Here is a 50711-nt window from a genome sequence, read left to right as displayed (position 1 = left end):
AAGATCATTAAGAGATTATGAAGAACAACTTGTGTGGATTTTTACTGATTGATCGATCGAAAATATTTCATTGATTGAAGGTAAAAATTACTCGAAGTTTATTTGAGAAATATTTGTCAGAAAATTGATGAGCCAAGATTTGTAGCCATAAGCTACTAATGATTTTTAACTGAAGAGTTTGATCATGGCTCAGATTGAACGCTGGCGGCAGGCTTAACACATGCAAGTCGAGCGGGGAGATGTAGCTTGCTACATTTCCTAGCGGCGGACGGGTGAGTAATGCTTAGGAATCTGCCTATTAGTGGGGGACAACATTCCGAAAGGAATGCTAATACCGCATACGCCCTACGGGGGAAAGCAGGGGATCTTCGGACCTTGCGCTAATAGATGAGCCTAAGTCAGATTAGCTAGTTGGTGGGGTAAAGGCCTACCAAGGCGACGATCTGTAGCGGGTCTGAGAGGATGATCCGCCACACTGGGACTGAGACACGGCCCAGACTCCTACGGGAGGCAGCAGTGGGGAATATTGGACAATGGGCGAAAGCCTGATCCAGCCATGCCGCGTGTGTGAAGAAGGCCTTTTGGTTGTAAAGCACTTTAAGCGAGGAGGAGGCTACCGAGATTAATACTCTTGGATAGTGGACGTTACTCGCAGAATAAGCACCGGCTAACTCTGTGCCAGCAGCCGCGGTAATACAGAGGGTGCGAGCGTTAATCGGATTTACTGGGCGTAAAGCGTGCGTAGGCGGCTTTTTAAGTCGGATGTGAAATCCCTGAGCTTAACTTAGGAATTGCATTCGATACTGGGAAGCTAGAGTATGGGAGAGGATGGTAGAATTCCAGGTGTAGCGGTGAAATGCGTAGAGATCTGGAGGAATACCGATGGCGAAGGCAGCCATCTGGCCTAATACTGACGCTGAGGTACGAAAGCATGGGGAGCAAACAGGATTAGATACCCTGGTAGTCCATGCCGTAAACGATGTCTACTAGCCGTTGGGGCCTTTGAGGCTTTAGTGGCGCAGCTAACGCGATAAGTAGACCGCCTGGGGAGTACGGTCGCAAGACTAAAACTCAAATGAATTGACGGGGGCCCGCACAAGCGGTGGAGCATGTGGTTTAATTCGATGCAACGCGAAGAACCTTACCTGGTCTTGACATAGTAAGAACTTTCCAGAGATGGATTGGTGCCTTCGGGAACTTACATACAGGTGCTGCATGGCTGTCGTCAGCTCGTGTCGTGAGATGTTGGGTTAAGTCCCGCAACGAGCGCAACCCTTTTCCTTATTTGCCAGCGGGTTAAGCCGGGAACTTTAAGGATACTGCCAGTGACAAACTGGAGGAAGGCGGGGACGACGTCAAGTCATCATGGCCCTTACGACCAGGGCTACACACGTGCTACAATGGTCGGTACAAAGGGTTGCTACCTAGCGATAGGATGCTAATCTCAAAAAGCCGATCGTAGTCCGGATTGGAGTCTGCAACTCGACTCCATGAAGTCGGAATCGCTAGTAATCGCGGATCAGAATGCCGCGGTGAATACGTTCCCGGGCCTTGTACACACCGCCCGTCACACCATGGGAATTTGTTGCACCAGAAGTAGGTAGTCTAACCGCAAGGAGGACGCTTACCACGGTGTGGCCGATGACTGGGGTGAAGTCGTAACAAGGTAGCCGTAGGGGAACCTGCGGCTGGATCACCTCCTTAACGAAAGATTGACGATTGGTAAGAATCCACAACAAGTTGTTCTTCATGACGATGTATCTGAGGGTCTGTAGCTCAGTTGGTTAGAGCACACGCTTGATAAGCGTGGGGTCACAAGTTCAAGTCTTGTCAGACCCACCAAATCTGACTAACAAGCATTATTAAATGCTGAATACAGAAAAGCAGAGACATTGACTTATTGATAAGCTGGGGACTTAGCTTAGTTGGTAGAGCGCCTGCTTTGCACGCAGGAGGTCAGGAGTTCGACTCTCCTAGTCTCCACCAAATTTCAAGACAAGAAAAGCATGCTTTTCCTTGAAATTTAAGCAAGAAGCTATGCTTCGCGCAGATAGGTTGGATTACAGAAATTAGTAAGTAGATAACTTATTAACTTCTGTGATTTATCACAGTTTCCTGACCTGACGAAGGCTGGAAAAATCATTAACAGAATATATTTGAGTTGAAATAATTTGTTCATACTCGTTTTAGTTAACTTAACAAGCAATTGTTAACGTTGAATGAAATGAGTTACTAGCGAAATTAACTGAATCAAGCGTTTTGGTATGTGAATTGAATTGAAGCTGTACGGTGCTTAAGTGCACAGTACTTCAAACTGTAATGTTGAACGTTCTCACTTGTAGGAACGATCGACTGTTTGGGGTTGTATAGTCAAGTAATTAAGTGCATGTGGTGGATGCCTTGGCAGTCAGAGGCGATGAAAGACGTAATAGCCTGCGATAAGCTCCGGGGAGGCGGCAAATATCCTGTGATCCGGAGATTTCTGAATGGGGAAACCCACCTGTCATAAGGCAGGTATCGTATGATGAATACATAGTCATACGAGGCGAACGAGGGGAAGTGAAACATCTCAGTACCCTTAGGAAAAGAAATCAATTGAGATTCCCTCAGTAGCGGCGAGCGAACGGGGAAAAGCCCATTAAGTCATATAAGTTCTAGTGGAATGCTCTGGGAAGTGCAACCATAGTGGGTGATAGTCCTGTACACGAAAGGGCTTATATGATGATGTCGAGTAGGGCGGGGCACGTGAAACCTTGTCTGAATATGGGGGGACCATCCTCCAAGGCTAAATACTCCTGACTGACCGATAGTGAACCAGTACCGTGAGGGAAAGGCGAAAAGAACCCCTGTGAGGGGAGTGAAATAGATCCTGAAACCGCATGCATACAAGCAGTGGGAGCCGACTTGTTCGGTGACTGCGTACCTTTTGTATAATGGGTCAGCGACTTACATTCAGTAGCAAGGTTAACCGCATAGGGGAGCCGTAGAGAAATCGAGTCTTAATAGGGCGTTTAGTTGCTGGGTGTAGACCCGAAACCGGGTGATCTATCCATGAGCAGGTTGAAGGTTGGGTAACACTAACTGGAGGACCGAACCCACTGTCGTTGAAAAGCCAGGGGATGACTTGTGGATAGGGGTGAAAGGCTAATCAAACTCGGTGATAGCTGGTTCTCCCCGAAAGCTATTTAGGTAGCGCCTCGGACGAATACCATTGGGGGTAGAGCACTGTTTCGGCTAGGGGGTCATCCCGACTTACCAAACCGATGCAAACTCCGAATACCAATGAGTACTATCCGGGAGACAGACTGCGGGTGCTAACGTCCGTAGTCAAGAGGAAAACAATCCAGACCGCCAGCTAAGGCCCCAAAATTATAGTTAAGTGGGAAACGATGTGGGAAGGCATAGACAGCTAGGAGGTTGGCTTAGAAGCAGCCACCCTTTAAAGAAAGCGTAATAGCTCACTAGTCGAGTCGGCCTGCGCGGAAGATGTAACGGGGCTAAAACTATATGCCGAAGCTGCGGATTTGCAATTTATTGCAAGTGGTAGGGGAGCGTTCTGTAAGCCGATGAAGGTGTATTGAGAAGTATGCTGGAGGTATCAGAAGTGCGAATGCTGACGTGAGTAACGACAATGCGAGTGAAAAACTCGCACGCTGAAAGACCAAGGGTTCCAGTCCAACGTTAATCGGGGCTGGGTGAGTCGACCCCTAAGGCGAGGCCGAGAGGCGTAGTCGATGGGAAATTGGTTAATATTCCAATACTTCTATGTAATGCGATGAGAGGACGGAGAAGGTTAAGTCAGCCTGGCGTTGGTTGTCCAGGTGGAAGGTTGTAGGCATGTATCTTAGGCAAATCCGGGGTACTCTATGCTGAGAACTGATAGCAAGCTGTACTTGTACAGTGAAGTGGCTGATACCATGCTTCCAGGAAAAGTCTCTAAGCTTCAGTTACATAGGAATCGTACCCGAAACCGACACAGGTGGTCAGGTCGAGTAGACCAAAGCGCTTGAGAGAACTCTGCTGAAGGAACTAGGCAAAATGGTACCGTAACTTCGGGAGAAGGTACGCTGCCGACGGTGATAGGATTTACTCCTTGAGCTATTGGCAGCCACAGAAACCAGGCCCCTGCAACTGTTTATTAAAAACATAGCACTCTGCAAACACGAAAGTGGACGTATAGGGTGTGATGCCTGCCCGGTGCTGGAAGGTTAATTGATGGGGTTAGCGTAAGCGAAGCTCTTGATCGAAGCCCCAGTAAACGGCGGCCGTAACTATAACGGTCCTAAGGTAGCGAAATTCCTTGTCGGGTAAGTTCCGACCTGCACGAATGGCATAATGATGGGGGCGCTGTCTCCAGCAGAGACTCAGTGAAATCGAATTCGCCGTGAAGATGCGGTGTACCCGCGGCTAGACGGAAAGACCCCGTGAACCTTTACTGCAGCTTGACATTGAACTTTGATCTTACTTGTGTAGGATAGGTGGGAGGCTTTGAAACCGAGACGCTAGTTTCGGTGGAGCCAATCTTGAAATACCACCCTGGTAATATTGAGGTTCTAACTCTGTCCCGTTATCCGGGACGAGGACCATGTCTGGTGGGTAGTTTGACTGGGGCGGTCTCCTCCTAAAGAGTAACGGAGGAGTACGAAGGTGCGCTCAGCGTGGTCGGAAATCACGCGTAGAGTATAAAGGCAAAAGCGCGCTTAACTGCGAGACCCACAAGTCGAGCAGGTACGAAAGTAGGTCTTAGTGATCCGGTGGTTCTGTATGGAAGGGCCATCGCTCAACGGATAAAAGGTACTCTGGGGATAACAGGCTGATACCGCCCAAGAGTTCATATCGACGGCGGTGTTTGGCACCTCGATGTCGGCTCATCTCATCCTGGGGCTGAAGCAGGTCCCAAGGGTATGGCTGTTCGCCATTTAAAGAGGTACGCGAGCTGGGTTTAGAACGTCGTGAGACAGTTCGGTCCCTATCTACCGTGGGCGTTGGAAATTTGAGAGGATCTGCTCCTAGTACGAGAGGACCAGAGTGGACGAACCTCTGGTGTACCGGTTGTGACGCCAGTCGCATCGCCGGGTAGCTATGTTCGGAAGGGATAACCGCTGAAAGCATCTAAGCGGGAAGCCTACCTCAAGATAAGATTTCCCTAGGACTTTATGTCCTCTAAAGAGCCGTTGAAGACTACGACGTTGATAGGTTGGATGTGGAAGCATAGTGATATGTGAAGCTGACCAATACTAATTGCTCGTGAGGCTTGACTATACAACACCCAAACAGTTGGTGTTGTGGTTCAAATCACTGCAAACAACTTGATTTAGTTATAAAGCTAGATACAATATCCAACTCAAATATACCTGTTAATAACTCATTTGATGAAAGTTAGGCACGAAGAGCACTGCTCTGAGGTTAGACCCAACGAATAGTCATAAACAGTTGTGCTGGCGACAATAGCAAGAGTGAACCACCTGATCCCTTCCCGAACTCAGAAGTGAAACCTCTTAGCGCTGATGGTAGTGTGGAGTTATCCATGTGAGAGTAAGTCATCGCCAGCTCATTAATTCTAAATCCCCCTAACTCAAATGAGATAGGGGGATTTTTTTATGCAACATATATTCAATAATTTAAATAAAGAATTATTAAGTGGGTAAGAAGAGAATTAGAGCGGAGAATACACGCTAAATTATACAAAAATACATTTATATAATTTAAAATTATGTGAAATATCTACCATTTATCAGAAATATCAGTATTGCATAATTTTGTTACTTGCATTTTTTAGGGTATAGAGTAGCTGCCCTAAGAGTACATCTTTTTCAGTCAAGGTTACGATAATCATTGGATGATTTGGAGAAGGAGTCGAGGTTAAAATGGCTTTACCATTGTCCGCATCCAAAGTAATCGACTGACAACCTTCGAGATGAATTTCATTCATAAAAGCAGCAACCATAGCTAAAATCGAGCTACTAACTGCTGCAAGTTTAGTGCTGTTATACCCATTTCTCTTATAAACATGGGCTAACTCGAAGCCATCTGTGCTACACAGCATGACATAATTGACACTGCGGACATTCATGAGAACATCTTGAATCGCACTCTTTGCAAAATCAATTAACCCTTTTGGTGCTGTGCGGCTTTGAGCTAAAGTAAACATATAGAACCTCGTTAAGGGTTAATTGGCAATATTTGAGTTGATCTCAATGGATGTAATAAGCGCTTCTAATAATAACAAAACGTCATCTTTCTTCCTTGCATCGATAAAGAAGAGTGGAGAAAAGAGATCATTTTGTAATAACCAGTCTTTATAGATAGTGGTTGATTTGGTTGACTCAGAAAGAAGATCGGTATGTGTAATGCCGATCGCAATATTGTCGGTAAAGTTTTGAAAGGTTTCCAGATAACTTTCTAATTCTTGAATAGGGTTATCTGAATGATGGTCAATCAAAATTACAGCACCAATAGCACCTTTAGTAATGGCAGACCAAATAAAGTCGAAGCGGCTTTGCCCAGGTGTACCATATAGCCCAATGGTCAGGTTTTCATCAAGCGTGATTTCACCATAATCAATACCAACTGTAGTTTCCAATTTGGTATGGCGCTGTGCATCTGTGTTGAAAGCCTCCGTTTGCAGTACAGGAATCTCTGAGAGTGATCGAATCGCCGCGCCCATACCACCAGCAAAAACAATTTTAAAGCGTTGTAAAATCATATTATTATCCTATATGCCTAGTTTTTTTCTTAGTTGTCCAAAAAAGCTTTTAATTAATCCTGCTTCTTCTGTAACTTGAGGCATTTCTGGTGGGTTAAAGTGTTTATCCCAAATATTGATTTTTGAGAGATTATTGGTCGCGATATTAGCTGCAATAAAGCGCTGCACAGTTTCAATAGGAAGGTTCAACTGCGTTGAAATTTTTGAAATTTTACCACCTTGAATAAAGCAGCTGGAAAGTTGAAAAATGGTTTTCCTGTCCACATTGCTTGCTGGCTTAGGCCACATATGGATCTTAAAATGGCCATCTTCAGGTGCAATTTCTTTCAAAAATATGGGTGAATCCCAAAAAAATGCCATAACCAGTCGCTAAGTATATGGGGGTGCTTACGTGAGACTTTCATGAAGTTACTGGTGCTGGCAATGTCATAATCAAAACCAGAATCTGTAAAGGCTTGTTCGCGCTCTGTATTGAGCCAAGCGATATTGTTTTGAATATCAATGATGGCAATGGTGCCTAATGTATCAAAAAGATGGAGCTTTGAGTTGCGTTCGCTATCCAGCATTTTGCTGAAATATTCTAATTTGTACGGTGTTTTTTTATTCTGAGTTTCGATAGGAAGGATTTGTTGATTGTCAAAAGAGGGATGTAGTAGATGTTGAATAATCCAATTCGAGAAGCTTTCAAGATGCGTAATTGGTAAAGAAAGTGTATTTTCGTGGAGTCGGTTTTCGTTATGGGTTTGCTTAGAAATTTTAGCCATGGGAACTGACGACTTCGAATGATCTTTTGGCTCCCTTCAGTTTCATAAAAACTTTCATGGATAAATAAACAATCAATAGTTGGGTCAGCCGCGGAGCTCCAGTTAATTTGATACTCTTGAGGAATGAGATTACGTAGCTGTGTTTTAAGTTCGTCAGAATGGTTTGAACTCAGGCCAGTAATCGCAATATTAATATATTGCTTATTCATAGTATTTCTTTAATTTAATTAGGTTGAAGAGGACAACGCATACAACCCCTTTCGCAAAAGGATGAGAAAGGGGCAATTCAAATTAAGAAAAATCTAGGCCTTTTTCATATCCTTTGAGTTCATGGCGAGCCATAGCAAGGTTTGCTTTAGAGCGTTCAAGGACAAGATATAAGAAAATTTTGTCATTGCCTTCTAAAGGACGAATAAGGTGATACTGCTTACCCAGTGTAATTAAAATATCTTCGATGGTGTCATTCAAGTTCAATGCTTGTGCAACACGTCGTTTTGAGCGAACGACTTCAGTATTACCTGCAGCCGCGAGTTCTAAATCGATGCTTCCACCGCCTTGAGTTGCTAGGGCCAAACCGCTTTCTCCATCGACCAATGCTGCTGCATAGAATCCATCGATATTTGCTAATGCTTCCAATGACACTTTAGCCATAGTTTTTCTCTTCATTTTTATGAGTTTTAAAATCCTTTTAACTTGTTGTTTCACAATTCGATTTAATTATATGGACGGCGTGAAAAAATTATCAATATAAATAAATGTAATAAAAAAAAGGATGAATAAATGTACAATTAAACCCGAGGCTTTTAGTCAGTTTTTGCTAGAGATTTTGTGATTAGGTTTGCGGATTTTAGATAGGAGTGTGAAAAAGTTTATTGTTATTTGAAAAGTGTTTAATTTATTTACTATTGTAACAAAATGTAACTTTTACCATTTGGACAAATAAAAGCAAAAAAGAAATCGATTTTTTTGATTTTTAAAGATGCAATATATAATTATTTTTCATTAAAAAATAAAGGGATGCGCAAAATGAGTGCATCCCTTGGAGATTAGACAAACATTTGACTTGCTGCGCAATAAAGTCCCCATAAAATCACGATAGCCACAGCAGGCTCAATCAGTTTTGCCCATGTTGGCGTTGGATTTTGCTCTGCTACCTGTGTGTGTAGCTGATCTGAGTGGTCTGTTGCGTGTTGATTTACCATTTGATTAAACTCCTTCATCGTCTCTTCTAATGATAGCTCTTCTTCAGGCTTTGGTTTAGAGCCTATCAGTTCTGTTAGCTCACTTGTTGTCCAAACCCAGTCATCCGCTAGACCTGAGAGGTGCTCAATTTGACCGATAAGCAGCTCTCGTATTCCATGTTCGCCAAAGTTTCCCGTGACATCAAGTTGTTTGAGTTCAGCAAACTGAAGACCTAGCATGGTGGTCAAGCTATGTTCTAAGTCTGCCTTCGCTAACTGTGATTCATTTTGCGGAGACGTGGTGAGATGCCTTGCAAGTTCTTGAATATAGAGATGATCTTGGGTTTGTATCTCATGATAGAGCTTGGTGCCATCTTGACGCATCAAAGTGATGAGTTTTCCAAGAGAGAGGGTGTTGGCCTCAGAAAGATATTGAAGTCGCTCCTCATCTGAATATTGACTCAGAAGCTCAGGCTTTTGAATTTTAATCTGCTCTGCAAAATATTGTACTAAATCAAAAGCCATATAATTACTCCATTTTATTAATCTAATAACCTTAAACTTGGTTTTTTCTTAGCGGGTTCAGTTTTTTCTTCATTGTCTGATTTTAAAGCATTTTGCTCACTTTGGGTATGATTGTCATACTCACTTGGGTCGAAGAATAAGCCTTGTCCATTTTCACGGGCATAAATGCCAATCACAGCATTAAGTGGTACATAAATATCACGAGATATCCCACCAAAACGTGCAGAGAAGGTAATCGCATCGTTGCTCATATGTAGCGCATGTACGGCATGAGGGACGATGTTTAAGACAATCTGTCCATCTTGAATAAACTGTTCAGGAACGAGAGTATTGGGCTGGGTTGCATCGACCAATAAATGTGGTGTCAGTTGGTTATCACAAATCCATTCATAAATTGCACGAGCTAAATATGGACGAGTCGGCGTAAGGTTTAATTCTTGATCAGACATAATGTTCTCTACGGCTGTTTAAATTCAGATTGATAATGGTTTTTCTCCTGCAAAGTTAAAGACTTTAAAAATGCAGGACGACTAAAAATACGTTGACAATATAAATAGATTGGGCGGCATTGCTGTTTGGGTAAATGCACGCCCATACTGTTTAAGCGTAGAAAGATAGGAGCAAGCATGCAATCTAAAATGCTAAAGCTTTCCGACATGAAATAGGGGAAATGCTGAAACAATGGTGTCAGGGAAATGAGTGTGTCTTTCAGTTTTTTTTGTGCTTTCAGTTTTGCTTGTTCATCAAGTGTATCTGGATGGCGTAACATCATATCGGCAAGCTTTAACCAATCTTGTTCAAAGCGCCAAATATACTGACGCTGTTCCGCACGAGGCATAGGTGCGTCGGCATAGAGCTTGTTTTGACGATAACGATCGTCTAAATACTCAGAGATGATATTGGTATTAAATAGTTTTAAATCATTTTCAATCAACATCGGCAGCTGATTATAAGGGTTTAAGCTGGCGAGATCTTCATCATCTGCATCACTTAAAACCAAATGGTATTTGATTTGCTTCTCTGCAAGTACATAACGAATCCAATGGGAGCGAAAATCATCTGCATGGCTATACAGCGTAATTCCTTGAAGCGGAGTAGTTTCGACAGACATATTTCAAGAAACTAGGTGAAGTGAATCGGTTAGAATACTAAAAATAGCCAATAAAATCATCTTAACTTTAATATGCTTATACAATCGAACAACTTGGAATAAATGAAAAAGAAGGATAGAACCATGCAGCTTAGGCTCAGAATCACCCAATCGATTGCAGTTATTATACTAATGACTTCCATCTCAAGTAGTTATGCTCAAAATCAAGATGCAGCCGAACAAGTAGATGTAGCGCAGCAGACTGCTGAATATGCAGCTTGTTTTGCCGATGAAGCCTGTGATGTTGCTACTTCTGTATCTGAGGATGAGATGTATGGCGGCATTCAGCAAGAATATACAGTAAAAGGCTGTAAGGTCACTGTTTATAATGATGGGCCTGTGAAAATGGTCGATGAGAAAACTGATGAGCCGTGTAATGCACCACTTTCCAAAGATCATCAATTTTCAAAATAAGCTGGAATATACAACTAGAGGCATGTAGTACGAATAAAGCAGGAAGCATAGACTTAAAACTTGAAAATGACGCATAAAAAAAGCCTTGGATAAACCAAGGCTTTTTTGTCCGATTCGGTAAACGAATTAACGTTTAGAGAATTGAGGACGTTTACGAGCTTTACGTAAACCAAGTTTCTTACGTTCAACTTCACGAGCATCACGAGTAACGAAACCAGCTTGACGAAGAGCAGGTTTAAGTGTTTCGTCAGAAGCGATCAACGCACGAGTAATACCGTGACGGATAGCGCCAGCTTGACCACCGATACCACCACCAGCAACAGTGATGTAAAGGTCATACTTTTCAGTAACTTCGAGAAGCTCTAAAGGTTGACGAACAACCATACGAGCAGTTTCACGACCGAAGTATTGCTCAAGAGTACGGTTGTTAATTACGAGCTTGCCTGTACCAGCTGACAAGAAAACACGTGCAGTTGCGGTCTTACGGCGACCTGTACCATAATTAGTAGCCATGTGCTGTATCCCTTAGATGTCCAAAACTTGTGGCTGTTGAGCAGCGTGTGGATGCTCTGTACCTGCATACACTTTCATTTTCTTGATCATTGCATAACCAAGAGGACCTTTTGGTAACATACCTTTAACAGCTTTTTCTAAAACTGCTTCAGGTTTGTGAGCGATTAACTTTTCAAAGTTAGTCTCACGGATACCACCAGGGAAGCCAGTGTGGCGATAGTATTTTTTATCAAGCGCTTTTTTACCAGTCACTTGAATTTCTTCAGCATTGATTACAACGATATAATCGCCAGTGTCAACGTGAGGAGTATAAGAAGTCTTGTGCTTACCACGTAGACGACGAGCGATTTCAGTCGCAAGGCGACCTAAAGTTTTGCCAGAAGCATCAACAACGTACCAGTCGTGTTGAACTTCAGCAGGCTTAGCGCTGAGAGTTTTCATTAAACCACTACCTATTATAGTTGGTTTGGACTATGGAATCTGTCCAAACAAAAGGAGACGCGATTCTAAACGAAGTTGCTCAGAATCACAAATGAAAATATAAAATTTCAAGAGCCGTATTTTAAGGTATTTCCCTACATAAAGGAAGAGATCAGTTTATTCTTTTTAAAAAACGACAAAAGAGTTCAAACTTTAAAAAATGAGGAAACAGCGATATTGAACTTTATGACTTCACTGAATGAAATGCGGGATCATCACCATAGAACCATTTTAAAATAACGGATAGTACAGGAGTTACGACTCGCAATTTCTTTGCTCATGTTTTATATGTTTGAGGCTTTATTTTTTCTTTGAAAGTCGATGGAATGTGAAAACAGGATAAGTGAGGATTTAAATATAAAAGAATAGGTTCAAGTTGAGTACGGTGAATGCGGAGATACTGGGTGAGACGTTGTATAATAGTCAAAACGCATTTTATTTGAGTTGATCATGCTGCCTTTATATGTCACCAGTGGTGAACCTGCTGGGATTGGTCCAGATATTTGTTTAAGCCTTGCCGCTCGTATAGATGAACGTCCGATCGTGGTCCTTGGTGATATGAACTTGCTGCGTACACGTGCAGCACGTTTGGGATTGGAGATTGAACTGATTGAATATTCAGGGCAAGAAGCATCATCAACTCAGGGGCAACTTTATGTTGAGCATGTGTCGTTAAGCGAAGCCGTTGTAATGGGTGAGCTCAATCCTCAAAATGCACCTTATGTGTTAGAACAGCTACGACGTTCGGCCGATTATGCCATATTCGGTAAAAGTGTAGGTGTTGCAACGGCACCTGTACAAAAGTCAGTTATCAATGATGCTGGGATTCACTTTAGTGGACATACCGAATACTACCAAGAGTTTGCTGGAGTTGAACGTGTGGTGATGATGCTCGCAACCAAGACGTTGCGTGTCGCGCTGGCTACTACACATTTGTCATTAAGAGCTGTACCCGATGCGATTACCAAAGAACGACTGCATCAAGTGATTGATATTTTAATTCAGGACTTAAAAAGCAAATTTAAAAAAGAGCATCCACATATTTTAGTGTGTGGCTTAAACCCACATGCAGGGGAGGATGGCTATTTGGGGATGGAGGAAATTGAGGTGATTAACCCTGTGCTGGAAAGCTACCGTGCTCAAGGCATAAATATGAGCCTGAGCCTACCTGCCGATACCTTATTCACCCCAGAAAACTTAAAAGATGCCGATGCTGTTTTGGCGATGTATCACGATCAGGGCTTACCTGTGTTAAAATCGCAAGGGTTTGGTGATGCCATTAATATTACTTTGGGCTTGCCGTTTATTCGTACCTCAGTCGATCATGGCACAGCTCTCTCCCTCGCAGGCACAGGTCTTGCGAAAAGCTCAAGCTTACAGGTCGCTGTTGATTTAGCGTTAGAATTAGCTCGTCACTAATGTTCAGTGATTAACTCACGTTGGAAAATTTTATGTATCAAATTAATGCCTTAAACCCTAAAGATGAAGGGCACCATACGCGGAAGCGTTTTGGGCAAAACTTCTTACATGACCAACGTGTGATTGCCAAGATTGTACGTTCAGTTGCACCACGTTCAGGTGATAACATTGTAGAAATTGGCCCAGGTTTGGCAGCCTTAACCTCTCCGTTGATTGGTGAGTGTGACGCACTTACGGTTGTCGAATTAGACCGTGATTTGGCGGCAGGTTTGCCAGGGCGTGTGCCACATCCTGAACGTTTAACCATTATTGAAACTGATGCACTGAAGTACGACTTCACTAATTTATTTGAAGATGGTCGTCCTTTACGTGTTGTGGGGAATTTGCCGTATAACATTTCGACGCCACTTTTGTTTCATCTCTTGGAGTTTGGTGACAAAGTTAAAGACATGCATTTTATGCTACAAAAAGAAGTGGTTGACCGTATTACGGCTTCTCCAAATAGCAAAGAATATGGTCGTTTGTCGGTGATGATTCAGTATTTCTGCAAACCTACGTTCTTGTTTGAAGTACCACCGGGTTCATTTAACCCGCCACCAAAAGTGACTTCTGCGGTGTTTCGTCTAGAGCCGTATGCGGTTAAGCCGATTGTGGCAAAAAATGAAAAAGCCTTAGCACGTTTGGTCTCGCATGTCTTTACTCAGCGCCGTAAAACTTTGCGTAATAGCTTAAAAGGCATGTTGGTTGAAGATGGTTTTGAACAAGCAGGTGTTGATCCGATGGCGCGTCCAGAGACTTTGACACTGGCTCAATTTGTGGCATTAGCAGATCAAATGGTGGCTTAAGGTGGCAGGTGCAGAGATTCGATACAATTATGTCATTGGTGATGTGCAGGGTTGTTTTGAAGCACTAAAAGCCTTGCTAAAGACCATTCAGTTTGATCCTGACCAAGATTTTATTTGGTTTGCAGGGGATTTGGTTGCTCGTGGTGAAAACTCATTAGGTGCTTTACGCTTTATTAAAAAATTAGTAGAGCGTAATGCGGCTGCAACAGTTTTAGGCAATCATGATTTAACTTTGCTGGCGGCTGCACGTGGCATTAAAGCAATTAAAGACAAAGATAACATTCGTGATGTGATTGATGCGATTGATAGTGATGATTTGATTGATTGGCTACGTAAACAACCTTTGTGTGTGTTTCCAAACGCAACCACGGTTCTAACTCATGCAGGCATTCCAACCAATTGGACAGCGGAACAAACTGCTGCTTTAGCCGCAGAAGTTGAGGCGGTCATTGCAGCGGATGATTTTGATGTTGTCGATGCTTTTTTAAAAGAAATGTATGGCAAAGAGCCTACCTTATGGTCGGATGAACTGACGGGGCATGCGCGTTTACGTTGTATCGTAAATTATTTGACTCGTATGCGTTTAACCGATAGTGCTGGGCGTTTGGAGTTTAGTTTTAAAGACTCGCTCAACGACCCGATGCCTGAAGGCTTCAAACCATGGTTTGAATTTGCTTCGCAAGCGGCACAAACCCATAAAGTTGTGTTTGGTCACTGGGCAGCTTTACAAGGCAAAACCATTTCAGACTCGATTCAAAATGTAGATGGCGGTTGTGTTTGGGGGCATCAATTAATGGCCTACCGTTTAGAAGATGAGACCTTATTTGCCGTTGATAATCCAGTTCAATAGCACATGCATTAAAAAGCCACGAAGTTCGTGGCTTTTTTATTCTTAGTCGATTCTTAACCAGATTTGGTTACGACCTAAAGCAGAAACACCGATGTATGCACGTAGAGAAAGACGCTTTCCTGTGGCATTCAGTTTCATTTTCGCATCATAAAGTTTGCCAGACAGTGGATCAATCACACGACCTTTTTCATAGTTATTTGTGCCATCCACATGCTTTAAGCCTTTAATAATGTCCATACCCAAAATTGGTTTGTTGGTATATGGCGTAGGGCAATTCACACAAGTTTCTTTTGGTGTATAGCCTGGGCGTGGAGTAATTTTTACAATTTTTCCAGTGTAAGTATTATTCGATTCTTTACGAATTTCGATAACGGCTTTCGGTGAACCTGACTTATCATCAATTTGTTGCCATGTCCCTGTTAAGTCCTGTGCAAATGCTCCCCCGCAAAGCATGGACAATGTTAATCCCGCGATAAAAAACTTACTTTTCATATAAGGTTCTCTATAGTTTCATAAAAAGATATCCAAGACACAGAAAAATAAACAGTTTGCATAAGGCAAACTGTTTTGTGTTTAGATATGAGTTAGGCAGTTGCCTTTAAAAATTGAAAAATCATACACGCTGAGCTGAAACTCTTTTATTCATTGAATTTGAAACCATCAGACTAAGTTTGAAGCAATGTATGAGTGACTCGGTGGTGGTCTACAAAATCTAAAATGAATGTATCAAGTGATTGCGTAGACCAAGCTTGTTCAGTAATAGAACTCAGATTATTCTCGAATCCACGTTTGACTACGACCTAGAGCAGATATGCCCACGTAGCCTCGCAAGGTTAAGCGTTTGCCATTCGAACTGAGTTTTGCTTTACAGCTATAAATATTACCAGACAGTGGATCGATGATTTTTCCACCCGTGTAATTGGTATTACCGCTGTGTTTCAAACCTTTCATCACATCCATGCCTAAAATGGGCTTATTGGTATACGGCGCAGGGCAATTAATACAAGTTTCTTTTGGTGTATAACCCGGACGAGGCGTCACTTTAACGATCTTAGCGGTATAGGTCCCATTTGATTCTTGGCGAATATCAAGGATGGCTTTTGACGACCCAGTTTTGTCATCAATATTTTTCCAAGTGCCGCTAATATCTTCAGCGAAAGCTGTACTACCCATAACGGTTGTAGCGAATGCGATTGCAAGTGTCAATTTGCTCATGAACAAAATCCTTTTATCATTTAATCAACGACAAACTCATCTTAAGTCGATTTTTTAAACAATACAATTGTTTATGTGAGGAACATATCACATTTTTTGCAAGTATAGAATAAACAACGGTAACCAGATTGCTGTAAACACTGCATTGACAGCCATTCCAAAGGCTGCGTAACGTCCAGCAATACTTCCCCGTTGCCATGCTTGAGCTGTACCGATGGCATGGGCTGCAAGACCTAGCGCTAAGCCCGATGCCCGCTCGTCATTAATGTGTTTGAGGATCAGTGGCGAAAATGCAGCACCAATCACACCAGATAAAATCACGATTAAAATTGCCAGACTCACAGGGGCTTGCAGCAGTGTTGCAATGTTAATTGCGATAGGCGTTGTGACTGCTCGTGTGGCAAATGCCATAATGGTAGGGTCAGACAAATGTAGTAGATAAGCCAGTCCCATCGGCAGTCCGACCGCACTGATACTGGCAAAGACCAAGATGCCCACCACGGCTTTGAGAGGGAGGTCGTCATAGCGCATGGCAGCCAATGGAATAGCTAATGCGACCGTGACATAACCGAGCAGATGGTTAAACACTGGATTTACCTGTGCCATATATTGCTCATACGGAATGTTTAACAACAAGAGCAGGGTAATCACAAAGCACATGCCAAAAACAATCACGGGAATTTGTGGCAGTTTTTTGTTGAGTGGCTTTGCCAGTAAATAGGCAACGAGGGTTAGGAAAAAACCGAAAATAATGGGAATCATGTGCACACTCCTAAAGCCATTTCTTAGACATTTTTGCGTAAACCCACAGTGGAATTAGTGTGCTGACAAATAGCACCACCAAGAACATTGGGATTTCACTGCCTAAATGCGTCATCATCAGCAGGGAGCCTGCACTGATAGGTAGAAAAGCAAAGGCACTTTCTTTCATGATTTTATTGTTGGTATCGACCAAACGTGCTGGAATTTTATGAAATTTTCTCCAACCCAAAAGGACGATTAATAAACTAATCAGTCCAATTAAATTGCCCAGTTCAGGATGTCCAAAACGTCCAGTGATCCACACAGCCGCTTCACGAAAGATGATGATCAGGGCAACCGTGCCGATCCATGCTTTCCAATCAACAGTTTTTATCCATTCCATTTTGTTCTGTCATTAACATTTTACTTATCACGTTTTAACCGATTTAGTTTTTGATTTCAAATTCTTCGAGTTCACGATGAAATTGTTTTGCTTTCAAACCTAAAATTTCATCAATCGGTAAATGTGCTTGTTTAATCAATTGTTCAAGTTTATGTGGTGCAATATACACTTGTAGGTGTAGGTTGCCCTCATCATCATAATTTTCAGATTGAATCACATTTAGGGCGTACAGTTGATTACGTAATTTGCCATAGGCAGGTTTGAGTAAGACGTCAAAGTTTTGAATTTGACCCATCAAGCACTCTTGTACCGCTTGGCGTAATAGATCAAATCCTTCGCCTGTATGTGCTGAGACATAGACACGCTCAGGTACATTGGGTTCAGCGTAAATGATTTTGGCTTGTTCACCACTTTGATCGATCTTGTTATACACTCGTAGGATCGGAATATCTGCACCAATTTCTTTGAGCACTTTTTCAACAGCTTCAATTTGTTCCATATGGTCTGGACTACTCGAGTCAATCACATGCAACAGCAAACTGGCTTCTAATGTTTCCTCTAGAGTCGCTTTAAACGATTCTACTAAAGCATGTGCGAGATTACGCACAAAACCAACCGTATCGGCTAGGACCAGTGGGCCAATACCATCCCATTCCAAACGTCTTAAGGTTGGATCTAAGGTTGCAAATAACTGATCTGCGGCATAAACATCAGATTTGGCAAGAGTGTTAAACAGGGTTGATTTGCCCGCATTGGTATAACCAACCAAAGAAACGGTTGGAATCGCGGCTTTTTGACGTGCAGCACGCCCTTGAATACGCGTCTGACGGACTTTTTCTAATTTATCTTTAAGTTGTCCAACACGGACACGAAGTAAACGACGGTCAGTTTCGAGTTGCGTTTCACCTGGACCACGGAGTCCAATCCCGCCTTTTTGGCTATCGAGGCTAATGCCTGTACCGACCAGTCGAGAAGACAAGTGATCCAATTGAGCTAATTCGACTTGAAGTTTCCCTTCATGGGTACGGGCACGTTGTGCGAAGATATCTAGAATAAGGCGTGTACGGTCAATAACGCGGCACTTGATAATGCGACTCAGATTACGTTCCTGACTGGGTGTCAGGGCATGGTCAATAATCACCAGCGTGGCTTCAAGTTCCTCAACACGAGCAGCAATTTCTTCTGCTTTGCCTGAACCAATGAAATATTTAGCATCGGGTTTGAATCTTTGAGCGTGAATATGCTCCAGAATTTCTGCACCTGCCGACTTAGCAAGCAAACGAAATTCTTCTGCATCAAGGTCTTCCAGAATATGGATGGCAACACTGACTAAAATGGTTTTTTCGCCACCTTGCTTCTGCTCAAAATATTCCACTAAATTCGATCTCACATTGAAAACTCTAGTGTAGATGAATTTGCTGAGATTGAGCGAAATAGTTATGCTGTTGCCTTACATTGAGCGAAATAAGTGAACCAAAAGCAGCAAGGTGCCAAAGTATAAAATACTGAGCCCTATAATAAATTTCAGTGCCTGAACAGGATTTAACGGTGGAGCTGGAGGATTCATTTGAGCGTTCATGTACACACCATGTTTTGGTATTTCGATTGATTTATTTTAATTAATTTGTTTAAACGATTAAAATTGAAAATAATCATCTGGTCCTTCGGTTTTTATGATCAATGCAAGTTAGTTAAGATCAGTATAGAATGAGCCGAAATCAATGATTAAATGTTGAATGAAGCTGTGCCAAGTGAACCGTCTATGCAATCGAATACTGAAATAAAAACAACATCACTAAAAGGTGTCTCTAAGCTTTTTTTGTATGGTAAAAAGTTGGCTTCGGGGCTTGGCGCCGTGTCCGAAGGGTTTTATTTGGTCTATCGACATGGCTTGTATAAAGACATTAACAATCCACAAAATACCCGTTACGTGCAGTATTTCTGTCGTCGACTGTGCAAGGTTTTTAACATTGATGTTCATGTCCACGGGGATATTCCACGTAAGCCTGCACTTTGGGTCAGCAATCATATTTCATGGTTAGATGTAGCGGTTTTAGGCTCAGGAGCACGAGTTTTCTTTTTAGCCAAGGCTGAAATTGAAAAATGGCCTGTGTTTGGCAAATTGGCAAAAAGTGGTGGAACCCTGTTTATTCAACGTGGTTCAGGCGATTCCATCAAAATTCGAGAGCAAATTACAGCGTTTTTAAAACAAGATATTCCTGTGTTGTTTTTCCCGGAAGCGACCACGACCGATGGTTCTAAAGTGAAAAAGGTGCATGGACGTATATTAGGCGCAGCAATTGAGGCCCAGCGTGATGTGCAAATTTGTTTGATTTGCTATGTGAATCAACAGGGCGGACTTGACCAAGTCTCTCCGTTTATCGGTAACATTAGTTTTGCCGAGCATGTTAAAAAAGTACTAGAAATGCCACAAGTCACGGCACATTTAGTTGCGCTCCCAGCCATTTGTACCGCAGGACATACGGTTGAGAGTTTAACGGCACTGGTCCAACAAAAAATGGTGCAAGGTTTGGCTGATTTACATCAGAAAGTTTTGAAGTCCCAACCCAACATGCAACAAGCTTGAAGGCTTACATAAAGCCTTCAATCGGTAGCCAAGAGACGACTTTGAGACCAGCACGTTTGAACCAATTCATTTTTGGTTCAGTAGTATAGGTTTTGGTAGAGCCATCAGCTTGTTTGATTTGCCAGTTAATGTTTTTATTTGCATCTAGGACCAGCTTATAGGCATATTTACTGAGGTTTTGGTCCATGGTGTAGTGTACCGCTTTGGCCAGCGGCGGACTGTTCAGTAAAACCCCAATTTCTGTATTTAGGTTGGCAGAGCGGGGATCAAAATTAAATGAACCAATAAAAACCTGTTTCTCATCAATGGCCATGAGTTTGGCATGCAGACTCGAGCGGCTTAATCCTTTGATGCTGACTTTGGCTTTTTTCGAAATTTCTTCATTGTTTTCGTTTAGGGCTTCGGCCGCAGGCGTGGCTAAAAACTCATAGAGTTGAACACCACTTTCCAGCAAGTCTTCACGATATTTTCCATAGAAGGCATGGACCAACGGCACATCATTGGCTTTAAATGAGTTGGTCAGTACGCGAACTTGAATGTCACTTTGAGCGAGGTTTGCCAGATGTTTTTTGCCTTTACGTTCAGGCACAAAATAGGCCGAAATAATGTCGATGCTTTCCATTGGCTTTTCTAAATGGGTTTGCAACTGGAAGTTTAAATGTTCTTCTTTTTTCGCACGAGACTTGGTTTTGCTTGGCGAGTCTTTCACCACTTCGGCTTTGACCCAATCGAACTGGATACTATCATTTAGCCAGTGTTCAAAGGCCTGCGAACGATTGGCCAGATCCAAATAATTTTGTACGGTCACTTCCTGATAGTGCTGCTCTAACTGGGTTTTTAAACCTTCATAACGCAAGCTGTAATGGTTAGCGTTGACAATTTGACGCACTGGAAAGGCATAGTCGTCATTCCAGTATTCATCGAAAGAATGCACAATTTCATCTGAGGCAGAGCCGACCAACATCACATCAACATCAGAAAATTGATAACTGTCGCTGACGTTATAATATTGATTGCTCATGTTACGCCCACCAATCAACGAAATTTGATTATCGGCAATGAAGCTTTTGTTGTGCATACGACGGTTGATGCGTTTTAGATTTAAGACCATATCCATCGCACGATAGTGACGGAAGCGGTAGGGGTTATACAGTTTGATATCAATATTGGCGTGTTGATCGAGCGCCAAATAAATGCCTTCCATTTTCTTGGCATTGTTATCATCGATCAGTAAGCGAACCTTCACTCCACGATCGGCGGCTTTCAAAATAGAATAAAGCGCTAAAGAACCAATACGATCATTGTCCCAAATATAGTATTGTAGATCTAATGTCTTTTCTGCTTTATCAATGAGATGGATACGTGCAGCCAATGCCTCGAGCGGGTTGTAAAGAACATGAAAGCCCGTCAGTCCTGGATTTTGCTCACGCAAAGGCAGTACGATTTTACCTAAACTGGTTTGATCTGTTGGTAGATCAAAGGCATAGACGGGCGTCTGTGGGATCTGTTTGGGTAAGGTATTACACGCGGGAACAGTCAAAACCATACAGCTCAGCAACAACAATTTGGCATTTTGCTGAGTCGAAGATGAACGGAATGAAGTTTGTTTTGCTAAGCCGTGAGGTTTTTCCATCATCATAAAGTCTATAAATTTGGTTTGAGTATAATTCTGAGCTGTGAAAAGATAAACAGAAGATTATGTGTTCTTGATGAACAAATTGTGAGTAAAAGTCTATGATCAATACACACTCCGTCGTGTTCTATTTTTATATTGCGATGGCCTTGCTTGCAGGGTGGGCGGTGTATCAGGCATGGATCAGTCAAACCAATACGGAGACGATTCATCCGTTTAAAGCCTTTGTGCATTTATTGGCTTTTTATCTTTCGTATTTACTCATTCCTTTGTTTTTCTTTAGCTTGTATGCAGGTTTTCAGGGCTATTATTCATGGCATGAAGCTATTTTTGTGTTTTTGGTCAGTGGTGTACTGTGTTATGCACGTTTTATTGAACCGCATTTTGTACATGTCAAAACCACTCAATATCAAATCCAAGAAGATTATAAATTACTCAAACCCGTTCGTATTGCGTTAATTGCGGATTTACATATTGGCCTATTTTCAGGGCATGAGCGACAGCTGAAAACCATCGTCAAACGACTGAATGAACAAAAACCTGATTTGGTGGTGGTTGCAGGGGACTGGACTTATGAACCTGAAAATACACTGGCAGAAGAATTAGAAGTGTTGCAAGAAATTAATGCCCCAGTCTATTCGGTCAATGGTAATCATGATGAGCAGTATCCTGGTCCGCCGATTCAAAATTTGTTGAGACATGCTTTGAAGGTGAATAATGTGATTGATATTGAAGGTCAGATTGTTGAATTTGAAGAGTTTCGTCTGATTGGAGTCGGGGATTTGTGGGCAGGCAAGGCGGATATGCGTTTTATGCCGCATTTACCGCAGGACAAACCGTGGGTCATCCTATCGCACAATCCAGACACGATCGATATGGTACCTGCTTTACCCAGCCGTCCTTTAATGCTTTCAGGTCATACCCATGGTGGTCAAGTTGAGCTGCCATGGCTCACAGACTATGTAATGAAAAAAGTGTCTATATTAGGACACAAAAAAGGCTTGTACCGACATGAACATGCGGATGTATTTGTTACGGTTGGAACAGGCATGGTGGGTGTGCCGTTTCGTTTTCGTGTACCACCGACGATCGATATTATTGAACTGATTTAAGTTGGGTTTAGAACCAATAAAAAATAAAGCTTAAAACCAAAATGACCACAGCCAAGATGATCCAAAGGTTGTGGTTTTTTGTATGAAGCGCTTGTAGGTCTTGCATGGTGTCGAGGTTATTCACTGCTGTGCTATGCGGGCTTTGTGGCTGTTGTTGTGTAAAGCTCCGTCCTTCAGACACAAGGGAGCTGTGGTGTCTTAATTCAGCGGTTGATATGCGTTGTTGTTGATGGCGTTTATGGCGATACATGCTTTTTAGTGCAGCATCATGCCGCTTCGTGAGTTCAGTCACGATCTCTTGTGCATCATCGTATTGAAAAGCGGTATGTGTGGCGATATATTGAATGGCTTGAATAATTTTATTTTCTTCAACTAATACGATGACATCAAGGAGTTGTTCATTGGTGAGTTGTTGTATTTTTTCATCCATTTTTCGGTCCTATTCATCTGTATCTCTCTCTATTTTTGAAGTAAAACGACAGATTTTAAATATGGTTTTTGTAGCGTTTGTGAACGCATTGGTATAAAAAAACCAGCATCATTGTGCTGGTTTTAGACATCAAATTCAGGGTTAAATTTGATTATTTACATCATCATTTTTGGTTTCACGAATCATTAAGAACGCACATAATGACAGAAGCGATGCCGCCGTGAGGTAGTAACCTACTGCGTGTAAACCGTAGGTGGTTGCAAGCTTAGTGGCAATGAGAGGTGCAAATGATGCCCCAAAGATCCCCGCAAGGTTAAAGGTCAGTGCTGAGCCTGTATAACGAACGGATATTGGAAAAATTTCAGAGAGCACGGTGCCAATCGGTCCATAGGTTAAACCCATGATGGATAAACCAATACATAGGAACAAGAACACAATAAGTGTACTCCCTGATTCCAACATGCTTGAGAATACTAAACCAAATAACGCCGCAGCAATACAGACTGCAATAGAGGTGGTTTTACGACCAAATTTTTCCGCAAAAACTGCTGACAAGGGGATGAATGCAGCAAAGCACAGGGTTGCGACCAGTTGAAGTTGTAAGAACTGTTCGCGGGTGTAACCTAGCTGTTTGGTACCCCATTGTAAAGCAAATACTGTCGTGAGGTAGAACACCACAAAGGTGCAGATGGCTGCAATGGTACCTAAAATTAACATGCCCCAGTGCTTGGTGATCACTTCTTTAAATGGAATGTTAACTTCTTTTTGCTTGTCTAAAACTTTCTGGAACGCGGGGGTTTCATGGAGTTGCAAACGAATCCACAGACCTACAATTACCAATAACGCACTTGAGATAAAAGGAATACGCCAGCCCCAAGTCATGAACGCTTCTTCAGTCATAAAATGACCCAGCGTTAAGAATGAACCCGTTGCTAAGATAAAGCCAATCGGTGCGCCCAGTTGGGGGAACATACCAAACCAAGCACGCTTACCTTCAGGTGCATTTTCTGTGGCAAGCAATACCGCACCCGACCATTCACCACCTAACCCGAGTCCTTGACCTAAACGACACAGTGCAAGTAGTAATGGCGCGACAATTCCAATTTGTGCATAGGTGGGCAATAAGCCGATACACACGGTTGAAAGTCCCATGGTCAGCAAAGCTGCAACCAAGGTCGCCTTTCGGCCGATACGATCACCTAAATGTCCAAAGAGTGCAGCGCCAATCGGGCGTGCAATAAAGGCAATGGCGAAGGTTGCCAAAGACTGAATAGTCGCAGTCATTGGATCGGTACTTGCTGGAAAGAACAGGTACGGAAAAATAATGACAGCCGCAGTGGCATAAATATAAAAATCGAAGAATTCGATAGTTGTACCTACCAGACTGGCTGTAAGTACGCGGAATTTTGAGTTTACAGGCTGCTGTTCAGCAACAGCAGTATTTAATGACGCCATGGTAGACCTTACACTTAAAAAATAGTCGAACTGAGTTTTAAAAGCGTCATCTTTTTAAAAAAGGCGTAATTTTTTAAAAAAATACGAATGTTCCTCGGGCAGACTACGGAATTAGGGTTGCTAAAAAATGTAGTGCGCGCGGGTTATATCACGTAAAGATAGATGGACAGGAAATGTGATCCTGCACCAATCAATACAAAAATATGCCAGATAGCGTGCGTATATCTTACCTTTTTTAGCGCATAAAACAATGCACCGATGGTATAGGAAAGTCCACCAATGATTAAAAAAGTCAAAGCTGGTTTAGATAAAAAGCGTTGCATATCATCCATTACCAGTACAGCCAGCCAACCCATGAGCAGATAAGCAATCAGTGAAATTTTTTCAAAGCGATGAATGAAAACTAACTTGAATAGTGTACCAATGAGTGCAATCACCCAAAGTGCAATGAGCAGGTAATGGGCTTTTTGTGTGGGCAGTGCGATAGACAAAAATGGGGTATAGGTGCCTGCAATCAGATAATAAATGGCAGTGTGATCTAATTTTTTATACCAACCGCGACGCTCTGGAGATTCGGCAAAATGATACAAGCTCGATGCGGCAAACAATAAAAATAAGCTCAAAGCATAGACCCACAACCCGATCCACTGCGCTGTTTCTAAGTAAGCCCCTTTGATAATCAATAAAATACCCGCTATGAGTGCAAGCACTGCACCAATAGCATGGCTAATAAAGTTGATTTTTTCTTCAACTGGATCGTAGTTTATAATAGGGCGAGCGCTCATAAGTCATGTGCATTTTTATAAAATATACAACTGTATCGTAATTCAAATTTGCATTTAGCGTAAGACGCTTTAAAATTTAATCGCAATTCTTTTTTTGGTTTCTATTATGACCGTTTCGGTATCGTCCTCTGCACAAGAGCAGCAATTCCTTCAGGCCTTTCAGCAAGCGCTTGAATCTCAAAGTTTTGATCGGATGATTCTGAGTCAATATCAGGGTGAACTTGAGCAACTCGAGAAGATGACTTTTCGAGTCGTCATGTTGCAAGGACAACCTGTATTGAGCTGTTTATATCGCCATAAAACCCAAGATGTCACCAAAAATTATTCATTAGACATAGCACTTGAAACGGTAACTGCACTTTTGGCGCAGTGTAAACAAGCCAATCTGCTGACAACTGAACAAGAGTGGCAACTGAAAAAGAATAAAAAGAAAGCCATGCTGACACAAAGTAAAAATAAAACGGTAACCAAAGCTGTTGAGCAGCAAGGTCATGACCGTGCCAAACAGCGTTTTGTGGATCAAGACAGTTATTTCTTACAGCCTCTAGGCATTACCGATGCAAAATCGCACATCATTCCCAGTATGGCGCGTAAGTGGAAGCAGATTAATAAGTTTGTCGAAATTTTCTCAGGGGCATTAAGTCATATTCAGCTGCCTGAACAACTGCGCGTGGTCGATTTTGGCTCAGGAAAGGGCTACTTAACCTTTGCTTTGTATGATTATTTGCTAAAGCAAGATCTGAATCCTTTTGTGACTGGGGTTGAGCTAAGCAGCAAGATGGTGGAATTCTGTCAGGAGGTTGCGAATAAGTCAGATTTTCAGCAACTTGATTTTTTTCAGGGTGATGTTCGGACGTACCAACCTGAACGCCTTGATGTGATGATCGCGTTGCATGCTTGCGATGTCGCGACTGACTTTGCAATTCATACCGGCATTCGTTTAAATGCCGAAATGATCATGTGTGCGCCGTGTTGTCATAAAGAATTACGTCCACAACTGAAAGCTCCGCTCGTGTTACAACCGATGTTGCAGTTTGGCATTCATGCGGGACAGCAAGCTGAAATGCTGACGGATACTATTCGTGCCTTATTACTCAAAGCCTATGGCTATGAAACGAAAGTGTTTGAGTTTGTAGCACTTGAGCATACCAGCAAGAACAAAATGATTTTGGCAACCAAGCGTAAGGATTATCAAGCGCCCGATGTTGCTGTCTTGGCACAAATTCAAACCATGAAAGAGATGTATGGTATTCACAAGCATTCACTGGAATTGCTGTTGAATAATCAATGGGATCAGCAAGATGTAGGGTGTAAATGCTGATCTGAACATCACTTTTTAGTGCAATGATCAATACAAAGATGATTTATAGGGAAATGAAAATGCCAAGCTTGAGAATTACGCACGGAACATGGGAAGAGTCGCAACAGGCTGCGAAAATGATTCGTGAGCAGGTCTTTATTCAAGAGCAAAACATTGCTCCTGAAGATGAATGGGATGAGCAAGATGAAATCGCAGTTCATTTTGTTGTCTATGAGCAAGATCAAGCCATCGCCACTGCACGACTTTTGCAAAATCATAGTATTGGTCGTGTTGCAGTTTTGAAGTCACATCGCGGTTTGGGCGTGGGCAAAGTTCTGATGCAGGCGGTGATTGCATATGCTCAACAGCAACAGCGTCCATTTTTAGTCTTATCCTCTCAAGTACATGCGCAAGCGTTTTATCAGGCTTTGGGCTTTATGCAAGAGGGTGAGGAGTATTTGGATTGTGGCATTCCGCATATCCATATGCATTTATCATCCATAAAAAAGCCCTGATCTTTCAGGGCTTTTTTATTAGTCACAGCATATTAGTGACCATGTTCAGATGACATTTTCGCGTGTTCATCGGCATTCATACCGTGCTCATCAGAGCTTGCATGTTCTGTGGTATCTTCAGAAGCTGCTTGAGCTCTTGCTTCACGCGCTTCTTTATCCGCTTGTGCTTTGGCCATGGCTTCTTCAGACATCGCAGGCGCATTTTTAAAAGCATGTTGCTGAGAGTTTTGCTGCGTTTGCTGACTTGGCATATAGTCAGGCTCATTGGTGATCGCAAGGTAGAAGATACCTAAGAAAATTCCACTTAAAATGAAAGCAATAATCAGTGCTTTCCAACCCCATGGTGATTTTTCAGGAGAAGTATTGTCAGTCATGTGCAACAGCCCAATTGAATAAAAATAAATCTAAAACTATGTAACTTTATAACACAAAAAAACTGCGTCGGGCTTGAAAAGAATGCACTAAAATAAGTCAAAATTAGATGCTGAATCAGCAGGTTAATTTTGTTGTGTGCTGAGAGTGCAAAAAAGGGATCTGCTGATCCCTTTTTTAAGGTGGAAGTTTTAGCGAATCTGACCCGATGGCACCGATTCAACCAGACGTTGCGGTGCTTTGAAACGCTCACCATATTTCGCTTCAAGTTCATTGGCACGTTGTACAGCTTTGTCTAAACCATATTGATTTAAAAACTGAATTGCACCACCTGTCCACGGCGCAAAACCAATCCCAAAGATCGAACCGATATTGGCATCAATCACAGACTCAAGAACATTTTCTTCATAACAACGTAAGGTATCTAACGATTGTACAAATAGGAAGCGGTCAATCATTTCTTGTTCAGAAATATCTACGTCCTTCTTCCAATGGCTCAAACCTTCCCAAAGATGTTTTTTACCACTTTCTGGATAATCATAAAAACCTGCACCTGCAGCTTTACCCTTACGGTCAAAAGTATGAATCATGGTTTGAATCACATCATCTGCACCTGAACGAGGTAAATCTTTACCCTCAGCCTGCAATGCTTTACGTGTTTCATTGGCAACATGTTCAGAAAGCGTCAGCGCAACTTCATCTTGAATGGCTAATGGGCCAACTGGCATACCTGCTTTGAGTGCAGCCATTTCAATACGAGCTGGGTGTACACCTTCATGCAGTAAACGTAAACCTTCCTGAACAAAAGTACCAAATACACGACTTGTGAAGAAGCCACGGCTGTCATTGACAACAATCGGGATTTTGCCAATTTGCTGTACATAGTCATACGCTTTTGCCAAAGTTTCAGCAGAAGTATTTTTGCCTTTAATGATTTCGACCAATTGCATTTTATCGACTGGGCTAAAGAAATGTAGACCAATAAAGTTCGCTTGATCTTTCGATGCATTTGCCAAACCAGTAATCGGCAATGTTGAAGTGTTTGAAGCCATCACACCGCCATCGATAAGGAATGCTTCAGCTTCTTGAGTGACTTTCGCTTTGAGTTCTTGATTTTCAAATACAGCTTCGATAATTAAATCACAGCCTTTCAGATCTTCCGCAGATGCTGTTGCAGTAATCAAGCTTAAAACCTGATCACGTTTTTCAGCCGTCATACGACCTTGCGATACTTTTTTATCCAGTAACTTTTGGCTATAGGCTTTGCCTTTTTCTGCATTTTCTACAGAAACATCTTTCAGTACAACAGGAACTCCTTTGATTGCTGCCGAGTAAGCAATGCCTGCACCCATCATCCCTGCGCCAAGTACACCGACTTTGCTTGCTTGCCATTTTGCAACATCTTTAGGACGGCTTGCACCTGCTTTAATAGCATTCAGCCCATGCCAAAAAGTACCGATCATATTTTTTGAAATTTGACCTGTGGCAAGATAAGTAAAATAACGAGATTCAATGGTCAGTGCCGTATCCACATCAACTTGCGCACCTTCAACCGCAGCCGCCATGATCGCTTCAGGAGCAGGATAACAACCTTTGGTTTTATCACGTAGCATCGCTGGAGCAATCGCCAGCATTTGTGCAACCGCAGGTGTTTTAGGATCACCACCCGGAATTTTATAGCCTTTAACATCAAAAGGTTGTTGTGATTTCGGATTAGCTTTTACCCAAGCAATCGCTTTGTCCATCAACTCTTCAGCTGTTTCCGCAGTATCTTGAATTAAACCAAGAGATTTTGCTTTATCCACACCAAACTGCTTACCTTCCATTAAGAATGGAAAAGCATTTTGCAGACCTAAAAGACGTACCATGCGCACGATACCACCACCACCTGGCAGTAGACCTAAAGTTACTTCTGGAAGTCCAAATTTAGTTTTAGGATCATTCAATGCAATACGTGCATGACAGCCTAAAGCGATTTCCCAACCACCACCTAAAGCCGTACCGTTCAATGCTGCAACAACAGGAACACCTAAAGTTTCGATATAACGGAACTCTGCTTTCATTTTCTGAATCATTTCAAAAAAAGGTGTGGCATCTTCCAAACGTGCTTGGACTAATTCATCCAAATCACCGCCTGCAAAAAAGGTTTTCTTCGCTGAACGGAGAATAATCCCAGTAATCGATGTTTCAGATTTCAGTTTAGAAACAACATTTTCCAAAGCCACACGGAAATCTGCATTCATGGTGTTTGCAGATTGGTTTGGAGAATCTAAAGTCAGAATAATAATGCCATCGTCATTTTTTAAATATTGAATTGCGCTCATAAAGTTTTTATCCAAATGATTTTTTGAACTTGGAATGTATACTTCTGCATAGTTGTATGAATTTTCAGCATCGCAGAGTCATTCCAAATTTATTTTAATTTCGGGTTTAACCTTCGGTTCGACCTACTTTTGTTTCGTCAAAAGTAGGCAAAACCATTGTCATACGCAAAACCTGTTTTAATGACTATTCCTATCGAAAGGATTGCAAAAACATTAGATTCAAAAAATGGGTAGGTTGCGTATGACTGATTTGTGTATCAAATGCTCAATAAAATTTAGGTGGTTATACCAACTCAATAATGGTCGCAATACCCATGCCACCACCCACACATAATGTTGCCAAGCCACGCTTTTTGCCTTGACGTTCTAATTCATCCAGTAAAGTTCCGAGAATCATCGCACCTGTCGCACCCAATGGATGCCCCATTGCAATTGCGCCACCATTCACATTGACTTTCTCAGCAGGAACTTTTAATTCCGTCATAAAACGCATCACCACTGATGCAAATGCTTCATTGACTTCAAATAGATCAATATCATCAATCGTTAAACCAGCTTTTGCCAATGCTTTACGCGCAGCAGGCGCAGGCCCTGTCAGCATAATGGTTGGATCTGAACCCACCAATGCAGTCGCCAATACTTTGGCACGTGGTTTTAAACCTTGTTCTTTGACTGCTTTCTCGGAAGCAAGTAATACAAGTGCTGCACCATCGACAATACCCGATGAGTTTCCTGCATGATGCACATGGTTAATTTTTTGCGCTTCTGGATATTGTTGTAATGCAATCGCATCAAAACCCATTGCACCCATCATTTCAAAACTTGGATTGAGTTTTGCTAAACCTTCTGCTGTTGTTGACGGTTTGATAAATTCATCTTGATCTAAAATGGTCACGCCTGCTTTGTCTTTAATAGCAACCACTGATTGAATGAAATAACCCGTAGCTTGCGCAGCTGCTGCTTTGCGTTGCGAATTTGCAGCAAATGCATCGACATCTGAACGTGTATAACCATCCAATGTTGCAATTAAATCTGCACCAATCCCTTGCGGAACAAAGTGTGATTTTAAATTTGTTTCAGGGTCTAATGCCCATGGCCCACCATCTGAACCCATTGCAATACGTGACATCGACTCAACACCACCTGCTACAACCACATCTTCCCAACCTGAACGTACTTTTTGCGCAGCCATATTGACAGCTTCAAGACCTGATGCACAAAAACGGTTAATTTGCACACCAGCAACATCATTATCCCAACCTGCCGCAATTGCAGCAGTTTTTGCAATATCACCGCCTTGGTCTGCAATAGGCGTGACACAACCCAAGACAATATCGTCTACTTTAGAGGTATCTAAGTGATGACGATCTTTGAGTTCATTCAATAATGTTGTAAGTAAAGTAATCGGCTTTACTTCATGCAATGAACCATCTTTCTTTCCTTTTCCGCGTGGTGTGCGAATGGCGTCAATGATATAAGCCTCGCTCATAGCTGTTCCTTTTTATGACTTTTAAGTTGTTATGCATTTGAGTGTACAAATTAATGGCCGTGATGCAATGACTAGAACGGGTCAGGTCAGATGAGTCTTTTTGCCAATAGACTGAAGAGTTGAGCATAAAAAAACCCAAGATCGAAATCTTGGGTTTAGCAATGTGCCGAACCGTCGTCAAACTAAAAAATTAGTGATAGCCGTGTAGTTGGCGATATAAACCAGGTGTGACCCCAGTCCATTTCTTAAAGGCACGGTGGAAGGTACTGGTTTCACTAAAGCCCACTTGTTGTGCCACATCTTCTAAAGTCAAACCTGGGTTCAATAGTAGGTGGATTGCAGCATCACGACGTAATGCATCTTTCACGCCTTGGTAACTTTTGCCTTCAGCAGCTAAGCGGCGACGCAACGTTTGTGGGGATAAATACAGCATAGAAGCCACATCATTCAGAGTTGGCATTTCCTCACCAATTTGACTCTTCAATACATCACGAATACGTGAAGTGAGTGAGTTGGTGTTTTTAAATTTCACCAGCAACTGTGCAGGCGCGGCTTTTAAGAACTCTTCTAACGTTTCTTCATTCTGACGAATTGGTAAGTCCAAATAATCTGCCGCAAAAGTGATTTCGGTACGCGGCATGTCGAACTGCATCACAGGTGCGAAGAATAGGGCATCATACTCATCTGCATGAGTCGGACGTTCATAACCAAAGTGTACACGTTCCAGTGGTAAACGACGTTCAATCAACCAAGATGCGAGACCATGCCAAATCATCAGCATACTTTCGGTGATGAAGTGATCTGGGTCCATCGATTTCGGAATCTGAGGAACAAGACGAGCTTCATGCTTGTCGCGTTCTAAGGTCACCGACCACTCATCACCAAACAGTTTATAAAACTGTGAAGACAGTTCTAAAGCATCACCTAAGGTTTTGGCATGAATAATCAGCTGACACATGATGGCAAATGTACCCAAACGACGTGGTTGCTTATCGAAACCAACATGTTCGTCTTGGGTCACCATCCATAACATTTTAACGAAGCGAGTATATTGTTCTGGAGAAATACGGGCTTTAGGTTGACGCAGTAGTTCTGCCTCAATCCCTACGTGAGAAAGTAATGTTTCGACATCCATGCCGAGACGTTTTACGCCAGTTAAAGCCGCATTGACGAAATGGATACTAATGGTATCGCGGCTCATATTTAATCCTTCAGTCTCTTTTATATTCACTTGCGTTTGACCTAAATGACGCTAAAAAAAGTATTTTAGGCAATTTACACTAAAGTTTTTTGCCTTTTTACATGTTAAATTGCCGAAATGATCAAGGTAAATGGCTGAACATGACATTGTTTTGTTGCTTTTATATTTCTAAAATAGCTAAAAAATCAACATAAAAAGAGAAAATAAACATGGATATGGCATTGAAAGGATTGAAAGTTCTCGATTTTTCTACACTTTTGCCCGGACCTTTTGCAACAATGTACTTAGCAGACTTAGGTGCAGAAGTGATCCACATCGAGTCTCCAACCCGCCCCGATCTGATCCGTTTAATGCCACCTTATGCCAATGGACAGGCCACTGCACATAGTTATCTCAACCGAAATAAGCATGCTGTCGCTCTTGATTTGAAAGATCCTGCCAATATTGAACTGATCAAATCGAAAATTTCAGACTATGACATCGTAATTGAACAATTCCGTCCAGGCGTGATGCAAAGATTAGGGCTCGATTATCAGACCTTATCTGAAATTAATCCGCGCTTGATCTATTGTTCCATTACGGGTTATGGGCAAACAGGAGGGTATCAAAATAAAGCAGGACACGATATCAACTATGTGGCTTTGTCAGGGATCGCGGGACATAGCGGCCGACAGCACAGTGGCCCCCCCCCAATGGGGATTCAAATTGCGGATATTGCAGGCGGCTCTTTGCATAGTGTGGTTGGAATTTTAGCCGCAGTAATTGAAAGACAGCGGAGTGGTTTGGGGCAGTATATTGATATTTCTATGACCGACTGTGTGGTGGGGCTCAGTAGCATGGCCGCAGCTGCGAGCTTAGCAGGACAGGAAAAACAAGGGCCTGAGCAAAGCTATCTCAATGGTGCGACTTTTTATGACTATTATGAAACCCAAGATGGACGTTATTTATCGATTGGGAGTTTGGAGCCACAGTTTTTATATGGGTTGGCCCAGATTTTAGAGTTGCCGATTGTGGCTGAAAAAGGAGCCTCATTGACAACCGAAGACCGTCAGGTGGTGAAACAAGCAATAAAAGACAAAATTAAAACCCAAGATTTTGCCACGTGGAACGCAATCTTTCAGCAGCAAGATGTCTGCGTTGAGCCTGTATTAAAGTTGGATGAAGCACTCAATTCGCAGTTGGCAAAAGATCGTGCATGGGTGGTTTCTGTACCTTTACAAGAGGGGAGTACAAAAAGCGAACAACAATTAGCTTGTCCAATTAAGTTTTCACGTTCAAAAATAAGATATGAATTTATAGGCAAACCACTTGGTTTTGATTCTTTATAAATATCATATAACGATAATTTGGATAGATTTAAAACAACAAAACGTCATAAAATGGGTTTTTATACAAATAAAGCGTATCATATCGATTAGTTGTAATTTTGTAAGAAAGGTCACCAATTATGAATAAATGTAAAAGAATTTGGTGTTTTAACCTCAGTCTCTTAGCGCTCAGTTGCTGCTTTCAAAGTGTGTATGCTGCAAATGCCTTTGAGGCAGAAAGCCCTTGGATGCTGGGTGACTGGAATGGTCAGCGCAGCTTATTGCAGCAAAAAGGCTACGACTTTAGCTTTGGCTATACGGGTGAAATGGCAACGTTGCTCGATGCCTCAGATTCTTCAAGTCATGGTACCGAATATGCAGACCAGTTTGCATTCGGTACGCACTTCGATTTAGACAAGATTTTGGGCTGGCAGGATACTGAGGCTCAAATCACCATTACCGAACGCAATGGGCGTTCACTTTCTCAAACATCCGATGCTTTAGATGGACATTTAAGTTCCACTCAAGAAGTGTGGGGACGTGGACAGACGTGGCGTTTAACTGATTTGTGGATTAAGAAAAAATTCATGGATCAAAAGTTAGACATCAAAGTTGGTCGTTTTGGTGAAGGTGAAGACTTCAACAGTTTCGACTGTGATTTCCAAAACCTTGCGCTCTGTGGCTCTCAAGTTGGTAACTGGGTCGGTGATCAGTGGTACAACTGGCCTGTCAGCCAGTGGGCTGCGCGAGTCAAATATAACCTTCGGCCAGACCTATATGCACAAGTCGGGGTATATGAATATAACCCTGAAAACTTAGAACGTGGCAAAGGCTGGAACTTAAGTACCGATGGTTCGCATGGTGCCATTATTCCTGCTGAAGTGGTGTGGCAACCTGCTGTAGGTATAAATAAGTTACTTGGCGAATATCGTGCGGGTTATTACTACAGTTCGGCAGATGCCACAGACATTCAAAACCCACAGCAAACCTCACGTAAACAAGGCGGCTGGGTTGTTGCCAAGCAGCAACTCACAGCACATCACGGTGATGCTGCACGTGGTTTAACAGGCTTTGTGAACCTTACACTACATGATTCAGATACCAATACGGTTCGCGACATGCAGAATATTGGTTTGGTCTATAAAGGCGCTTTTGATGCTCGCCCTCAAGACGAAATCGCGATTGGCTTAGCCCGTATTAATATCAATGATGATGTCAATGACGTAAATATTGTCAATAACAGTGTCGACGCCCGTGGCCTACAAAGTGAAGAATATGATGCCGAGATTTACTACGGTATTCATGCAGCTAATTGGTTAACCATTCGTCCCAATATCCAATATATCCGCCATGTAGGCGCGTATAAAAATGGTGAAAATGCATGGGTCGGCGGAATTAAATTCCAGACCGCATTTTAGTTTCTAGATCGATAAGTATTTGTACAACAAGGTTGATAAATACTTTTTACGGTTGTTCAAAGCATAAAACTGTTCGAAATAAGTCGTTTGGACAGATACTTAAAATCTAAAAACTGTCTAGGTGCTCATATCGATATTTAAGCGATATGGGCTTTTAACAGAATCTAAGAAAAAGGTGGTCAATATGAGTACTCCGTCTTCAGGTTCAGGGCTTAAAACTTTTACAGCTGTGATTGCTGTGATCTTTGGTTTAGTCCTGCTGATAGGAGGGATTTATCTTGCAGTGCTTGGTGGGTCTTGGTACTACATCATTGCAGGTTTACTCTTCATCGCGACTGCAGTTCTACTGCAAAAATTAAAAAGTACGGCATTAATCGTTTATGCGTTGTTGGTCTTGGGTACAGTGGTTTGGGGCTTATGGGAAGTGGGTTCAGACTTCTTTGCCTTGGCGCCACGTTTAGATATCCTTGGTTTATTTGGCTTATGGTTACTCATTCCAGCGGTAACGCGTGGTTTTGACAATGCTAAAGGTGCAAAAATTGCTTTAACAGGTTCACTGGCAATTACCATTGCAGTGATGATCTATGCTGTATTTAATGACCCTCAAGAAATTCGAGGTGAGCTGAGCAGTAAGCAGCCTGCAACCGCGCAGTCCATTCCAGGTGTTGCTGATGGCGACTGGCCTGCATATGGCCGTACTCAATCGGGCTTGCGCTATTCTCCTTTAACGCAAATTAATTCTGAGAATGTTAAGGATTTAAAAGTCGCTTGGACCTATAACACAGGCGACTTTAAAACAGAAAATGACTCTGGTGAAACCACCAATCAGGTCACCCCAATTAAAGTTGGGGACAATATGTATATCTGTACCACGCACCAAAAACTGGTTGCACTTGACCCAGCTACAGGTAAGGCGAAATGGACTTTTGATCCGAAACTCAAAGCGGACAATACTTTTCAGCATTTAACCTGTCGTGGTGTGTCTTATTATGATGCGAACAATACGGCTGGTTTTGAAGCCAGCTTGCAGAATAAAAAGTCATCGTCTGCGCTATGTCCACGTAAAGTAATCCTACCTGTGAATGATGGCCGTTTAGTTGCCATCAACGCTGATACTGGTGAGCGTTGTACTGACTTTGGTAAAAATGGTGAAGTCGACTTACAAAAAGATATGCCGTTCCCTTATCCAGGTGGTTATATCCCAACTTCGCCACCGGTGGTCACAGGCACGACTATTATTATTGCGGGTTCAACCACAGATAACTATTCAACTGAAGAACCTTCAGGTGTGATCCGTGGTTATGATGTGAATACCGGCGCATTGTTGTGGGTCTTTGACACAGGTGCTGAAGATCCAAATGCGATTCCAGCTCCAGGTCAAAAGTATGTTCAAAACTCACCGAATGCATGGGCACCATTAGCCTATGATGCAGCCTTGGATATGGTTTACATTCCAACGGGTGTGGGTACGCCAGATATTTGGGGCGGTAACCGTACCGAGTTGCATGAGCGTTATGCCAACTCAATGCTGGCACTGAATGCCTCAACAGGTAAGTTGGTGTGGAATTTCCAAACCACGCATCATGATTTGTGGGATATGGATGTACCATCACAACCGACATTGACTGACATTAAAGACAAGTCGGGCAAAATGGTTCCTGCCATTTACGTGTTAACGAAAACAGGCAATGCCTTTGTTCTAGACCGTCGTACTGGTGCAGCCATTGTTCCGATTACGGAAAAACCTGTACCACAAACAGTGAAACGTGGGCCACAAACCAAAGGTGAGCGTTACTCTGCGACACAACCTTTCTCAGACTTTGACCTTGCGCCAAAAGAGAAACTGACAGATAAGCAAATGTGGGGCGCAACCATGTTTGACCAGTTGATGTGTCGGGTGTCTTTCCACAAACTGAACTATGACGGTATTTATACCCCACCTTCAGAAAACGGAACTTTGGTTTTCCCAGGCAACTTGGGTGTATTTGAATGGGGCGGTATGTCCGTTAACCCTGATCGTCAAATTGCGGTGATGAACCCAATCGGTTTACCGTTTGTATCTAAGCTTATTCCAGCCGATCCAAACCGTCCGAAAACAGCCAAAGGTGCAGGCACCGAAGCGGGTGTACAACCGATGTATGGCGTGCCTTACGGTGTTGAAATCAGTGCGTTCTTGTCTCCATTTGGTTTACCATGTAAACAGCCTGCTTGGGGCTTTGTGGCGGGTGTGGATTTAAATACTCACGAAGTTGCATGGAAACGTCGTATTGGTACGATCCGTGATAGTTTACCAGGGATTCAATTACCACCATTTAAAATGGGTGTACCTATGCTTGGTGGTTCAATCTCAACTGCGGGTAATGTGATGTTTGTCGGTGGTACGCAGGATAATTATATCCGTGCCATCAACGTGACCAATGGTGATGAACTTTGGAAAGGTCGTCTACCAGCGGGCGGTCAAGCAACACCAATGACCTATGAAGCCAATGGCAAACAGTATGTGGTCATTATGGCGGGTGGTCATGGTTCATTTGGCACCAAGATGGGAGATGCTTTGGTGGCATATGCCTTACCAGATGCAAAATAATCTGCTGTAGTCATTTAAACTTTAAAATAGCCTGATTCGTCAGGCTATTTTTATGTGCGGTCTGATTAAAATGGAAAAGTGACGAGGAGGAAAGAATAGAAAAATTGAGATCTGCCCAGATAAGCAGAGTTTAAAATTTGCGCAGTAGCAATGGATGGGTTAGTGTGTATGTGATCGGCTGAACGGAGTTAGCTGAATAATGTATAAGTATCTAATAAAAAATACTTTAATCAGAAAAAACCTTTAGGATTAGGGACAAACAGTACATCTACTTATCCTTATCAATAAAACAGCTATGAAATATGTAAAAAACGCATTTTGTTGATAGTTTAAATCTCGTTATGCTGTCAGCCGTTATAATGAAACTACTAGCTGTACGCCATGTATTTATATACTGATTTCGATCAGCAACTGATCAATGAACGTGTTGCACAGTTCCGTGACCAAACGGAACGTTATTTAGCTGGAAAACTCACTGAAGATGAGTACCGCCCATTACGTCTTCAAAACGGTCTCTATGTACAACGCTATGCGCCAATGTTACGTATTGCTGTGCCTTATGGCTTAATGAACTCAACGCAATTGCGCAAAGTTGCGGAACTTGCAACTGAGTTTGACCGTGGTTATGCACATGTTTCAACGCGTCAGAATATTCAGTTTAACTGGCCTGCGCTAGAAAATGTTCCAGACATGCTTCAAGAGCTAGCTTCTGTACAAATGCATGCAATCCAAACTTCAGGTAACTGTATTCGTAACACGACTACAGACCAATATGCAGGTGTGGTTGCTGGTGAAGTGGCTGACCCACGTCCAACGTGTGAATTAATCCGTCAATGGTCAACCTTCCACCCAGAGTTTGCCTTCTTGCCACGTAAGTTCAAGATTGCTGTATCAGCACTTGAAGAAACTGATCGCGCAGCGACATCATTCCATGATATTGGGGTGTATATCGTTAAAAATGAAGCGGGCGAAATTGGCTATAAAATTAAAGTCGGTGGAGGCTTAGGTCGTACCCCTGTGATTGGTAGTTTCATTCGTGACTTCTTGCCGCGTGAAGACCTGATTGCTTACTTAGAAGCAGTACTGCGTGTTTATAACTTACACGGTCGCCGTGATAACAAATACAAAGCACGTATTAAGATTTTGGTGAAAGCGTTGACGCCTCAAGTTTTTGCTGAAAAGGTCGAAGCTGAGTTTGCACACACCATTAAAACTTTAAAAATTCAGCCTGAAATTTTGCAGAAATTAGACGAAGAATTTATACCGTTTGATTATCAAGATTATGCAGATGAAGATTTTTCTGAACAGTTTGCTGCGCATCCAAAATTCAAACAGTGGTTCAATATCAATACCAATGCGCATAAAGTGAAGGGCTACCGTATTGTAACGATTTCGTTGAAACGTACGGGTATTGCACCGGGTGACGTGACCACGGAAGAGATGAATTTGATTGCAGACCTTGCAGACAAATACACCTTTGGTGAACTGCGGACCACGCATGAGCAAAATATTTCTTTGGTGGATGTTCCGCAGAAAGATTTGTTTGAACTGTGGACTATTCTTGAGAAAAACAATCTAGCGCGTGCGCACATTGGTTTCTTAACCGACATTATTTGCTGCCCAGGCGGTGACTTCTGTTCACTGGCAAATGCGAAATCAATTCCTATTTCAGAAGCGATTTCACGCCGTTTTGATGATTTAGATACTATTTATAACCTTGGCAAACTGGATCTGAATATTTCAGGTTGTATGAATGCATGTGGTCATCACCATGTGGGTAACATTGGTATTTTAGGTGTAGACAAAAAAGGCGCTGAGTTCTATCAAATCACTTTGGGCGGTAATGCCGATCATGATGCTTCAATTGGTGACATTTTAGGCCCATCATTTGCAGCTGAAGTTGTGCCAGATATCGTTGAAGAAATTTTAAATACCTATCTTGACCTTCGTGCTGATGGTGAAGAATTCATTGATACTTATCGCCGTGTTGGCATTCAACCCTTTAAGGAGCGTGCATATGCTTAATCTAGCACTACAAGTCCTCTCTAAAGATGGCTCGATTGCAGACAATACTTATCAAGTAATTGGTGAAGATGGTGTTTTACCGCAAGGTGATGTGGTTTTAACGGTTGAGCAGTTAGATCAATTGGCTCAAGTTTCAGGTAAAAAAGCACTCCTTGTTACAGTTGATGCTTCTCCTGAAACGCATGAGTTCCCTTTAGATCAGCTAGATGCCATCTTTATTGATTTTGCGGGTTTTAACGATGGTCGTGGCTATTCATTTGCAGCGCTATTACGTCGCCAAGGTTTCCAAGGTGAACTACGTGCAACAGGTGATGTGTTTAAAGATGTCTTGAATTACATGAAACGTTCAGGCTTTGATACCTTTGTTGTTAAGGAAGGTAAAGACATTCTTGAAGCTGCTGCGGGTTTAAATGATTTTAGAAATCCGTATCAAGCATCAACAGCCGTTGCTCAAGCCAGTTATCAAACAGGCGCTTAATTTTTAAGCAAGCAATAAAAAGCTGGACTTCGGTTCAGCTTTTTTGTATTTATACGCAACATTTTTGATGAACAAATTGAAGAAAAAGAAACAGGTAAATTTGACATGATGGCACTTTTTGCAAAAATTAATCCCGGTGTCATTTGGCTACTTATTGCTATTGCTACAGATGTGCTTTCGACTTTTTATTCCGCAAAAGGTAATGGCTTGGTCAATAAGTTGGATCAGGGCATTGCACTGGTGCTTTACATAATTTCTTTTGCGTGTGCAGCCTATGCCTTGAAATTTATGCAAGCGGGAATTTTATATGTGCTGTGGTCTGGCATTGGTGTCATCGCCACAGCACTCCTTGCTAAAGCATTTTTAGGACAAAGTATCGATTTGGCTGGATGGATTGGTATCGGTTTTATTACCGTGGGGCTCACTATTATTGCGCAATTTTCAAATATTGATGTTTAAAAAGAAGACGCTTTTATCCTTCTTCTAATTGGCAATTCACCATCCACTTCACTCCAAATTGATCGGTAAATGCACCATAGAGTGCGCCCCAAAACGTTTTCTCTAGAGGCATCTCTATTTTTCCATTGACTGAAAGCGCATCAAATAAGCGGTTTGCATCGGCTTGTTCATGGGCATCTAAGTTAATCGAAATATAGTGGTTGTTGCCTACAGTAAAGACAGTATTGGTTTGAGCACAAAACTGATCGTTGGTATCCGAAGCCATCAGAATCGTGCTGGCATTGATGGGAAGTGAAACATGCATGATTTTTTGTTGGTCAGCTTCGGAAAGGGCGACTGAACTTTCATCTGAAGGTAAGTCTCCATAACGCATGAACGTTGCAAACTCTCCACCAAAGACAGATTTGTAAAAATTAAAAGCGGCTTCAGTTTGACCATCAAAGTTGAGGTAGTGATTCAGTTGCATTGTCTTATCCTTGTTGTTTTTTTCGTCGTTATTTTAACAAGTCGTTGAGATCGACCCTAATACAATCTTGTAATAAAAAATCCCTCGCAGTCGAGGGATTTTCATAAATATCGCTTTTATATCAGCTAATCATCCAATCTTTTATTGTATAAAATATGTCAATAAAAGAGGGCTACTTGCATCTTAAAGTAATTCAATTGCTACAGCAGTTGCTTCACCACCGCCGATGCATAGTGCCGCAATCCCTTTTTTACCACCTGTGCGTTTAAGCGCATGAATCAAAGTCAGGATAATACGTGAGCCTGTTGAACCGACAGGGTGACCCAGTGCGCAAGCTCCACCATTGATGTTCACTTTTGCAGGATCAAGTTTGAAGTCATCGATTGGACACATAGTTACCATCGCAAAAGCTTCATTGATTTCCCAAAGATCTACGTCCTGTGCATTCCAGCCTGTTTTCTTAAGCACTTTTTCAATTGCACCGACTGGTGCAATGGTGAACTCTGATGGATGCTGTGAATTCGATGCATAAGCCACAATTTTCGCTAATGGTGCTAAACCTTTGTTCGATGCATTTTCTGCTGAAGTTAAAACTAGTGCGGATGCACCATCCGAGATTGAGCTTGCATTTGCTGCAGTGATGGTGCCATCTTTAGCAAAGGCAGGGCGAAGGCTTGGAATTTTTGCAATATTGGCATTGAACGGTTGCTCATCTTTATCAACGACAACATCACCTTTGCGAGATGAAACTGTCACAGGCACGATTTCATCTGCAAAGTAACCTTCGTTGACCGCTGTTTGTGCGCGCTCTAAAGAGCGAATCGCGAAGGCATCCATTTGCTCACGCGTATAGCCACGAGTATTGGCCATATCTTGTGCAAAAGAACCCATCAATCGACCTGTTTCTGCATCTTCTAAGCCATCAAGGAACATGTGGTCTTTAACATCGCCATGCCCCATACGGTAGCCCGCACGCGCTTTGGTTAAAATATAAGGAGCATTGGTCATCGACTCCATGCCACCTGCAACCACGATATTTGCTGAACCTGCTTTGATCATATCCGCAGCTTGCATTACCGCTTTCATGCCAGAACCACATAATTTATTGATGGTCACAGCACCTGTTGAATCAGGTAAACCTGCTTGGCGCATAGCTTGGCGTGCTGGACCTTGCTTTAATCCCGCAGGTAGAACACAGCCCATGATTACTTCTTCTACATCGTTTGCGTGTAGGCCAGCACGAGCAATCGCTTCTTTAATCGTCACAGCACCGAGCTCTGGAGCGGTTACACTGGCTAAACTGCCTTGAAAACCGCCCATTGCTGTACGAGCACCATTCACAATTACGATGTCTGTCATTTTCTTCTCCGAATCACTTATACATTTTGTTGGAAACTTAAGCAGTATATGCAAATTTGCTAGTGAGAAAAGCTGAAAACGTGATTATGGACTCATGGGTCTAGTTACAGGTATTGATGAGTTCAGTTCGGATCTGCCCCATTTTGCTCATGACCAGTTTAAAGTGATCCTGACTTTGTATAGAGCAGTAATAGAAAGTTCCATTTGAGCCAAGGGGGAGGCCATTTTCAGCTTTAAAGCTTAAAGATGGAAGACTGAGTGCGCCACGCCAATCAAGATTGCCATATTTGAGCTGCTGTTGTTCTGTCCGAATAATCGTTTCGCTGGTATCTACTCGTCGGTTTTTATTATTATCGATAAATACAATAAAGCCTGTGTTCCATTGATGATTCTGACATTGAACGAGGTCTTGACTTGGACAAATGGTGATATTTTGACGTTGCAGGTTGGCCATATTTTTGGCTGCCTGAATACTATTTCGTAATGTATTCAGTGTTTTGCTGCGCTCTTGTGAGGCCATATACTGATGAAAATGAGGAAGCGCGATTGTACAAATGATCATAATAATGCTAATAGTGATCATGAGTTCGAATAAAGTGAACCCTTTTTTATTGATAAAAAACATATGGTTATCCAGTTTTATTGTTATAGAGCTATTTTTTATTTATTAAAGCTTTGTTTATCAAACAAATTTTATACATAATTAGTAGTACTCAACTTGTTTAAAAAGCTGTTAAAATGTAATACAAGTGAAAATAAGCTATTCGCAAGTAAAAATTGAGTAAAAAATTACCGAATTACAACGGAAATTGTAAGTAATTTTGTCAATAATTTACTTGATTAAAGTTATCAAGCACTTGGAAAAAAAATAAAGTGTTTGTATGATTCATTGCGAATAGCTTAAAAATAAAACTGGGGTATAAAAAAGCCTATCTCAGAATGGTTAAATAAGCTTAAGCTTGAAAAACAATTGTTATCTCTGGAGGATAAATCCATGAAAATGAGTCGTATTGCATTAGCAATGCTCGTAGCTGCTCCTTTAGCTGCTGCAAATGCGGGCGTAACTGTTACTCCATTAATGCTTGGTTACACTTTCCAAGACAGTAAACACAACAATGGTGGTGATCATTTAACAAATGGTCCTGAACTACAAGACGATTTATTCGTTGGTGCAGCACTTGGTGTTGAATTGACTCCTTGGTTAGGTTTCGAAGCTGAATATAACCAAGTTAAGGGTGATATTGATTCTGCTGTTGCTAACTCAGAATACAAACAAACTCAAATCAACGGTAACTTCTATGCTACTTCTGATTTGATCACTAAAAACTACGACAGCAAAATTAAGCCATACGTACTTTTAGGTGCTGGTCATTACAAATATGACTTAGGTGATATTGGTCTTAAAGATGACGAAGGCACTCTAGGTAATGCTGGTTTTGGTGCTTTCTGGCGCTTGAACGATGCTTTATCTCTACGTACTGAAGCTCGTGCTACTTACAACATTGATGAAGATTTCTGGAACTACACAGCACTTGCTGGTCTTAACGTAGTTCTTGGTGGTCACTTGAAACCTGCTGCTCCAGTAGTAGAAGTTGCTCCAGTTGAGCCAGTTGCTCCAGTTGAACCACAAGAGTTAACTGAAGACCTTAACATGGAACTTCGTGTGTTCTTTGATACAAACAAATCAAACATCAAAGACCAATACAAGCCAGAAATCGCTAAAGTTGCTGAGAAGTTAGTTGAATATCCAAACGCTACTGCTCGCATCGAAGGTCACACAGATAACACTGGTCCACGTGCATTGAACGAACGTTTATCTTTAGCTCGTGCTAACTCTGTTAAATCGTCTCTAGTAAACGAATACAACGTTGACCCAGCTCGTTTGTCTACTCAAGGTTTCGCTTGGGACCAACCGATTGCTGACAACAACACTAAAGAAGGCCGTGCTATGAACCGTCGTGTATTCGCGACAATTTCTGGCAGCCGTACAGTTCAAGCTCAGTAATCTGAGTTTTAACTAAAAAACGACTCTTCGGAGTCGTTTTTTTTTATGTCTAAAATAATGAAATTTATGTTTACTCGTGTTGTTGAAAATAAGCTCAATGCTTGAGCTGTTAAGACTTATGGTGGTCATGGTTATTTACGTATAGGATATAAGACACTGTTAGAAGTATTTCATTTTAGGGATGAATCTAAGAAGAATGAAAAGGGGATTCCCATTACTCATGCTTCACGACATCGATAACAACTTTGCCTTTAGAATGAATGGATATTTCTAGTTATTTAGCTTTACACGGGTTTGTTTGTCAGCGAGATAATATTTCTGGCTTGATATTTAGGGGCTAGGAATTTGAGAGAGAGCAGTGCTCAATAAGCCGTTTTATTTAGTCATGGCTGTGCGAATTGAGAGGCTAAATTTTTACTACCTAAATATGTAAATTGTTCATCGCGCAAGTGAACGGATGCTAGTTACAGAATATTAACTAATTTTAGGCTAGATCAGAATCATAGCTATCGATTTTATGTGACTTCAATAATTGAACTGTCTTATTAAAAATTTAATTATTAATCAATGTATTATGTTTTGAATGAAAGAATAAAAAATGAGATGGAAATAATAAAAAACAGCCCGAAGGCTGTCTTTTATTATGAAAGGATTTTATTCGCGATCTGGATTCATTGGACTGACATCCATTTCTTGGTATGAAACCAGTTTAGTTTTGTATTTCCATTTATAGCCGAGCCAAATCACCAAGAATAAGAAAATACCAATATAGGTTGATAAAACCGAGAGCCATTTGCCATCAAGTACTGCTTGGTAGTTTTGACCTAAAACAACAATCGCACACAGGATAAAGGCAAACCACGGTGCAAAAGGGAAGAATTTCGCACGATAAGCTAAGTCTTCAACCTTATGACCTTGGGCAACATAGCCTTTACGGAAACGATAGTGTGAAACTGCAATCCCCAGCCAAACGATAAAGCCACACATACCCGACATGTTAAGCAACCAGTTGAAAACTTGTTCTTCACCAATGAAGGTGGTTAAGAAACAGAGAGCAGCAATTGCTGTTGTCGCATAAAGCGCATTCATGGGTACGCCGCGGGGGTCTAATTTGGCAAACACTTTAGGTGCACTGCCATTTTGAGCCATATTGAACAGCATACGCGTCGATGAATACATCCCTGAGTTACCTGCCGATAGAATCGCAGTTAAAATCACAGCATTCATCACGCTGGCAGCAAAGGCAAACCCAGCTTTTTCATAGAGTAAGGTAAATGGAGAGAGTGCAATATTCTCTGATGAAGCTGCTTGTAGCAGAAGTGGATCATCATATGAAATGAGCGTGCCGATAATGAAAATACACACCACATAAAACAGTAGAATACGCCAAAAAATCTGTTTGATGGCAATCGGAATCGTCTTTTGTGGATCTTTCGACTCACCTGCAGCAACACCGACCATTTCGGTACCTTGGAACGAGAACCCTGCAATCATCGCCACACCAATCAGTGCAGATAAGCCACCAACGAAGGGCGCTTCACCTTTGGTCCAGTTGGCAAAAGTTGCAACACCAGGCGTCATCATGATTTTACCAATCATGAAAATACCAATGATGATAAATACAATGATGGCAAGGACTTTGACCAAGGAGAAGAAGAATTCACTTTCACCAAAGCCTTTGACTGTCAGTGCATTGATCCCAAAGACAACAGCTAAGAAGAGAGCACTCCAGTAGAAACCAGGCAGGTCGGGGAACCAGAATTTCATGATGAATTGGACTGCAACCAATTCAAATGCAACCGTAATGGCCCAGTTATACCAATAGTTCCAGCCAAGGGCGAAACCAAAACCGCCTTCAACATACTTGGTGCCATAGGTGAAAAATGCACCCGATGTTGGGTTGTGTGTTGCCAACTCACCCAGACTGGTCATGAGAAAGTAAATCATCACACCAATTAAGCAGTAGGCCAATAACGCCCCGCCAGGGCCAGCATTTGCAATGGTTGCACCTGAGGCAAGGAATAAACCTGTACCAATTGAACCACCAATGGCGATCATATTCAGATGGCGAGCTCCAAGCTTCCGCTTGAGTTGAGCTGGTTGAGTCGTTTCGCTCATCATTGTTCCTTAAGATTTCTTTTGTGTGCTAGCAAACAGCACTTTAAAGCCTTGTTGATCGGCTTTGGTTGTACATTGGCCAAAACTTTGCTCAATGAGTAATGGATAATTCAGAAAGCGGTTGGCAACAATCCACAACTCGCCATCCGATTTAAGATGGCGACGGGATGTTTTGCATAAATTTTCGCTGGCATTGTAATCTGTATGAATGCCTTGATGGAATGGGGGATTACTGACGATTGCGTGTAAAAACAGAGGAGCATCCTCAATTCCGTGTACCGCCTTAATCTCAAGTTGTTCTGGTAAAAGGTTATTTTTCTCAAAAGTCATTTTTGTTGAAGCGAGTGCAAAGGCATCAACATCGAGTGCAAAAATGCGATTTTTCGGATTTAACTTGGCCAAATAAGCACTGATCACGCCTGCACCACAGCCAAAGTCTGCAATTTTTCCAGAAGTGACCTGTGAAAGGTGAGGCAATAACACAGCTGTGCCCACGTCTAGACGATTTTGACTAAACACACCCGGTAATGCGCAAATCTGTAATTCACCTTTTGGGGTTGGCACTGTATAGAGTTGTGCCCAATCGGCCAAAGGTTTTGCCGTTACGGTTTTTTCGGTGACTAACTGCCACATTTGACAATGTCGAGCGCTGTCTAATTTGAGGGTTTTACCAAAAGGTTGCAGCTGTTTAGACGCGCGTTCTACACCGCCTTTCTTTTCACCGACTAAAAAGATCGATGCGCCTACGGCCAAACGACTCACCAGTTGGTGTAGGACATAATTGAGTAGTTCTTTTGACTTTGGAACAAACACGATGGCTTGATCAAAAGCGACATCAGGCAAATCTGTACCAAAATGCACATCACTTTGTTGGTTTTGGAAATATTGTAATTCGTTAAAATTCCATGTCCAAAAATGTGGTTCTACAGTACCAATTAGCTGTGTGTTTAATTCGTCACACGGTGCATTGACCAGTAAAACTGAACCAGAGAGAAACTCCTGCTGGCGAAGAACAACTTCACTTCGTGGATCCATTTTATATACTCCATTGTAAAAACGATGCCCAGACAGTGCTGGGCAAAGTGCATACTGAAATGAACAATTATTTCTTCGTTTCAGGAAGAATAATATTTAATAACAAAGCTGCAATACCACCTGTCGCAACACCTGAGCTAAAGATATTACGGAATAATTCTGGTAAATGTTCCAAAATTTGTGGAACTTGTGCAACACCTAAACCGAGTGCCAATGAAATGGCAATAATCAGTAGTGCGCGGCGGTCAAGATGAATACCTGACAGAATGTTAATTCCAGAAGCTGCTACAGCTCCAAACATCACCATTACAGCGCCACCTAAAACAGCTTGAGGGACCGCCTGAATCACACCTGCAACAGCAGGGAGTAAACCTAGAATCACCAATAATACGGCAATCCAGATGCCGACATAACGGCTCGCAACGCCAGTGAGTTGAATTACGCCATTGTTTTGTGCAAAGACCGAACTAGGAAAGGTATTGAAAATACCCGCAAGGAAAGAGTTTGCACCATTTACCAAGACACCACCTTTAATACGCTCCATCCAAGTGGCACCATCGACAGGTTGGTTGGAGAGTTTAGAGGTTGCTGTAATATCACCAATTGCTTCTAAAGACGTCACTAAATAGATGAAGGCCATTGGAATAAACAAGCTCCAAGAGAAGCTGAGTCCAAAATGCATTGGCGTCGGAACTTGTACTAAAGGCGCATCTTTTAAACCTGAAAAATCCAGATGCCCCATAAAGCCTGCAAGAGTGTACCCTGCAATTAAGGCAATTAAGATAGCAGAACTTTTTACCCATGTAATACGAATACGGTTCAATATAATGATCAGTGCCAGTACTGTACACGACATGATTAGGTTGTCTGCATTGGCAAAGGTATTGTTTGACATGGCTTGATAGCCACCACCCATGCTGATCAGACCTTCTTTAATGAGGGTCAAACCAATCAATAACACCACAATGCCTGTTACCAATGGGGTAATTAGCATTTTCACCCAAGGCAGAATACGTGACACGCCCATTTCAATAAATGAACCTGCGATTACCACACCAAAAATTGCAGCCATGACGGATTCTACTGGAGTACCTGCAGCAACCATGGCAGAGCCGATTCCAATAATCGGGCCGATAAAGTTAAAACTGGTGCCCTGAACAATTAATAAGCCTGCACCAAAAGGTCCAACTTTTTTACATTGTAAGAAGGTTGCAATCCCTGAAATGACCAAAGACATGGATAAAATCATGTTGGTGTCTTCTTTCGACACACCAAGCGCTAGACAGATGAGTAAGCCTGGAGTAACAATTGGGACAATAATTGCAAGGAGATGTTGAAAGGCAGCAAGAAAAGCAATGATTGGGCGAGGGCGGTCGTTTAAACCATAGACCAAATCGAGTTGATCTGTTTGATTGGAAGAGAGTTTCTGATCAGACATATGTCAAAGGGTGTTAGCAAGGTGGCGCTATTCTAATCGCTTTACACAGCTTTACAAAATTAATTACACACCACTTATCAAAAAAAATGAGTCTGTCAATAAACTGTCACTACTAAATTCTATTATTTTTCTGTATAATTTGCCCTCAAACTTTAGGCGTATCGAATTTACATGTCAGATATCAAAACTCTCCGCAACATTGCCATCATTGCGCACGTTGACCACGGTAAAACCACTCTAGTAGACAAACTTTTACAGCAATCAGGTGCACTTGGCGATCGTGCAGGCGAGATTGAGCGTGTCATGGATTCAGGCGCGATTGAAAGTGAACGTGGTATTACCATTCTTGCAAAAAACACTGCAATCAAATGGTTAGATGCACGTACCAATACAGAATACCGTATTAACATCGTCGACACCCCAGGACACGCGGACTTCGGTGGTGAAGTTGAACGTGTAATGTCGATGGTTGACTGTGTACTTCTTCTTGTTGACTCTCAAGAAGGCCCAATGCCACAAACTCGTTTCGTAACGCAAAAAGCGTTCGCACGTGGTTTGAAGCCAATCGTAATTATCAACAAAGTCGACAAGCCAAGCGCGCGTCCAGATTGGGTTATTGACCAAGTATTTGATTTGTTTGATAACCTTGGTGGTTCTGACGAACAGTTAGACTTCCCAGTTGTTTACGCTTCAGGTCTTCGTGGTGTTGCTGGTCCATCTCCAGAAGAACTTGCTGAAGATATGACTCCATTGTTCCAAACCATCGTAGACATTGTTGAGCCACCAGCAGTTGATGTTGATGGTCCATTCCAAATGCAGATTTCTTCACTTGACTATAACAGCTTCGTAGGTGTTATTGGTGTTGGTCGTATTCAACGTGGTTCAGTTGGTCTGAACACTCAAGTTACTGTAATTGATAAAGAAGGTAAGACTCGTAACGGTCGTATCTTAAAAATCATGGGTTACCACGGTTTAGAACGTGTTGATGTTGATTCTGCTCAAGCAGGCGATATCGTATGTATCACAGGTATTGATGAGCTTCATATCTCTGACACAATTTGTGATCCGAAAAATGTTGAAGCTTTACCACCATTGTCTGTAGATGAACCTACAGTAACGATGACTTTCCAAGTAAACAACTCACCGTTTGCGGGTAAAGAAGGTAAATTCGTAACTTCACGTAACATTCGTGAGCGTTTAGACCGCGAATTGATTCATAACGTAGCGTTACGTGTTGAAGATACTGACAGTCCAGACCGTTTCAAAGTATCTGGTCGTGGTGAACTTCACCTTTCAGTTCTTATTGAAAACATGCGTCGTGAAGGCTTCGAGATGGGCGTATCTCGTCCACAAGTAATCTTGAAAGAAGTTGATGGCGAAAAGCAAGAGCCATACGAAAACGTAACATTTGACGTTGAAGAACAGCACCAAGGTTCTGTAATGGAACAAATGGGTCATCGTAAAGGCGAAATGACGAATATGGAAGTTGACGGTAAAGGCCGTATCCGTATTGAAGCAACTGTTCCTTCACGTGGCTTAATTGGTTTCCGTTCAGAATTCTTGACCATGACTTCTGGTACAGGAATCATGACTTCAAGCTTCTCGCA

The 50711-nt window shown here is 42.1% G+C and carries 45 protein-coding genes, 2 tRNA genes and 3 rRNA genes (1 of these 50 cut by a window edge); 21 read left to right on the top strand and 29 right to left on the bottom strand.

The features are described 5' to 3' along the window. The first annotated feature begins 166 nt into the window (after positions 1-166). The 5 genes from F946_RS13530 to rrf all read left to right on the top strand — a co-directional run bounded on the left by F946_RS13530 (position 167) and on the right by rrf (position 5552). Positions 167-1704, top strand: a 16S ribosomal RNA gene (locus tag F946_RS13530). Positions 1705-1765: 61 nt separating this feature from the next. Further along, a tRNA-Ile gene (locus F946_RS13525) sits at positions 1766-1842 on the top strand. A 68-nt stretch (positions 1843-1910) separates the two neighbouring features. After that, positions 1911-1986, top strand: a tRNA-Ala gene (locus F946_RS13520). 382 nt (positions 1987-2368) lie between these two features. After that, positions 2369-5262, top strand: a 23S ribosomal RNA gene (locus tag F946_RS13515). A gap of 175 nt (positions 5263-5437) precedes the next feature. Then, positions 5438-5552: ribosomal RNA gene (gene rrf / locus F946_RS13510) — 5S ribosomal RNA — on the top strand. Together the 16S, 23S and 5S rRNA genes with 2 tRNA genes alongside form the textbook arrangement of a ribosomal RNA operon. A 191-nt stretch (positions 5553-5743) precedes the next feature. Here rrf and F946_RS13505 read toward each other — a convergent pair. The 8 genes from F946_RS13505 to F946_RS13475 all read right to left on the bottom strand — a co-directional run bounded on the left by F946_RS13505 (position 5744) and on the right by F946_RS13475 (position 10287). Continuing rightward, positions 5744-6151 (bottom strand): roadblock/LC7 domain-containing protein, encoded by a 408-nt coding sequence (locus tag F946_RS13505; protein ID WP_004983220.1) that lies wholly within the window; start codon positions 6149-6151, stop codon positions 5744-5746. 18 nt (positions 6152-6169) lie between these two features. Beyond that, positions 6170-6706, bottom strand: a complete 537-nt coding sequence (locus tag F946_RS13500; protein ID WP_004983218.1) for a GTP-binding protein — start codon at positions 6704-6706, stop codon at positions 6170-6172. Positions 6707-6715: 9 nt separating this feature from the next. After that, positions 6716-7036: a hypothetical protein gene (locus F946_RS17450; RefSeq protein ID WP_227554979.1), complete on the bottom strand. Its 321-nt coding sequence runs from the start codon at positions 7034-7036 to the stop codon at positions 6716-6718. Further along, on the bottom strand, positions 7033-7470 hold the full coding sequence (locus tag F946_RS17445) for a hypothetical protein (protein WP_004983211.1): 438 nt from the start codon (positions 7468-7470) through the stop codon (positions 7033-7035). The genes F946_RS17450 and F946_RS17445 overlap by 4 nt, the downstream gene beginning before the upstream one ends. A 291-nt stretch (positions 7471-7761) precedes the next feature. Continuing rightward, a complete protein-coding gene (locus F946_RS13490) occupies positions 7762-8121 on the bottom strand; it encodes a hypothetical protein (protein ID WP_004983207.1) in 360 nt (119 codons plus the stop codon). Between the two features lie 395 nt (positions 8122-8516). Beyond that, a complete protein-coding gene (locus F946_RS13485) occupies positions 8517-9176 on the bottom strand; it encodes a hypothetical protein (RefSeq protein ID WP_004983205.1) in 660 nt (219 codons plus the stop codon). Between the two features lie 17 nt (positions 9177-9193). Further along, entirely contained in the window at positions 9194-9625 is a 432-nt protein-coding gene (locus F946_RS13480) for a ClpXP protease specificity-enhancing factor (RefSeq protein WP_004983203.1), read from the bottom strand. An 8-nt stretch (positions 9626-9633) separates the two neighbouring features. Then, positions 9634-10287: a glutathione S-transferase N-terminal domain-containing protein gene (locus F946_RS13475; RefSeq protein WP_004983201.1), complete on the bottom strand. Its 654-nt coding sequence runs from the start codon at positions 10285-10287 to the stop codon at positions 9634-9636. A gap of 123 nt (positions 10288-10410) precedes the next feature. Here F946_RS13475 and F946_RS17575 point away from each other — a divergent pair, with 123 nt between their 5' ends. Beyond that, positions 10411-10740: a hypothetical protein gene (locus F946_RS17575; protein WP_004983198.1), complete on the top strand. Its 330-nt coding sequence runs from the start codon at positions 10411-10413 to the stop codon at positions 10738-10740. A 126-nt stretch (positions 10741-10866) separates the two neighbouring features. Here the strand turns inward: F946_RS17575 and rpsI are convergent, their stop codons facing one another. Both rpsI and rplM read right to left on the bottom strand, forming a co-directional pair. Then, positions 10867-11253, bottom strand: coding sequence for a 30S ribosomal protein S9 (rpsI, locus tag F946_RS13465; protein ID WP_004695095.1), 387 nt, complete (start codon positions 11251-11253; stop codon positions 10867-10869). A 12-nt stretch (positions 11254-11265) separates the two neighbouring features. Then, complete coding sequence (gene rplM, locus F946_RS13460) at positions 11266-11694, bottom strand: 50S ribosomal protein L13 (RefSeq protein ID WP_004695096.1); 429 nt, start codon at positions 11692-11694, stop codon at positions 11266-11268. Positions 11695-12183: 489 nt separating this feature from the next. Here rplM and pdxA point away from each other — a divergent pair, with 489 nt between their 5' ends. The 3 genes from pdxA to F946_RS13440 are packed head-to-tail and all read left to right on the top strand — an operon-like array spanning position 12184 to position 14847. Further along, positions 12184-13152: a 4-hydroxythreonine-4-phosphate dehydrogenase PdxA gene (gene pdxA, locus F946_RS13450; protein WP_004983189.1), complete on the top strand. Its 969-nt coding sequence runs from the start codon at positions 12184-12186 to the stop codon at positions 13150-13152. 32 nt (positions 13153-13184) lie between these two features. After that, positions 13185-13997, top strand: coding sequence for a 16S rRNA (adenine(1518)-N(6)/adenine(1519)-N(6))-dimethyltransferase RsmA (gene rsmA, locus F946_RS13445; protein WP_004695098.1), 813 nt, complete (start codon positions 13185-13187; stop codon positions 13995-13997). 1 nt (position 13998) lies between these two features. Beyond that, entirely contained in the window at positions 13999-14847 is an 849-nt protein-coding gene (locus F946_RS13440; protein WP_004695099.1) for a symmetrical bis(5'-nucleosyl)-tetraphosphatase, read from the top strand. 42 nt (positions 14848-14889) lie between these two features. On the opposite strand, the gene F946_RS13435 is transcribed toward F946_RS13440, so the two are convergent. From F946_RS13435 to hflX, 5 genes are all read right to left on the bottom strand, one after another. Then, positions 14890-15339, bottom strand: a complete 450-nt coding sequence (locus F946_RS13435; RefSeq protein ID WP_004983177.1) for a DUF2147 domain-containing protein — start codon at positions 15337-15339, stop codon at positions 14890-14892. A 279-nt stretch (positions 15340-15618) separates the two neighbouring features. Beyond that, positions 15619-16062 carry a DUF2147 domain-containing protein gene (locus tag F946_RS13430; RefSeq protein WP_004695103.1) on the bottom strand — a complete coding sequence of 148 codons (444 nt, stop codon included), beginning with the start codon at positions 16060-16062 and terminating at the stop codon, positions 15619-15621. 87 nt (positions 16063-16149) lie between these two features. Further along, positions 16150-16824 (bottom strand): LrgB family protein, encoded by a 675-nt coding sequence (locus tag F946_RS13425; protein WP_004983174.1) that lies wholly within the window; start codon positions 16822-16824, stop codon positions 16150-16152. Positions 16825-16834: 10 nt separating this feature from the next. After that, positions 16835-17206 carry a hypothetical protein gene (locus F946_RS13420; protein ID WP_004695106.1) on the bottom strand — a complete coding sequence of 124 codons (372 nt, stop codon included), beginning with the start codon at positions 17204-17206 and terminating at the stop codon, positions 16835-16837. Between the two features lie 43 nt (positions 17207-17249). Beyond that, positions 17250-18581, bottom strand: a complete 1332-nt coding sequence (gene hflX / locus F946_RS13415; RefSeq protein WP_004983172.1) for a ribosome rescue GTPase HflX — start codon at positions 18579-18581, stop codon at positions 17250-17252. Between the two features lie 387 nt (positions 18582-18968). Between hflX and F946_RS13410 the strand changes: the two genes are divergently transcribed. Then, positions 18969-19793: a lysophospholipid acyltransferase family protein gene (locus tag F946_RS13410; protein WP_035327022.1), complete on the top strand. Its 825-nt coding sequence runs from the start codon at positions 18969-18971 to the stop codon at positions 19791-19793. Between the two features lie 4 nt (positions 19794-19797). Here the strand turns inward: F946_RS13410 and F946_RS13405 are convergent, their stop codons facing one another. Further along, entirely contained in the window at positions 19798-21426 is a 1629-nt protein-coding gene (locus F946_RS13405) for a phospholipase D family protein (RefSeq protein ID WP_080632298.1), read from the bottom strand. A gap of 101 nt (positions 21427-21527) precedes the next feature. Between F946_RS13405 and F946_RS13400 the strand changes: the two genes are divergently transcribed. Continuing rightward, positions 21528-22538 carry a metallophosphoesterase gene (locus F946_RS13400; RefSeq protein WP_004983158.1) on the top strand — a complete coding sequence of 337 codons (1011 nt, stop codon included), beginning with the start codon at positions 21528-21530 and terminating at the stop codon, positions 22536-22538. Positions 22539-22545: 7 nt separating this feature from the next. Here the strand turns inward: F946_RS13400 and F946_RS13395 are convergent, their stop codons facing one another. The 3 genes from F946_RS13395 to trhA all read right to left on the bottom strand — a co-directional run bounded on the left by F946_RS13395 (position 22546) and on the right by trhA (position 25208). After that, positions 22546-22968 carry a hypothetical protein gene (locus F946_RS13395; RefSeq protein WP_004983153.1) on the bottom strand — a complete coding sequence of 141 codons (423 nt, stop codon included), beginning with the start codon at positions 22966-22968 and terminating at the stop codon, positions 22546-22548. Between the two features lie 141 nt (positions 22969-23109). Beyond that, positions 23110-24423 carry an MFS transporter gene (locus F946_RS13390; protein ID WP_004983152.1) on the bottom strand — a complete coding sequence of 438 codons (1314 nt, stop codon included), beginning with the start codon at positions 24421-24423 and terminating at the stop codon, positions 23110-23112. 143 nt (positions 24424-24566) lie between these two features. Next, complete coding sequence (gene trhA / locus F946_RS13385) at positions 24567-25208, bottom strand: PAQR family membrane homeostasis protein TrhA (RefSeq protein ID WP_004983150.1); 642 nt, start codon at positions 25206-25208, stop codon at positions 24567-24569. A gap of 106 nt (positions 25209-25314) precedes the next feature. On the opposite strand from trhA, the gene F946_RS13380 reads away from it, so the two are divergent. Further along, positions 25315-26529 carry a class I SAM-dependent methyltransferase gene (locus F946_RS13380; protein WP_004983147.1) on the top strand — a complete coding sequence of 405 codons (1215 nt, stop codon included), beginning with the start codon at positions 25315-25317 and terminating at the stop codon, positions 26527-26529. Between the two features lie 59 nt (positions 26530-26588). Further along, positions 26589-27023 carry a GNAT family N-acetyltransferase gene (locus F946_RS13375; RefSeq protein WP_004983145.1) on the top strand — a complete coding sequence of 145 codons (435 nt, stop codon included), beginning with the start codon at positions 26589-26591 and terminating at the stop codon, positions 27021-27023. 32 nt (positions 27024-27055) lie between these two features. On the opposite strand, the gene F946_RS13370 is transcribed toward F946_RS13375, so the two are convergent. From F946_RS13370 to F946_RS13355, 4 genes are all read right to left on the bottom strand, one after another. After that, positions 27056-27397 carry a hypothetical protein gene (locus F946_RS13370; RefSeq protein ID WP_004983143.1) on the bottom strand — a complete coding sequence of 114 codons (342 nt, stop codon included), beginning with the start codon at positions 27395-27397 and terminating at the stop codon, positions 27056-27058. Positions 27398-27586: 189 nt separating this feature from the next. Next, entirely contained in the window at positions 27587-29719 is a 2133-nt protein-coding gene (locus F946_RS13365; protein ID WP_004983141.1) for a 3-hydroxyacyl-CoA dehydrogenase NAD-binding domain-containing protein, read from the bottom strand. Between the two features lie 283 nt (positions 29720-30002). Beyond that, positions 30003-31208, bottom strand: coding sequence for an acetyl-CoA C-acetyltransferase (locus F946_RS13360; protein WP_004983139.1), 1206 nt, complete (start codon positions 31206-31208; stop codon positions 30003-30005). Between the two features lie 190 nt (positions 31209-31398). Then, positions 31399-32409, bottom strand: a complete 1011-nt coding sequence (locus F946_RS13355) for an AraC family transcriptional regulator (protein WP_004695134.1) — start codon at positions 32407-32409, stop codon at positions 31399-31401. Between the two features lie 209 nt (positions 32410-32618). Here F946_RS13355 and F946_RS13350 point away from each other — a divergent pair, with 209 nt between their 5' ends. From F946_RS13350 to F946_RS13325, 6 genes are all read left to right on the top strand, one after another. After that, the gene (locus F946_RS13350) at positions 32619-33737 is read left to right on the top strand and encodes a CaiB/BaiF CoA transferase family protein (protein WP_004983135.1); all 1119 of its coding nucleotides are present in this window, start codon (positions 32619-32621) and stop codon (positions 33735-33737) included. A gap of 119 nt (positions 33738-33856) precedes the next feature. After that, positions 33857-35134: a carbohydrate porin gene (locus F946_RS13345; RefSeq protein ID WP_004983132.1), complete on the top strand. Its 1278-nt coding sequence runs from the start codon at positions 33857-33859 to the stop codon at positions 35132-35134. A 184-nt stretch (positions 35135-35318) separates the two neighbouring features. After that, a complete protein-coding gene (locus tag F946_RS13340) occupies positions 35319-37721 on the top strand; it encodes a glucose/quinate/shikimate family membrane-bound PQQ-dependent dehydrogenase (RefSeq protein ID WP_004983130.1) in 2403 nt (800 codons plus the stop codon). Positions 37722-38102: 381 nt separating this feature from the next. Next, positions 38103-39746, top strand: a complete 1644-nt coding sequence (locus F946_RS13335; RefSeq protein ID WP_004983127.1) for a nitrite/sulfite reductase — start codon at positions 38103-38105, stop codon at positions 39744-39746. Next, the gene (locus F946_RS13330) at positions 39739-40224 is read left to right on the top strand and encodes a DUF934 domain-containing protein (RefSeq protein ID WP_004983126.1); all 486 of its coding nucleotides are present in this window, start codon (positions 39739-39741) and stop codon (positions 40222-40224) included. Before F946_RS13335 ends, F946_RS13330 begins: the two co-directional genes overlap by 8 nt. Positions 40225-40329: 105 nt before the next feature. Then, positions 40330-40683 carry a DMT family transporter gene (locus F946_RS13325; protein ID WP_004983125.1) on the top strand — a complete coding sequence of 118 codons (354 nt, stop codon included), beginning with the start codon at positions 40330-40332 and terminating at the stop codon, positions 40681-40683. A 13-nt stretch (positions 40684-40696) separates the two neighbouring features. On the opposite strand, the gene F946_RS13320 is transcribed toward F946_RS13325, so the two are convergent. The 3 genes from F946_RS13320 to F946_RS13310 form a co-directional block, all read right to left on the bottom strand. Next, positions 40697-41149 carry a VOC family protein gene (locus F946_RS13320; protein ID WP_004983124.1) on the bottom strand — a complete coding sequence of 151 codons (453 nt, stop codon included), beginning with the start codon at positions 41147-41149 and terminating at the stop codon, positions 40697-40699. 183 nt (positions 41150-41332) lie between these two features. Then, complete coding sequence (locus F946_RS13315) at positions 41333-42508, bottom strand: thiolase family protein (protein WP_004983123.1); 1176 nt, start codon at positions 42506-42508, stop codon at positions 41333-41335. Between the two features lie 100 nt (positions 42509-42608). Then, positions 42609-43133, bottom strand: a complete 525-nt coding sequence (locus F946_RS13310; protein ID WP_004983122.1) for a GspH/FimT family pseudopilin — start codon at positions 43131-43133, stop codon at positions 42609-42611. A 369-nt stretch (positions 43134-43502) separates the two neighbouring features. Here F946_RS13310 and omp38 point away from each other — a divergent pair, with 369 nt between their 5' ends. Beyond that, positions 43503-44513, top strand: coding sequence for an outer membrane protein Omp38 (omp38, locus tag F946_RS13305; protein WP_004983121.1), 1011 nt, complete (start codon positions 43503-43505; stop codon positions 44511-44513). A 654-nt stretch (positions 44514-45167) separates the two neighbouring features. Here omp38 and F946_RS13300 read toward each other — a convergent pair. The 3 genes from F946_RS13300 to F946_RS13290 all read right to left on the bottom strand — a co-directional run bounded on the left by F946_RS13300 (position 45168) and on the right by F946_RS13290 (position 49104). Continuing rightward, a complete protein-coding gene (locus tag F946_RS13300) occupies positions 45168-46631 on the bottom strand; it encodes an amino acid permease (RefSeq protein WP_004983120.1) in 1464 nt (487 codons plus the stop codon). Positions 46632-46640: 9 nt separating this feature from the next. Next, positions 46641-47666, bottom strand: coding sequence for a class I SAM-dependent methyltransferase (locus F946_RS13295; protein WP_004983119.1), 1026 nt, complete (start codon positions 47664-47666; stop codon positions 46641-46643). A 67-nt stretch (positions 47667-47733) separates the two neighbouring features. Continuing rightward, a complete protein-coding gene (locus tag F946_RS13290) occupies positions 47734-49104 on the bottom strand; it encodes a uracil-xanthine permease family protein (RefSeq protein WP_004983116.1) in 1371 nt (456 codons plus the stop codon). Between the two features lie 171 nt (positions 49105-49275). On the opposite strand from F946_RS13290, the gene typA reads away from it, so the two are divergent. After that, positions 49276-50711: the 5' portion of a translational GTPase TypA gene (gene typA / locus F946_RS13285; protein WP_004695169.1), read on the top strand. 403 nt of this gene lie beyond the right edge of the window; 1436 of the gene's 1839 nt are visible here — the first part of the coding sequence; the start codon lies at positions 49276-49278; the stop codon falls past the right edge of the window.

The organism is Acinetobacter johnsonii ANC 3681, from assembly GCF_000368805.1.
GTDB classification, from domain to species: domain Bacteria; phylum Pseudomonadota; class Gammaproteobacteria; order Pseudomonadales; family Moraxellaceae; genus Acinetobacter; species Acinetobacter johnsonii.
This window is presented reverse-complemented; position numbering and strand designations above follow the sequence as displayed.

Coding starts and splice junctions, on each gene's coding strand:
- F946_RS13290 (WP_004983116.1), bottom strand. CDS start 49,104: ATGTCTGATCAGAAACTCTCTTCCAATCAAACAGATCAACTCGATTTG.
- F946_RS13430 (WP_004695103.1), bottom strand. CDS start 16,062: ATGAGCAAATTGACACTTGCAATCGCATTCGCTACAACCGTTATGGGT.
- F946_RS13345 (WP_004983132.1), top strand. CDS start 33,857: ATGAATAAATGTAAAAGAATTTGGTGTTTTAACCTCAGTCTCTTAGCG.
- omp38 (WP_004983121.1), top strand. CDS start 43,503: ATGAAAATGAGTCGTATTGCATTAGCAATGCTCGTAGCTGCTCCTTTA.
- F946_RS13390 (WP_004983152.1), bottom strand. CDS start 24,423: ATGGCGTCATTAAATACTGCTGTTGCTGAACAGCAGCCTGTAAACTCA.
- F946_RS13380 (WP_004983147.1), top strand. CDS start 25,315: ATGACCGTTTCGGTATCGTCCTCTGCACAAGAGCAGCAATTCCTTCAG.
- F946_RS13370 (WP_004983143.1), bottom strand. CDS start 27,397: ATGACTGACAATACTTCTCCTGAAAAATCACCATGGGGTTGGAAAGCA.
- F946_RS13420 (WP_004695106.1), bottom strand. CDS start 17,206: ATGGAATGGATAAAAACTGTTGATTGGAAAGCATGGATCGGCACGGTT.
- F946_RS17445 (WP_004983211.1), bottom strand. CDS start 7,470: ATGGCTAAAATTTCTAAGCAAACCCATAACGAAAACCGACTCCACGAA.
- rplM (WP_004695096.1), bottom strand. CDS start 11,694: ATGAAAACTCTCAGCGCTAAGCCTGCTGAAGTTCAACACGACTGGTAC.
- F946_RS13340 (WP_004983130.1), top strand. CDS start 35,319: ATGAGTACTCCGTCTTCAGGTTCAGGGCTTAAAACTTTTACAGCTGTG.
- F946_RS13405 (WP_080632298.1), bottom strand. CDS start 21,426: ATGGAAAAACCTCACGGCTTAGCAAAACAAACTTCATTCCGTTCATCT.
- F946_RS13300 (WP_004983120.1), bottom strand. CDS start 46,631: ATGAGCGAAACGACTCAACCAGCTCAACTCAAGCGGAAGCTTGGAGCT.
- rsmA (WP_004695098.1), top strand. CDS start 13,185: ATGTATCAAATTAATGCCTTAAACCCTAAAGATGAAGGGCACCATACG.
- pdxA (WP_004983189.1), top strand. CDS start 12,184: ATGCTGCCTTTATATGTCACCAGTGGTGAACCTGCTGGGATTGGTCCA.
- F946_RS13475 (WP_004983201.1), bottom strand. CDS start 10,287: ATGTCTGTCGAAACTACTCCGCTTCAAGGAATTACGCTGTATAGCCAT.
- F946_RS13295 (WP_004983119.1), bottom strand. CDS start 47,666: ATGGATCCACGAAGTGAAGTTGTTCTTCGCCAGCAGGAGTTTCTCTCT.
- F946_RS13490 (WP_004983207.1), bottom strand. CDS start 8,121: ATGGCTAAAGTGTCATTGGAAGCATTAGCAAATATCGATGGATTCTAT.
- F946_RS13505 (WP_004983220.1), bottom strand. CDS start 6,151: ATGTTTACTTTAGCTCAAAGCCGCACAGCACCAAAAGGGTTAATTGAT.
- F946_RS17575 (WP_004983198.1), top strand. CDS start 10,411: ATGCAGCTTAGGCTCAGAATCACCCAATCGATTGCAGTTATTATACTA.
- rpsI (WP_004695095.1), bottom strand. CDS start 11,253: ATGGCTACTAATTATGGTACAGGTCGCCGTAAGACCGCAACTGCACGT.
- F946_RS13425 (WP_004983174.1), bottom strand. CDS start 16,824: ATGATTCCCATTATTTTCGGTTTTTTCCTAACCCTCGTTGCCTATTTA.
- F946_RS13410 (WP_035327022.1), top strand. CDS start 18,969: ATGCAATCGAATACTGAAATAAAAACAACATCACTAAAAGGTGTCTCT.
- F946_RS13310 (WP_004983122.1), bottom strand. CDS start 43,133: ATGTTTTTTATCAATAAAAAAGGGTTCACTTTATTCGAACTCATGATC.
- F946_RS13375 (WP_004983145.1), top strand. CDS start 26,589: ATGCCAAGCTTGAGAATTACGCACGGAACATGGGAAGAGTCGCAACAG.
- F946_RS13335 (WP_004983127.1), top strand. CDS start 38,103: ATGTATTTATATACTGATTTCGATCAGCAACTGATCAATGAACGTGTT.
- F946_RS13320 (WP_004983124.1), bottom strand. CDS start 41,149: ATGCAACTGAATCACTACCTCAACTTTGATGGTCAAACTGAAGCCGCT.
- F946_RS13500 (WP_004983218.1), bottom strand. CDS start 6,706: ATGATTTTACAACGCTTTAAAATTGTTTTTGCTGGTGGTATGGGCGCG.
- F946_RS13400 (WP_004983158.1), top strand. CDS start 21,528: ATGATCAATACACACTCCGTCGTGTTCTATTTTTATATTGCGATGGCC.
- F946_RS13330 (WP_004983126.1), top strand. CDS start 39,739: ATGCTTAATCTAGCACTACAAGTCCTCTCTAAAGATGGCTCGATTGCA.
- F946_RS13355 (WP_004695134.1), bottom strand. CDS start 32,409: ATGAGCCGCGATACCATTAGTATCCATTTCGTCAATGCGGCTTTAACT.
- F946_RS13350 (WP_004983135.1), top strand. CDS start 32,619: ATGGATATGGCATTGAAAGGATTGAAAGTTCTCGATTTTTCTACACTT.
- F946_RS13485 (WP_004983205.1), bottom strand. CDS start 9,176: ATGGCTTTTGATTTAGTACAATATTTTGCAGAGCAGATTAAAATTCAA.
- trhA (WP_004983150.1), bottom strand. CDS start 25,208: ATGAGCGCTCGCCCTATTATAAACTACGATCCAGTTGAAGAAAAAATC.
- F946_RS13365 (WP_004983141.1), bottom strand. CDS start 29,719: ATGAGCGCAATTCAATATTTAAAAAATGACGATGGCATTATTATTCTG.
- F946_RS13480 (WP_004983203.1), bottom strand. CDS start 9,625: ATGTCTGATCAAGAATTAAACCTTACGCCGACTCGTCCATATTTAGCT.
- F946_RS13315 (WP_004983123.1), bottom strand. CDS start 42,508: ATGACAGACATCGTAATTGTGAATGGTGCTCGTACAGCAATGGGCGGT.
- F946_RS13395 (WP_004983153.1), bottom strand. CDS start 22,968: ATGGATGAAAAAATACAACAACTCACCAATGAACAACTCCTTGATGTC.
- F946_RS13360 (WP_004983139.1), bottom strand. CDS start 31,208: ATGAGCGAGGCTTATATCATTGACGCCATTCGCACACCACGCGGAAAA.
- F946_RS13325 (WP_004983125.1), top strand. CDS start 40,330: ATGATGGCACTTTTTGCAAAAATTAATCCCGGTGTCATTTGGCTACTT.
- F946_RS13435 (WP_004983177.1), bottom strand. CDS start 15,339: ATGAAAAGTAAGTTTTTTATCGCGGGATTAACATTGTCCATGCTTTGC.